A 51904-nucleotide genomic window follows, 5' to 3' on the forward strand; every position below is an offset into this window, starting at 1 on the left:
GGGGGAATGACGAAGTTGAGAAAGCGGGTCATGGCGTGCATGTCCATCAGAAGGGGCTGATCATGGTGAAGAAGCGCTGCAACCAGCCCTGACGGCTGGCGCGGGCGATCTCCCCCTTGCCGGTGTAGATGATCCTGGCATCGGCCACGCGGGTCGATGCGATGCGGTTGTCCGGGCCGATATCGGCCTGACGGACGAGTCCGCTGATCTGGATATACTCGTCGCCGCGGTTGAGCGTCAGCGCCTTTTCGCCCTTCACCAGCATTGTGCCGTTGGGATAGGTCGCCGCGATCGTCACGGTGATCTCGCCGTTCAGCGCGTTGGACTGGGTAGCGGCACCCTTGCCGGTGAAGGCGTTGGTGCCGCTCGACGTGATGTCGCTCGACTTGACGATCTTCGACAGGATGCCGGTGGCGGGCGGCGTCAGGCCGATATTGCCGTCGCGGCTGGTGTCGGCGCTGTTGCTTTTGGTCGCCTGCGTCTTTTCGACCAGAACGATGGTGATGATGTCGCCCACGCTGGTCGCCCGCGCGCCGCTGGTGAGCGGGGTATAGCCCATCGACGCCTGGAAGATCGAACCGTTGGCCACGGGGGCGGCAGAAGCGGCAACGACCGTGGGGGCATAAAATTGCCGCTCGGCATCGCGCTTCTTGCCGGCCATGGCCGGGGAGGCGGCAAAAGCCGCCAGCGACAGGATTATCAGGGAGGTGGAGGCGAGGCGCATCATCTTGGCTCAGAGCTGCTGGTTGACGTACTGGAGCATCTCGTCGGTCGCCTTGATCATCTTCGAATTGACCTCATAGGCGCGCTGGGTTTCGATCATGTCGACCAGTTCCTCGACGACATTGACGTTGGACGTTTCCAGATAGCCGGAGCGGATCACACCGCGCCCGTCCAGCCCGGCGACGCCGACTTGCGGCGTGCCGCTGGCGGCGCTTTCCTTCAGCAGATTGCCGCCGACCGCAGCCAGCCCGCCCGGATTCATGAAGCTTGCCAGCTCGATCTGGCCGAGCTGGGTCGGCTCGCTCTGTCCTTGCAGCGTGGCCGAGACGGTGCCGTCATTGCCGATGGTGACGCTGGTGGCGCCTTGCGGCACGGTGATCTGCGGGATCAGGGGGAGGCCGTCGCTGGTGACGATCGTGCCTTCCGCCGTGGTCGTGAAATTGCCCGCGCGGGTATAGGCGATGGAGCCGTCCGGCTGCTGCACCTGGAAATAGCCCGAACCCTCGATCGCCATGTCGAGAACATTCTCTGTCTGGTTGAGCGTGCCCTGCGTGTTGATCTTGGCCGTGCCCTGCATCGCGACGCCCGAGCCTAGATTGAGGCCGGTGGCGAACTTGTTCTGGCTGTCGCTGTTCGCGCCCGCCGCCACGATCTGTTGATAGGCCAGCGTCTCGAAATCGGCGCGGTCGCGCTTGAAGCCGGTGGTGTTGACGTTCGCCAGGTTGTTGGCGATCACGCGCATCTTCGTGTTCTGCGCGTCAAGGCCGGTGCGGGCGACATGAAGGGCTGCGTTGGTCATGGCTCAAAATCTCCGTAGGGCCGTCAGGCTTGCTTCGTGAAAAGCAAGAGCCGTGCCAGATTAACCATCAATCCAGGCGCATCAGCGATGCGCCGCCGTCATCCAGCTGCTTGGCGGTGTCGATCATCTTGACCTGGGTTTCCCAGGCGCGGCTGGCCTCGATCATCTGCACCAGCGCGGAGGTGGCGTTGACGTTCGATCCTTCCAGCGATCCGCCGGTGACGGTGGCAATCGGATCGTCGGGCAAAGCGCCGCCATTGACTTCGCGGAACAGGCCGTCCGTGCCCTTGGCGATGCTGGAGCCGACCGGGCTGACCAGCTTCAGCCTGTCGACCTGTTGCGGATTGGCGGGGTCGCCGCCCTGCGGCACGCCCCAGATGCTGCCGTCCTTGGCGATGGAAACGCTGTCCATCTGCGGCAGGGTGATGGGACCGCCCTGGCCCAGCACGGGGAGGCCGTCGCCGGTGGTGAGCAGTCCGCTGTCGCTGACTTTGAGATCACCCCTGCGGGTATAGGCTTCCTGGCCGTCAGACCCCTGAACGGCGAGCAGGGCGTCGCCATTCAGGGCCACGTCCAGCGGATTGCCGGTTTCGGTGACCGCGCCTTGCGCCATGTCGGCGGCGATCACCTGTTCGGATGCCTGCGCCCGCGTGTCGAAGGTGCTGCCCTTGATCCAGCGCGTCTCGGCATTGGCGATCTCGCTGCGAAAGCCGGTGGTGTTGACGTTCGCCAGATTGTTGGAGATTGCCGCCTGCCGCGCCATCGCGCCGCGCATCGCGGTGAGTGCCGTGTTGACGAGCCGGTCCATGGGTTTGTCCTGTTCTTGCGGGCTTTTTACAGTGTGCTCCTGCGCAGGCAGGATGCCAGTTCAGGCGTTGGGACTGGGTTCCTGCCTTCGCAGGAACACGCAGCCCTTCAAGCGCCGTCAGCTATTAAGTCCGCATGTTGACGATGGTGGTCGACAGCGTGTTGGCCGCTTCGATCGCCTTCGAGTTCGCCTGGAAATTACGCTGGGCGGAGATCAGGTTCACCAGTTCTTCGGTGATGTCGACGTTGGAGCGTTCCAGCGCGCCCGAGCGGACCGAGCCGAACAGGCCGCTATTACCGGTGCCGAGCATCGGCGTGCCGCTGGCGTTGGTGGCGGTCCAGTGGGCGTCGCCCTGCTGACGCAGGCCTTCCTGGCTGTTGAAGGCGGCGACGGCGGTCGCGCCCAGATATTTGGTGGTGCCATCGGCGTAAACGCCGGTGATCTTGCCTTCTTCCGATACGCCAACGCTGGTCAGCTGGTTGCCGGTGCCGCCATCGGGCCAGTTGGTCGGAATCTTGAGGTCGGTGAGCGAGGTGGGGGTCACCGTGCCCGTCACCGTCGAGGCGCCGGTGTCGGGATCGAGCGGGATCACCTGAAGCCGGGCGCCGGTGGTGTCGACGACATAACGGTCCTCTTCGACCGAGAAGGCGCCGTTGCGGGTGTAGCTCACCTGATTGTCGGCGCTGCGCTTGACGGTGAAGAAGCCTTCGCCGGTGATGGCGAGGTCCAGCGTCTTGTCGGTCGTTTCAATCGTCCCCTGCGTGAACTGCTGGTTGATGCCCTGGGCGCGGACGCCCTGACCCGCGACCTGCGTGGTGGTCTGCATCGGCGCGGCGGCGAAGATGTCGCCGAACACGGCCTTGCTCTTCTTGAACGCGGTCGAATTGACGTTGGCGACATTGTTCGCCGTGGTCGACAGGTCAGTCTGCGCGGCCTTCAGGCCGGAAAGCGAGATGTAGAAGGACATGGCGTTGCTCCCTGGGTGAAAGGATTTGGGGGTGAAAGGATTTTGGAGTGGTTAGGCGAGGGAAATGGCGTCGGACGGGCTATAGGTGCCGAGCGCGGTGATGAGCTTGGATGAGCTGCCGTCAGCGGGTGACTGGACGGCGGCGATGGTGGCCCAGCTCGCGACGCGGCTGGGGCTGGCGCCGTTGACCTTGATCTTCAGCGCGTCGGTGGCGACGGTGTTGCCGGCATCGTCCTTGCCGTCCCAGAAGAAATTGACGTCGCCCGCCGCCTGGTCGCCCAGCTCGATCGTCTTGACGACAGTGCCGTTGCCGTCGACCAGATCGACCGAAGCGCCGCTGGTGGCGTCGGTAAAGCTGACCTGGCCCATATACTGGCCGGCCGCATCGGGCGCGGCGATGTTGCTCTGGACCAGCATCGACTTGCCGATCCAGCTCGCCGCATCGCCCAGGCGCGATCCGCTCATTTCAGAAGCCAGATTCTTCAGCGTCTGGTTCATTTCGGCGATGCCGGTGCTATTGGTGATGGTCGCCATCTGCGACACCATCTGGGTGCTGTCCATCGGCGCCATGGGGTCCTGCGCCTGCATCTGCGCGGTCAGCAGGCGCAGGAAATCCGCCTGGCCCATCTCCGACTTGCCGGTGCCGACATTGGCATAGGGGTTATAGACCGAAAGCCCCGCGCTATCGGTGGCGGTCGTGGTCGTCATTTGCCGATCCTTATGGTTTCGAGCATCAGGGATTTGGCGGTGTTGAGCACCTGCACATTGTTCTGGTACATGCGGGCCGTCTCGATCATGTCGACCAGCTCCGCGCTGCTATCCACGGCCGCTTCCCACACATCGCCATTCTTGTCGGCCAGCGGATGGTTGGGGTCGTGGCGCTTGGTGGGCTGCGCGCTGGTGGTGACGACATTCTGGACCTTGACGGTCGAGACGCCGGGGCTGTCGGTAACCGACTGGAACACCGGCTTGATCGCGCGATAGGCCTCCGCCGCGCTGCCGGTGACATTGCCGGCATTGGCCATGTTGGAGGCGGTGGCGTTCAGGCGCACCAGCTGCGCGCTCATGGCGCGGCCGGCGATGTCGAAGATGTTCATGGGACCCGAAGAGCCGGAACCGCTCATGCTCATTCTCCCTTCAGCGCGCGAGTGATGGTATTGATGCGGCCCTCCAGGAAGGAGAGGGTCGTGCGATATTTGACGGCATTTTCCGCGAACAAAGTCTGTTCGGTGCTGAGTTCGACGGTGTTGCCGTCGAGGCTCGGCTGGAGCGGCACGCGATAGCCCATCGAGTCATCGACGGCCTGGGACACGTCGGCAGCGGATTTGCTCTGCTGGGTCGTCGCTTCCTTGAGCGCGGATTCGAAATCGATGTCGCGCGCCTTGTATCCGGGCGTGGAGGCGTTCGCGATATTGGACGCGAGCAGGGACAGACGCTGCGAGCGAAGCGCCAGCGCCTTTCCATGTATCCCGAACAATCCGTCTTCCAGCGACATTGTGGTCTTTCCGCTTTTTTGCCCCTGAGGGCCTAAAACTTCCGATCGCTCCGTCGTTCTGAGGCCTGATGGCGTGAACTGTGGGTGATCCAGCCCGATATTCGCAAGAGCCGTGCCAATTTGCGTGGGTGACGCATCGGCAGGGCCGGAAATGGCGGAAATCAGCGGGATCGCAGGAGCATGGCGGCAAGGGCGGCAGAAATTTGCCGGTCGGTGGCAGGGCTTTGCCGCCAGTCGGCCGGGCATGATCGGGGGCTTGGTGACGATGGGAAGTGTTGCGCAGTTGTTCGATCCCCTGACCCTGCTGGCCATGGTCGCGGGCGTCGGGCTGGTGGCGCTGTTCCAGAATGGCGCGCGCGCGTTGGGGCGGGCCTTTGTGGCCTTGCGACCCTTGCTGGCTGCCGATCCGACAAAGGATCGCGATGCCGCGCGGGCGGCGCTGCTCAAGATCGATCAGGTCGCCCAGTTGCGCGGCCTTGCCTGCACCGACCGGGTGAAGACCGCCAACCCCTATCTGACCGAAGCCGCGCGCAAGCTCGCCAATAGCGAGAAGACCGAGCAGTTCGAACTGTGGGCGGCGCAGTCGCTGGCCGACCGCGCGCAGCGGCATGGCGCCGCATGCAAGGTCTGGCTGTCGATCGCCGACGCAGCGCCCGCGCTGGGCATGGCGGGCACCATCATCGGGCTGGTCGGCATGTTCGCCGCGATGGACGATCCGGCGGCACTGGGTCCGTCCATGGCGTTGGCGCTTCTCACCACCTTCTACGGCGTGGTCATCGCCAATGTCGTCGCCGCGCCGATCGCCACGCGCCTCGCTGATCTGTCGGAACGGGAATTGACCTGGCAGAAGGAAGTCGCGGATCGCATGGCGGCCATTGCCCGGCGGGAAAATGTGCCGCTGCGTCGCGCCTCGATCCGCGAGGTTGCATGAGCATTCCCACCCTCTCCCCCACTCTCTCCAGCGCCCGGCGCAGCCGCTGGGCGCTCAGCTTTGCCGATCTGCTGCTGCTGCTGCTCGGCTTTTTCGTGATGTTGCAGGCGAGCGGCCAGCGGCGCGATGCGATGCTGGCGCAGGTTCGTCAGCAATTTGGCGGGCGCGCCATCAGTCGGCCCATGGAAATCCGCGCCGCAGATCTGTTCCAGCCGGGCGAGGCGTTGCTGACCCCGGCGGGCCAAAGGCGGCTAAAGGCAGTGGCGGGTCGCTTTGCCGCGGGACGCTCTGGGCTGGAGGTCAGCAGCCGCGGCACGGATGGTGCCCGCCAGCGCTTCGATGGATGGGACCTGTCGGCGGCGCGATTGGGGGCCGTCGCGCGGGCGTTGAAGGCGGGCGGCATTGGCGATGACCGGCTGGTCCTGCGCGGGCTGGACCAGTTGGATGGCGAAAGCGGCAGGGGGCAGTCGATCCTGATCTCGGCAGCCCGTTAACCATTTTTTGGCATCAATATTGCTAATCTCATGGTTGATCCTGTCCGCTCATCGGAGAGTTGCCGTGAACATCATGCCCAAGATCCTCCTCCTGACGCTGTCGGTGCTGGCCTCGCAGCCCGCGCAGGCGCAGCAGAAGTTCGAGAATCTGGACCGCATCGACAGTCTGGTCGCGATGACCGTCGGCGCCAATATAGGCGATCCGGGCGGGCCGATGGCGCCGGTTGACCGCCGTTTGCGGCTGGCGGCCTGCCCGACGACGCCCAGCGTCGATGGCCCCGTCTTCGGCGCGGCGATCGTCAAATGCGATGCGCTGGGCTGGCGGATTCGCGTGCCTTTGGTGGCGGGGGGCGCGGCGGCGGCTTCGGGGCCGGTGGCGCGCTATGCGCCTGCGGCCCGCGCGGTGCCGAAGGAAGCTGTCGTGAAGAAGGGCGACCCGGTCCAGTTGATGGCCGGGAACGCCAGTTTCAGCGTCTCGCGCATGATGGTCGCGGATGAGGACGGCGCCGTGGGTCAGACGATCCGCGTGCGCGAGGACAGGAAAGCCGCGCCGGTTCTGGCGCAGGTCGTGGAAATGGGAATTGTTCGTATTCCGGGATTTAATAATTTCTGAACCCGGCCGTATATAGGCTGTGCGGGACGAATGAAGGATTGAAGCAATGATCAAGTCTGTCGGCCAGAATATCAGCGCCGCCGTTGAGGCGACCCGCCTGAAGGAAGGCGGCAAGACCACGCGCGCTTCGTCGGTCGGTTCGACTGCCAGCGCGTCTGCCTCGGCCAGTTCGGCCAGCCCCGCCGCCCGCATGGCGGCGGAAGGCGCTCCGGTCGACATGGACCGCGTGGCCGCGATCAAGGCTGCGATCGCTTCGGGCAATTATCCGGTCGATCCGGCGGCGATCGCCGATCGCATGCTTGCGCTCGACCTGCCGGCGGCTGGCTGAACCCCATGCCGCTCGGTCTTGCAGCGCTGGATGAACTGAACGCGGCTTTTGATGAGCTGCGCGTGGCGCTCGACGGGGTGGACCCGGCGGTGATCGAATCTGCGACCCGCCGAATCGCCACGGCGGCCTCCGCAGTCCGCGCGATTGGCGTCTGGCGGTCCGATGACGCGGTGAAGGATCGGTTGAAAGCATTGCGGCCGCTGATGGAGTCGGCGCGGATTCGCACCAACCTGTTGGCGGATCATGCGAATCAGCGGATGGCCATTCTCGCGACGCAAGGCGCGGAAATCGCGCCGCTGACCTACGGCCGCTAAAAAATCCCATTTTTCCGTAGCTTAAAAGGGCGCCTGCGGGCGCCCTTTTGCGTTGCACCGATGTGGAAAAGCAAATCATGAGCGCGCGTTAACCAAATCTTGGCACAAGCCTTGCTCTAAGGACCTCCGGTACCAACGGGGATGCGAGCAATCAGTGTCGGCTTTCGCAGACATATCAGCAACGGGCGCTTCGGCGGGCAATCGCGTGACCAACGCGATCGCCATGGCCAGCCGCCGGACGGGCGTGGACTTCGCCTATCTGCTCGGTCAGGCCAAGATCGAGAGCAGCCTGAATCCCGCCGCCCGCGCGACGACATCCTCCGCGACCGGACTGTACCAGTTCGTCGATCAGAGCTGGCTGGCCGTCATCGACCAGCATGGCAGCGAATATGGCCTGGGCTGGGCCGCCGATGCGATCAGCCGGGGCAGCAACGGCCGCTATTATGTGGCCGATCCTGACCTGCGCCAGCAGATACTCGACCTGCGCAAGCATCCCGAAACCGCTTCCGTCATGGCTGCCGAGCATGCCGCCGACAACAAGGCCTATCTGGAACAGCGCCTGGGCCGCGAGGCTGAGCCCGTCGACCTTTACATGGCCCATTTCCTCGGCGTAGGCGGCGCGGCCAAATTCCTGTCGATGGAAGATCAGGCGCCCGATGCCACCGCCGCCTCTATGTTTCCGGCGGCGGCGCGCGCCAACCGTTCGATCTTCTACGACAAACAGGGCAATGCCCGCAGCTTTGCCGACATTCGCGACCGTTTCGCCGCGAAGCTCCAGAAGGGCTTCGATTCGGTCGGAACCGGCGACATCCAATATGCCGACAGTTCGTCGGATGCCGGGCTGCCTTCGGGCGCGAAGACCGTGCAGCCCGCCGATTATGTGCGGATCGAAACCCAGCGCCTTGCGAGCGCGGCCGACGTTGCCGTCCGGCCGGACCCGCAGACAGCGCGCCTCGCCTATCTCATGCTTGCCACCCTCGGAAGGTAACGGCCCATCATGACTCCTGCCCAAGTCAAAGCGAAGATCTGGATGAGCGCCGCCAAGGGGGCGGTGTTGCCGTTCGCGACGCTGATGGTCGTGCTGTTCATGATGGTGCCGGTGCCGGCGGTCATGCTGGACATCGGCTTCATCACCAACATCATGATTTCGCTGGCCGTGCTGATGGTGGCGCTGAATGCGGCGAAACCGCTCGATTTCTCCAGCTTCCCCACGGTGCTGCTGTTCGCGACCCTGCTGCGGCTGGCGCTGAACGTGGCGTCGACCCGCGTGGTGCTGGTGAACGGGCATGAAGGCACCGATTCGGCAGGCCATGTCATCGAGGCTTTCGGTCATTTCCTGATCGGCGGCGACTATGTCGTCGGCATCTTCGTCTTCGCGATCCTGATGATCATCAATCTGGTCGTCATCACCAAGGGTGCGGGCCGCGTGTCGGAAGTGTCGGCGCGTTTCACCCTGGACGCCTTGCCCGGCAAGCAGATGGCGATCGACGCCGATCTGAACGCGGGCCTGCTGACCCCGGAAGAAGCCAAGGTCCGCCGCCGCGAAGTCTCGACCGAAGCGGATTTCTACGGTTCGATGGACGGTGCGTCCAAATTCGTGAAGGGCGACGCGGTCGCGGGCATCCTGATCCTCGCCATCAACATCGTCGGCGGCATCATATTGGGCGTGGTCAGCCACAAGCTGTCCATCGGGGAAGCCGCGCAGACCTATATCATCCTTGCCATCGGCGATGCGCTGGTGGCGCAGATTCCGGCGCTGCTGCTCTCCATCGCGGCGGCGGCAATCGTCACCCGCGTCGGCAGCGAGGACGATCTGTCGAACCAGATCACCAGCCAGTTCGGTTCGGGCAAGGCGTGGATGCCGGTCGCGGCGATCCTGACCTTCCTTGGCGTCCTGCCGGGCATGCCCCACATGATCATCCTGCCCGCCGCGGCTTTGGCCGGCACGATCGCATGGCAGCTCCGCAAATCGGGCCAGCGCAAGGCCGCGGAGCCTGAACCCGCCGCCCCGCCGCCCAATCCGGCGCTGATCGAATGGAATGACGTGTCGGACGGCGCGGTGCTGGGGCTGGAGATCGGCTATGGCCTGATCGGCCTGGTGGACGAACGCAAGGGCGCGCCGCTGATGGCCCGCATCACCGGCATCCGTCGCCAGCTGTCGAAGGAACTGGGCTTCGTCGTGCCGATGGTCCGGGTGAAGGACAATCTGGCGCTGGAGCCGAACCAGTATCGCATCACCATCGCCGGCGTTGTCGTTGGCGAGGACGAGATATTCCCCGCCGACCTGCTGGCGCTGGACAGCGGCGCGCTGGAGGGCACGGTGTCCGGCCGCGAGGCGAAGGACCCGACCTTCGGCCTCGACGCCGTGTGGATTTCGCCCGCCAAGCGCAGTGAGGCCGTGGTCGCGGGCTATACCGTGGTCGATCCGCCGACGGTCGTGGCGACCCATCTCAACCAGCTGATCGCGATGAACGCCAGCGAGATGTTCGGCCTGGACGAAGCGCGCAAGCTGCTCGACAACCTCAAGGATGCCGCGCCGCAGCTGGTGGACGGGCTGACGCCGGGTCTGCTCAATCTGACGCAGATTTCAGCGCTCTGCCGCGCCCTGCTCGCCGAAGGCATTGCGCTCAAGGATTTCCGCCGCATTTGCGAGGCGATGGTCGATGCCGCACGGCCCGACATGAACCTCGATCAACTCGTCGAAGCGGTGCGCCAGCGCATCGGCTCGCTCATCATCCAGGGCCTCGTTCCGGTGAAGATGCCTTTGCCGGTGATCACGCTCGACGGCGACCTGGAGGCGTTGCTGGCGCAGGCGATGCGCATGGCGGGCGATGCCCGTCACCCGATCGAGCCCGCGCTCGCCAACCGCATCATCGAGGCGGTGGTGCAGGCTGCTCGCCCGTTGCTGGGGCAGGCGCGCAACTTCGCCATCGTCACCTCGCCGGTCGCGCGCCGCGCGCTGGCTCGCCTGTTCAAGCCGCATCTGCCGGAGACGCCCGTGCTCTCTTTCCTCGAAATTCCCGACGGCAAGGGCGTGGAAGTCGTCGCCGTGGTCGGTGGCGAGCAACGCCCCGCGCCGCGTCACGATCCCCTGCCGCAATCTTCCCACTCTGGCCGCGAACGCGTCGCTTAAGGAGCCGTCTCATGTTCATGAACAGGGTCGTCGCCGGTTCCGATACCCACATCTATAATCGTCCCGGCAATGCCGTCTCGCCCGAGCGGCTGGCGCGGCAATATATGCCGCTGGTGCGCAAGATCGCATGGCACGTCCATGGCCGTGTCTCCAGCGCGATCGAGATCGAGGACCTGCTCCAGATCGGCATGGTCGCGCTGGTGGAGGCTGCCAATGGCTTCGAGGACAGGGGCCTGGGCTTTGCCTCCTATGCGCAGATGCGCGTGCGCGGGGCGATGATCGACCATCTGCGCCGCAGCGCGACCATGACGCGGTCGGCCATGGCCCAGCGCAAGACGATGGCGGGCATCCGCAACCGGCTGGAGCAGAAGCTCGGCCGCGCGCCGCTGGAGGCGGAAATGTCCGCCGAAATGGGTCTGGATGCCGCCGCCTATCGCGAAGTGGCCGACAGTTGCGAGATGGTGCAGCACAGCAGCATGGACGAGGTCTATTCCGACCAGTCCATGTGGTTCGCCGATGTCGAGGACCGCGCCGACGACGTGATGGAGCGGGAGTCGCTTAAAGGCGCGCTGGCGAAATGCATCGGGGAACTGCCGCAGCGCGAGGCGCTGGTGCTTCAGCTTTATTTCGTCGAGGAACTGAATCTGGAGGAAATCGGCGCGACGCTGGATATCGGCGCGGCGCGGGTGTGCCAGATCAAGAAGGCGGCGCTCGACAGGCTGCGCGAGAAATTGCGCGATTGGGATTGAGTAACTGGCCGGGCCGCTGCGTGTGACGTGTTCCTGCGCAGGCAGGAACCCAGTTCGGCCGCCAGTCCATTTGTGCAAGCGTTTGGACTGGGCTCCTGCCTGCGCAGGAGCACGTTCATCTCATGATCAGCTATCGTTCGCCGCATTGGACAGCCCGTCGAACGGCGGCTTCGCATTGTCCAACTGCAACTGGCGATAGCGCGTCTTCTGGTAGTTCTGCGTCCGCCACCATGGTTCCGCCACCTGGAACAGCCCGCTATGCGCGGCCTTCGTCCCCAGGTCCTTGCGCGCGGTGAACGCCGCGAGGAGGGGCGCCAGCACCAGTCCCGCCACCACCGGCATGATCCAGCCGAGCGAGGTATGGGACTTCACCGCCAGCAGCGTCAGCCCCGCGCCCAGCAATATATGCCATTTGAACAGCCAGATGGCGGGCAGCATCGCCATGCCGTCGCGGTCGCGGGTCTGCCCGTTCCAACTGCTCTTGCGGCCCATCAATATGCCGAACAGGTTGATCGTCTGGGTCAGCATGCTGACCGGCGCCATCAGGATCGATAGCGCGATGTCCGCGATCACGCCGCGCATCATCCGCACGCCGCCACCGAAGCCGATGCGCCGCGCCGGATCGGCCAGCGCCCAGAGCAGCGCCAACAGCTTCGGCCCGAACAGCAGCACGGCGGTCAGCGCCAGCAACCCGCCGGAGGGCAGGATCGCGCTTGGCGGCCACACGCCCGCCACCGCGCCGCCCAGCACCACCAGCATCAGCGCCAGCCACAGCGGCGAGGTGCAATAGGCCGAAGCGCCGACGAACAGCTGGAAGCGGCTGACCGGATGCATGCCCCTGATCTTCGTGAGCAGCGGCACATGCTGGATATTGCCCTGGCACCAGCGGCGGTCGCGCGTGGCGAGATCGGGCAGGGAGGGCGGAAATTCCTCGAAACTGTCGTCGGCCATGACGATATGCACGTCCCAGCCCCTGCGCCGCAGCAGCGCGGCCTCGACCATGTCATGGCTCATGATATGGCCGCCAAAGGGCGCGCGCCCCGGCAATTCGGGCAAGCCGCAGCTCTGCGCGAACGCCTTGGTCCGCAATATGGCGTTGTGGCCCCAGAACATGCCTTCCGATCCCGCCCACCAGATCATGCCGGCGGCGGAAATCGGCCCGAAGAGGCGGCTGGCGAATTGCTGCCAGCGGGCGAAGAAGGTGGAGGCGCCGACGATTGACGGCACGGTCTGGATCAACCCGACATGCGGATGCCGCTCCATGTCGGAGGCGAGGCGGGCCATGGTCTGGCCGCTCATCACGCTGTCGGCGTCGAGAACGATCATATAGTCGTAGGCGCCGCCGAAACGTTCCACCCATTCGGCGATATTGCCGGGCTTGCGGCCGATGTTGAGCGCGCGCCGGCGGTAATGGACCGGGCGGGAGAATCCCTTGCGCATCTTCACATAGGCGGCGCGCTCGATTTCCCCATTCCCGGCATTGGAATCGCTCAGGATGAAAAATTCGAACCGCTCGCCGCCCATGACCTGCGCCAGCGACCGCTCCATGATCGACAGCCGGCCGAGCACGCCCTGGAAATCTTCATTGCATACCGGCAGCAGCACGGCGGTGCGGCCGCGCAAGGGCGTGGCGGACCGCGCGCGATAAGGCCGTGCGCCCTGTCCCTTGCCCATGGTCAGCAGCAAAAAGCCGATCAGGCTGGTCGCGAAGCCGAAGGCGATCCAGGCGAAGAGCGGAATGAACAGGGCAAGATAAACACCCTCCCATGCCGAAATGCCGTCCAGCCCGATCGAGCGCCGCATTTCATGGGCCGCCATCGACGCGGGCAGCAGCGCCAGCAGGACGACCAGTATCCGTCTTGCCCAAAGATCGACGTTGAATGGACGATGGGGCAGGTCGCGCGGTTTTGCGGAAAAATCCTGCGCGGGCATGGCCAATGGCCTTTCCACGGGAAGATGCTCGAACGCCCTCATGGGCGTCGATCCCATCCCCTTGTCCGTGTGCATGCCACCAGTTGCCGTCATTCCAGACCCATTTTCCGCTTCATCCGCCCGCGAAGGCCCGGCTCAAGCTCGCCGGATTTTTGTTCCAGCCGTCATGCGCCCAGGGGGTAATGCACATATTCGCTGAACGGACGATTGCCAGCGCGAAGTTGGGCGCGAATATCGGTCGGCTTGCCCCGGTCCCGACGGATATCCAGGACCATTCGGAACATGTCCTTCTGGTGCAGCACGGGATAGCCCGCTTTTTTGACCAGCGTTCCGCCGGCAAGATCCACCCAGATATCGGGCCGAGCCTGCGCTGGAACCCCGGCAAAGTCCACCAGGAACCGCTCAACCCCCGCTTCGCCAGACTGCCCGGTCCAGATATTCTCGACCGTGGCAAGGTCGGTCGAAGCGGGCGTGCGCGCCGTGGACCAGTCAAGCCGGTAACTCGCCTCGATCCGGCTGCCCGCGCGCGTCGGCGCGGCGGGCGTCCAATAGGCCGCGACATTGTCGGTATACTCGCTGTCGGTCGGAAAGGCGTAGAGCCTGACCTGTCCCGCGCCCAGCGGCTTGCGCGGGGTCGCCCAGAGCGACGGGCGGCGTTCGTAGAAGACGCCGTCATCCTGATAATGGTCGAAATTCCGGTCGCGCTGGAGCAGGCCGAAGCCCTTCGGGTTCCGCTCGGCAAAGACATCGACACGCGGCGCGGAGGGGTTCGCCAGCGGACGGCAATGGGCGGTGCCATCTGCGCTGGCGATGGAGAGCATGTCGCTGTCATGGATTTCCGGACGCCAGTCGGTGCGCTTCGCCCGGTCGGCCTGATCGTACCAGAACATGCTGGTCATCGGCATCAGCCCCAGTTCGGTGATCGCCTTGCGCGCGAACAGCACCGCATCGACATCCTGCCGCACCCCTTGCGGGCCAAGGCTGCTGGCGAAGCGGAAGGCGCCGGTCAGCGAGGCGCTGTCCATCAGTGCATGGATGGTGACGCTGCTGCGCCCGGTCCGCTCCAGCCAGAAATGGGTGAAGCGGGGAAATTCCTCCTTGCCCGCGATGCTGGTGTTGATCGCGACGGCGCGGGCCGACAGGCCGAACTGCCTGTCGGCGGGCGCCCGGAAATAGGTGGCGCCCAGAAAGGACAGCCAGTCGCCGTCCCGCGCCGCGTTCATGATGCGGAAGCCGGAAAAGCCCGCATCAGGCCCCAGATTGCGCACCGCATTGCCGGCCGGGGCGTCGAACATGCCGGGGTCGTAGCGCAGCGGCGTCGCGCGGCCCTTTTCCACCAGCGCGATCTCGACCGGCTGCTGCACCGTACTGCTCAAGGGGAACAGGCGGATGCCGGTGTCGCCGCCAAGGTCGTTCCAGATCGTCCGCTCGTCGCGGAAACGGGCCTGGTTGAAGGCGTCATAACCCACCTTGTCCGCGCCGGGGAAAAAGGGCGTCACCTTGAAAGCGCCACGGGCAAGCCGCTGCGCGCGGGCGATCACCATGTCCCAGGAGAAGGCGTCGCCGCGCGGTTGAGCGAGAAGGGGGCGGGGCAGCAGCAGCGCCGCGCCGGAGGCAGCGATCATCGCGCGGCGATCAATCTTGGTCATGGTCGTCATCATGGGGGCGACAACCGCCAATGCAAGTGTTTCGATCCCGATCCGATCGACAAATGCGATGAAGCCTCCGCCCGGGGGGACGGAGGCTTCTTTAGGCTGGCCGTTTCATCGAAGTTTCTACCCCCGGCACGGGTGGGGACCGTTGATGTGCCGGGAGTGGCATGACCGGCTGCCAGGTGACCAAAACCCCAGCCGGTCAATCTCTTTCAGGCTTAGCTGATCAGCTTCAGGACGTTCTGCTGGCTCTGATTGGCCTGGGCCAGCATCGCGGTCGAAGCCTGGCTCAGGATCTGGGCCTTGGCGAGAGCGGTCGTCTCGGTCGAGAAGTCCGCGTCCTCGATGCGGCTGCGGGCGTCGGTCAGGTTGGTGACGTTGGCCGTCAGCGTGTTGACGGTCGATTCCAGGCGGTTCTGGGCGGCACCCAGACCAGCGCGGGCCGTGTCGATCGCCTTCAGCGCGTTGTCATAGTTGGTGAGCGCGGTCGCCGAGGAGAAGCCCGCGGCGGTCACGTCCATGGCGGCGGTCGCGACACCGGTGCCCGGCGTCAGCACGGCGGTCACATTGGCGTTGGTGTTCAGGTTGCCGAGGTCGATGACCACCGAGTCGGTCGAGTTCGCACCGGCCTGGATGTTGATCTTGCCGTCGGCAGCCGCGCCGCCCGAACCGTCGAACAGCTTGATGCCGTTGAAGCTGGAGTTGGTGAGAACCTTGCCGATCTGGGTGGAGAGCGCGTCGATTTCCGACTTGATGTTCGACTTCGAGTCGGCGCCGTTGGTGTCGTTCGACGCCTGGACGGTCAGTTCACGCATGCGCTGCAGCATGTTGCTGACTTCGCCCAGCGAACCTTCCGCCGTCTGGGCGAGCGAGATGCCGTCATTGGCGTTGCGGACGCCCTGGGTCATGCCCTTGATCTGCGCGGTCATGGTCGAGGCGATCGCCATGCCGGCGGCATCGTCCTTGGCCGAGTTGATGCGCTTGCCGGTCGACAGGCGTTCCATCGCGGTGCTGAGCGCCTTGCTGGAAGCGGCCGAAGCATTGGTGGCACGCAGCGCCGAAGAGTTGGTTCCGATAACAGACATTTGATTACCCTTTCCGTTCGTTCAGGTCGCTGCCATCAGGCTGCTTGCGGCCTCGAAAGGGGATAACGGCAGGGGCGAAAAAGCTTTTAGGGGTGGCGCGTTTTTTTCCGGAAAAACTTCCAAAGGCGCGGAAAACCGACCTCCAGAACGGGTGCCCTATGCAGAAGTGGGCAAGAAGTTCCCGGCAAGCGGAAAAAAAATGCCGTTATGCGGCAAGAACTTTGCCGCATTAACCATATGATAACCATGGCCGGGCAGTTTGAACCCATCGAAGGGGGTTGGGGCGTGCGGGGGCACAATCCGGCCAAAATCATGGGGACAAGTTCATGTCATCGCTGGACGTGAGCCGAGGAGTCTGCGCGCTCGTTGCGGGCCTGCAGCACTGGCTGGAAAATGCGTTCTTCACCGTACGCATCGTGGACGCGCAGAGCCCGCGGGAGCGGGACGGGATTGAACGGGGCAATCGGCGCGTGCTGCTGGCGACCGAGATCGGTCATGCGACCCATCGCGACATATTGATCAACCTGGTGGACGGCGCGCCGTCGCTGGTGCCTGCCGCCAACGGCCTGCCCGCCCGCGTGGCCTTTGGCCTGGAGGATATGGGCTTCGCTTTCGCGCTGATCGCGGAGCTGGCCCGTCCGGCCGCGGTCCCGGCAGTGGGCGACAATGCCAGCACCCGGCTGATGACACTGGCCGGTCGCGTGGCGCGCAGCGACGCCACCGTGCTGATCCAGGGCGACACTGGCACCGGCAAGGAAGGCATGGCGCGCTTCCTTCATGCGCAGTCGGGCCGCACTGCCCATGACTTCATCGCCGTCAACTGCGCGGCGCTGCCCGAAACCATGATGGAAGCGATGCTGTTCGGTCACAGGAAGGGTAGCTTCACCGGCGCGGCCAACGCGTCGGAAGGCCTGTTCCTCGCCGCTGACGGCGGCACGCTGTTCCTCGACGAAATCGCAGAACTGCCGCTGAGCCTTCAGGCAAAGCTGCTGCGCGCCCTTCAGGAAGGCGAAGTGCTGCCCGTGGGCGCGACCCATCCGGTTCCGGTCAATGTCCGCATCATCGCAGCCTGCAACCGCAACCTCGCCGCCGAAGTCGCCGCCGGGCGTTTCCGCGAGGATCTCTACTGGCGCCTCAACGTCATGCCGCTGGAGCTGCGCCCGCTGGCCGAGCGTGCGGGCGACGTGACCGCGATCGCCGCTGCCATGCTGCTGCGGCATCAGGATATGGCGAAGGACGCCTTCGTGTGGCCGACCGTCGCGGCGCTGGAAAAGCTGACCGCCCATGTCTGGCCGGGTAATGCCCGCGAACTGGGCAATGTCCTCCAGCGCGCGCTCGTGCTGCGCGACGGCGACCGGATCGAGCCTGCTGATCTGCACATCACCGGCGCGCCGCAGCTTCGCGTGGTGCAACGCCAGGTCCTGGAAACCGCCGAGCCGATCCGTCTGCGCGACGTTGCGCACAACTCCAAGCTGGAGGCTGTCCGCGCCGCGCTGCGCGAGACGGACGGCCACCGCGCCGCCGCCGCCCGCAAGCTGGGCATTTCCGAACGCACGCTGCGCTACCGGCTCGCCGAGATGCGCGAGCTGGCCGCGGCTTGAGGGGAGAATAGGATATGTCCGGCATCTCTCCCACTGATAGCGTGATGGCGATCCGCAACGCCATCCTCCAGAAGAACGCCGCGCTGCGCGACGTCGCCCAGACCGGCAATGTCGGCGCGGGTTCGGCGGTCGGCACCAACGGCGCCACCGCGCCGGGCGGTTTCACCGACGCGCTGAAATCGGCGCTAAGCCAAGTCAACGGCCTGCAAAATCAGGCGGGTGAAGCAGCCGCCTCGTTCGAACGGGGGGAAACCACCGATATTGCCGGGGTCATGCTCGCCAAGCAGCAGGCGTCGGTCAGTTTCGAAGCCACCCTTCAGGTCCGCAACAAATTGCTGTCCGCTTACAAGGACATCATGAGCATGCCGGTGTAATATGAGCGAGAACGCACTCACCCCCTCCGTCGGCGGCGCTGCCGCTCTCCCGGCCACCAGCCCCGCCAGCTTTGGCGGCGCGAAGGGCGTTGACGCGATGAAGGCGCGCTTCACCGGCTTCATCAGGCAGCCGGCGGTGGCGAAGAGCCTGCCGCTGTTGGGCTTGCTGGGCGTCGTCGCCATCGCGGGGGCCGCCTGGCTGGCGCTCCGCGAACCGCCGCAGCGCGACCTGTTCCGCGCCCTGCCCGATGCCGACAAGTCGGCGGTCGCGCAGGTGCTGGACCAGAACGGCATCCGCTACGACTTCGACAATTCGGGCGGCATGACCGTTGGCGAGGACGAATATTTCAAGGCGAAGATGATGCTCGCCGCTCAAGGCCTGCCCAAGAGCGCGCCCGACGGCAACAGCATGATCGACAGCCTGCCCATGGGGGCGTCGCGCGCCGTCGAAGGCGAAAAGCTGCGGTCGGCCCGCGAAATGGACCTCGCCCGCACCATCGAAGCAATCGACAGCGTGGAGAGCGCCAAGGTCCACCTCGCGGTCGAGCCGCCCAGCGTCTTCCTGCGCGAACGGTCCAAACCCTCTGCCTCGGTGATGCTGCGTCTGGCCTCGGGCCGTCAGCTGACCGACGCGCAGGTCAGCGCCATCGTGCATCTGGTCGCTTCGTCCATCCCGGAACTGAATCCGGAGGATATTTCGGTCGTCGACCAGAATGGCCGCCTGCTGAGCGATAATGACAGCAACGCCGCCGATGATCGCCAGCTGGCGATCCAGACCCGGATGGAGGACCGCTATCGCCAGTCGGTGATCGCGCTGCTGACGCCGATTTTGGGCGCGGGCAAATTTTCGACCGAGGTTCACACCGAACTGAACTTCGCCGAGCGGCAGGCGACCCGCGAAACCTATCCGCAGGACGAAGCGCGCCTGCGCACCGAAACCGGCAGCTGGCAGTCCGACCCGCGTGGCCAGGGCAATGGAACTGGCGGGGCTGCCGGCGAGGCGAGCGGCATCCCCGGCGCGCTCAGCAATCAGGCGCCGGTCAACCCGACGGTCAGCCAGACCAATCCCAATGGTCAGGCCGTGGCCCAAGGCGCCACCAGCGCGCAGACCGCTGCCCAGCCCGGCGCCCCGCCCAATCCGCTGATGAAGACGGAGGAAAGCTTCAACCGCAGCTTCGAGCTGGGCCGCGAAGTCTCCGTCACCAAGGACGCTATCGGCACGGTGAAGCGCCTGTCCGTCGCCGTCGCGCTCGACAACGGTCCGGACGGCAAGCCGCGCACCCCGCAGGAGATCGCAACCCTCGAAGCGCTGGTGAAGGGCGCGGTCGGTTTCGATCAGGCGCGTGGCGACGTGGTCGCCCTGTCCTCCCGCAGCTTCGCCAGGGCCGAGGAAGTCGTAACCCCCTGGTATGAGGCCGAATGGGTGTCGCCGCTGGTGCGCAATGTCTCGGCCCTGCTGGTCGCGCTGCTGGTGATCTTCGGCATCGGCCGCCCGCTCTTGAAGCGCCGCGCCGCCGCCCAGACCGCCGCCGCCGAGCAGGCGGTGGCCGAGGGCCAGAAGATCGGCCGCGAAATCTCGACCGAGATCACCCGTCAGGCGACGGTGAACCCCGACGGTTCGACGCCCGTGACGCTCGACATGATCTCCTCCACTTACGACTATGCCCAGCGCGCCGACCTCATCCGCAACTTCGTGAAGCAGGACCCGGATCGCGCCGCCCTGGTCGTCCGCGACCTTCTGAAGGAAGGGAAGAAGGAAAATGCCTGACGTTGCCGCCAATCCGGCGCTCAAGGGCAGCGCCGCCGCCGCCGTCCTGCTGATGCTGTTCGATGAGGATGAGGCCGCGCAGATCCTCTCCCGCCTGGAACCCGACGAAGTCCGCCAGCTCGGCTATGCGATGTATGATGTCGCTGACGTGCAGGTCGAGGAGGTCAATGAAGCGCTCGACCATTTCGTCACCAAGGCGAAGAAGCGCACCACCATCGGTTATGGCGCCACCCGCCATATCCGCGGCGCGATGACCAAGGCGCTGGGCGAGGAACGGGCCGAGAATATGCTCGCCCGCATCACCCCGCCGACCCGTTCGACCCAGCTGGAAATGCTGAAATGGATGGATGCCAAGGAAATCGCCACGCTGATCGAGGCGGAGCATCCGCAGATCATGGCGATCGTGCTCGCTCATCTGGAGGCGCCGATCGCCGCCGATGTGCTGCAATTGCTGCCGGTCGAATATCAGGAAGAGATCGTCTACCGCATCGCGACGCTCGGTCCCGTGTCGAACGAGGCGCTGGACGATCTGGAACAGCTCCTCCTGCGCGGCAACATGGCCAAGAAGCAGGGCGGCGCCTCGCAGCGCGGCGGCACGGTCGAGGCGGCGGCGATCATGAACAATGTCCGCAAGGACAATGAGCAGCGCATCATCAAGGCGCTGGCCAAGCGGGACAAGATGGTCGCCCAGACCATCGAGGAGGAGATGTTCGTCTTCGACAACCTCATCGACATGGACGACAAGAACCTCGGCACGCTGATGCGCACCGTCGACAGCGCCGTGCTGGTCGTGGCGCTGAAGGGCGCGAACGACATGCTGAAGGCCAAGATATTCGGGTCGATGTCGGCCCGCGCTGCTCAGGCCATATCCGACGAGATCGAGGAACGCGGGCCGATCCGCCTCGCCGAAGTGATCGACGCGCAGAAGCTGATCATCGGGACCGCGCGCCGCATGGCCGATGCGGGCACCATCATGCTGGGCGGCAAGGGGAACGACTTTGTCTAAGCTTTGGACCAATGCAGAGGTTGCCAGCATTCCGCTGGGCGGCATGGGTCAGGTGACGAGCGGCGGCTTCCGCAGCCTGTTCACGCCCGCGCATGCGCCCGGCCAGCCGGTGCACGACAGCGTTCCGGAAAGCGAAGAAGATGTGCTGGAACAGGCGCGGATCGAGGCCTTCGCCATGGGTTTCGACGAAGGCAGCCGCGTCACCGCGGAAGCCAATGCGGCCGATGTGCAAGCGCGCCAGCGGCTTGCCGAAGCGCTGGAACTGCTGGCGCCCGCGCCCAGCGGCATGCTGTCCACCATGCTTTCCGCCACGGTGGTCCGGTTGGTCGAGCAGATCGTGGGCGAGGTCGAGATCGACATCGCACGGCTGCTCCAGCGTTGCGACAGCGTCGCCGCCTTCATCGAAGCGAATGACGAGAAGGGCGCGCTGCACTTGCATCCGGAGGATATCGAACTGCTGGAAGGCGAGGAGATCGGCGTGAAGCTGGTCGCGGACCAGGGCATGCAGCGCGGCTGCGTCCGCCTCGAAACCGCTGACGGCTGGGTCGAGGATGGCCCGGATGTGCGTCTCTCCCGCCTGCGCGCCTTGCTGGACGATATGGAAGGAAAGGCATGATCCGCGCCGCGCTCGCCCAGGCGGAGACGCTGTTCGACCATATGCAGGTCCAGAACCGTGCACCCCGCCATGTCGGGCGGCTGGTCAGCCATGATGCGGGGATGCTGGAAGTCACTGGCTTCCGCCGTCCCATCGGCGCGGGCGCCCGGCTGATCGCATCGGACGGGACGATCTGCCGCGCCGAAGTCGTGGGCTTTCGCGGCGACAGGACCCTGCTGGTGCCGCTCGATGCCGACGCGCCGCTGGAAAATGGCGCGCGGGTCGAGCCGGATAGCCAGGCGACCATGGTGCAGGTCGGCGAAGGCCTCATCGGCCGCGTCATCGACGCCATGGGCCAGCCGCTGGACCGCAAGGGGCCGATCATCGCGGGCGGTTCGTGGCCGCTCAACGGCGTGAAGGGCAATGTGCTCGACCGGGGTCGCGTGACCGAGCCGTTCGATCTGGGCGTGCGCGCGGTCAACGCGCTGCTGACCGCCGGACGCGGCCAGCGCATTGCGATCATCGCCGGTTCTGGCGTCGGCAAGTCGGTACTGATGGGCCAGATGATCCAGGGCGCCGAAGCCGATATCGTCGTCGCGGGCCTGATCGGAGAGCGCGGCCGCGAGGTCAGTGACTTCCTGGAAACCAAGCTCAAGGGCGCGATGCACAAGAGCATCGTCGTCGCCGTTCCCGCCGATCATCCGCCGGTTCTGCGCCTGCGCGCCGCTGCCCGCGCCACCGCCATCGCCGAATATTTCCGGGCGCGCGGCAAGAAGGTGCTGCTGCTGATCGACAGCCTGACCCGCTGCGCCCATGCCCAGCGGGAGATTGGGCTGGCGTTGGGCGAGCCGCCCGCGATGAAGGGCTATCCGCCGTCCGCGCTGGCGCTGATCCCGCGTCTGGTGGAGCGGGCGGGCGTCGACAGCCGTAGCGGCGGCTCGATCACCGCGCTGTATACCGTGCTGGCCGATGGCGACGACACCGACGATCCGATCGTCGATGCCGCCCGCGCCATTGTCGACGGCCATTTCGTGCTGTCGCGCCATCTCTCCGAACAGGCGATCTTCCCGGCTATCGACATCGGCAAGTCGCTCTCCCGCGTCATGGCGGATGTCGTGCCGGACGAGCACCGGTTCGCCGCCTCCTCCTATCGCCGTCTCTGGGCCGCCTATGAGGAAAATCGCGACCTTATCCTGATGGGCGCCTATCGTCCCGGCAATGATCCGGTGATCGACGAAGCGGTGCAGCGGCGGCAGGAAATCCTCGACTTCATCCGGCAGGATCAGAAGAGCTTCATCGACCTGCCCACCAGCGCCAACGCCCTCATAGCCGAGTTCGGCGCGTGAAGGGAGAGGTCGCCCGCCGCCAGCGCGTGCTGCGCGTCCGCCATGTGCAGCATGCCATGGCCATGGCCGAAACGGCCCGTGCCCGCGACGAGGCGGAGGGCATTGCCCGCAATGCCGAACGGCTGCGCAATGTGCGCGACGATCTTTTTACGACGCAGGGCACGGCAAATGGCGCGACTTTTGCTTCCATGCAGGAACTGGCGGGCCGTCTGGAACAGGCGGGGCGTCAGCTGGATGGCGCGCTCTACGATGCGCGCCGCAAGGTGGAGGTCAAGGAAGGCCTCAGCCTCGCGGCCAATCGGGATCGCGAAATCGCCGTGAAACTCAAGGATCGCGCCCGCGCGGACCTGGAGGAATGGCGGGAAAACAAGCTCGCGGCCCTGCCGCGTTATCGCCGGATGCAGCGGACGGGAGATGTCTGACGTGAATATGCTGACCAGCCTCAAGGCTCTGCTCTTCTCCTCGGCGGCCCCGGCTGTGCCCACGGAAGGCGCTGGCGTGGCCGCGCCGGTGGAGGGCGCCGTCGATTTCGCCAGCTTGCTCAGTGGCAGGATGGATGCCTCCGCCGCGGCGGATATCTCCGGACTGCCGCAAGCTGTGGAACCGACCGAAGAAACCCATGGGGAAACCGCGCCGGACACCATCGCGATCGCGTTGCCGCCGGGCCTTGCGACCGCCCTTCACGCGGCACAGGGGCATCGCAAGGCCTCCCTGCCGCTTTCGTCGGGGCTCGTCCAGCGAAGCGACAGTCCAGCGCCTGCTGTCTCTGCCGATGCCGATCAGAAGCCTGAAACAGAGGAGGAAACCGCCGCGTCGGCGAACGGACAACCGGCCCGGCCGGAGGGAGGCATGGCCACCATGCCGATCCCGGCGCTTCCGGACCAACTGGCCATCTCGGTCGGGGAGCGGCCCCAGGCGATCCGCATCGCGGCAAAGCCGGTGCTGCATGAAACACAGCCTCTGTTTGCCGCGCCGATCACCGGACAACCGGACGAAGAGGCCGCGATCGGGCAGAGCGATGACCATCCTGCCGAGGATCGGTCGGAGGAGCAGCTGTCCTCGCCCATCGCGCCGACCCCGGTTCCCAATGGCGCGCCGCCAATGGCCTCCGCACAACCCGGTGTGGTCCCGCTCCCATCCCAGCCTGTCGCAACCGCGACTCCGCAGTCGACGGCGGCCGTGAAGCCAGCGCTGGAAAGCACTTCCCCGACGCCACCTGCCCCGCAATCAGCCACGCCCGATCAGTCCGGTCAGCCTGCTGCCCCGCCCGCCGACCCAACTGCTGCTTCCAGGGTTGCAGGCCGTTCCCCGGACAGCATCATTCCCGCCCCGGACGATGGCGCATTGGCGGCCGATGCCCCCATTTCAACGCTTTCCGTGACGCCGGACCAGCCGGTGAAATCCGAAGCGCTTGCCCTGCTTCAGATGGTGCGCGATCAACTCGCTGTCCGTCATTCGGGCACCCCTGCGCGCCCGGACGAGCAGGTCCCGGGCCTCGCCCGGAGCAAGGCGGAACGCGCGGCGCCCTCCATCGAAGCCGCACCGCCCGGTCAGGTCCAACCCTTGCCCGCCGACGCAGCGGTCCAGCCGCTGCCACCGCAGCCCGCATCCGGTGCCGTACAGCCCGCCGCTGCCACCGCCCCAGTCGTCGATCTGTCGGCCAGCCTTGGCGCGCAGGTGGTGGATATGGGCGTTTCCGGCCAGTGGATCGATGGCCTGGCCCGCGACATTGCCGGTCTGTCCGCCCATGGCGCGCAGGGCCGGTTTCAGATCAATGCGGATCAGCTCGGCCCGGTTCAGGTCGACATCCGGCAGGGCGCGGATGGCGCGGCCGTCAGCCTGACCGTCGCCAGCGAGGCCGCGGAAATGGCGTTGCGCCAGGACAGCGACCGGCTGCGCCTGGACGCGGGCCTTTCGGCCGTTCGCATAACCGACGTGAAGATCGAACGCGCGCCGCATGTCGCGGAATCGGCGCGGGCCGACAGCGCGGGCCAGCAATCCCCGCAACAGCAGCCATCCTCGCAACAGCCGGGGCAGGGCGCCTGGGCCAATGGCCAGAATATGGGCCAGTCGCAAGGCCAGGGCCGTTGGCAATCACGCGAAAATAGCGGCTTTGTCCCTAAAAATACCGCTGATCCTGCCGTTCTTGACCATGACGATACGCGCCGGGCGGGCCATGAGGCCCTACGCGCGCGCTATGCCTGAAATGCGGGATGACGGGGGATTTTCCGATGAGTGACGACGCCAAGCCGAAGAAAAAGAAGGGCGGTGGCATGAAGATGATCCTGCTGATCGTCATTGCCATGGTCGTGGGCGGTGCGGGGGCTGCCGGCGGCCTCTATGCCGCCGGCTTCTTCAATCCCAAGGCCGACGGACCCAAGGAGGAGCCGAACAAGCCCGTCCTCGTCCTGGCCGGCGAAAGCGCGGAGGACGTGGCCAAGGCCCATGGCGGCGGCGGCGGTGAAGGGGGCGAGGGCGGCCATGGCGGCGGCGCCCATGCCCCGTCGGGCGTGCACGTGCCCGCCAAGGGCATCGACCTGCCGACGCCGTCCAACCCGGCGGCCTATCAGGCGACCTATTTCCAGCTTCAGACGCCGTTCACGTCCAACATGTCGGATACCGACGCCTTCGCCCAGATTTCGCTCGCCATCTCGACCTATTATGACATGCGCGTGATCGAAGCGATCAAGACCCATGAGATGGCGATTCGCAGCCAGGTCCTGATGATGCTGGCCGAACAGCCGGTGGAGGCGCTTTCCACGCCGCAGGGGAAACGCGCGCTTCAGGGCAGGATCAAGGTCATAATTAACGACATTCTGAAGCAGAAGACGGGCTATGGTGGCGTCGATAACGTTTATTTTACAAATTTTGTTATCCAATAGCCTGAAAATACTAGGTTTTCTGCGACTTTTGCCGTCGCGTCATGCGACAAAACGTCGCATGAGAAAATTAACAGACGGAGTTTCCCTGCAGGTGCCTGCCCTCGATCATTCTTAAGATGGGTGGCAGGCAAGAAATGCCGGGCGGGGAGGTGAAATGGAGACGAGTGAGCCGCTCTAAGTCCCGGCGTCTCATATGTGATTGACTCTCGCCTCTCGTTTCGCCAGCGTTCCCAATATTCGAAGGGGGCGTTGATGGAGCAGAAGTTTCGGCATTCGATCAAATACACGAATGAGCAGCAGTTTACGCTCGCCGAGATCGCGGATAGCCTGCTGGCCCAAGATAAGTTGGTCCGCTATCTGCCGAAGATAATATCGGATGCTATACCGGGCCTCACGGTTGACGGTGTAAAAATCAGCCTCATCGATGCGGAAACTGGTAGCCTCAAAGAGGAGTTCCTCGTATCACTGTTCCTTGCATTTCAAGATGATTTGCAGTCTGAGGTTACAGATTTGGTCGAAGGTCTTACTGGGATGGCCATTCCAGAAAAATACGACACGATAGTAACCCTGCTCGTTATTCTCGTTGTTTTGTATGGGGCTAAGTTCGTTTATTCGAAGTTTAGAGGTGATCGTGAGAATCCGGCTTCGATCAACGGTGACTACAACAACGTTCTGAATATAACCGCAGACACTTTAAATATATCCTCTGACGCTCTGGACAGCGCGGTTCGCGGTGCGGTGCATCAGCAGCCTCAGCGCGACATAATAGACGCCGCGACCCGGTTCTTCAGGCCTGCCAAAAAGGGTGGCGGCGCTCCTGTGATCGCGGGAGGGCAAGAGATATCGCTGGGCGCGGTTAAGGAATTTCCTTCTGAGGCTTCCATGGCCGTCGATAGCGACACTCCGATAGAGCCCTATCCTGATGTTAGGATACAAATTTTAGCGCTCGACCGCCAAAAGCGCAGAGTAGGTTGGGCCGGTCGCTTCGTTGACAAGGAAATCCTTTCCGAGCGCCTTAGAATGGATCTGTATCCCACGGTCGATCTCGCGCCACTGAGCAAGGCTGAAGTCATCCGAGCCGATGTGATGGTCGAGTTTAAAGAGGACAAGGACGGAAACTTGATTCCGTCTCGCATCCATGTCGTGAAGGTCCATTCCGTAGAAATATAATCGGCAATCATGAGCCTCCCAGAAGGCGGAAGCCTGCTTGGTTTCATGCGATAAAACAATGCTTTAAGGTCAATGTCGCATGATCTTTGAGGCTTAAGTTGTTGTTTCTAAAGGATACAGGTTTAACGTTTATTTTACCAATTTCGTTATTCAATAGGGCTGCCTGAACGCGCGGGAAGTCCCTCGCCTGTGACGGCCGGGGACTGAAATGACCGACATTCAAGCCTACGCCTTCGGGCGGGGGGAAACACAGGCGCCGCTGATGCTGTCAGGGCTGGACCGGCTGGGCGAAAAGCTCGGCCGGCGGCTTCGTGCCCTGATCGAGCCGATTGCCGGGGTCCGTCCGCATGTCGTCGCGCAGGACGCGCGAGGGCTGGAATTCGCCGCCTGGGGCGCCGAGGTGCCCGCTTCCGCCAGCATCAGCGCCTATCGGCTTGCTCCGCTGAAGGGGCAGATATTGCTGCGCATGGACGCGGTGATGATCTCGACCCTGGTGGATTGCTTCTATGGCGGCATCGGCAATCGCGCACTGCCGCCGCGTGGCGAGTTCACCCCGACCGAAGACCGGCTGATCGCCCGCATCGCCGATGCCTTCATCGCCCGGCTGGTGGAATGCTGGGGCGACATGATCGGGCTGGACGCGGGCCTTGTCGTGCGCGAAACCGGCATCGGCTTCGCGTCGGCTGCGCAGCCGGGCGAGCAGATGGTGTTGCAACGCTTCCTCATCAGCATCACCCGCGATCAGGAATGGCCGATCGACCTGCTCTTCCCGCTGGCTTCGCTGCGCGCCGTCGAGCCGCTGATCGGGTCCCGCGTGCCGCTCGATGCGGAACATGCCGATCCGGTGTGGCAGACCCGCATCGCTGCGCGCATGCGCGATATCCGCCTGCCCGCGCGTACCGTGCTGGCGCGCCCCAATCTCTCGCTGGCGGAGCTGATGCAGCTCAAGGCCGGCGACATCATTCCCGTCACCATCAACCGCAGCCTGCCACTGATCGTGGGCGACCGCGTCGTCGCCCATGGCTCGATCGGGGAACAGGACGGCCGCGCTGCATTCCAGATTGAAAAGCTTGCACAGGAACCCGGACAATGAGCGATATGAGTGAAGCCCCGCGCCTCGACGGCATGGGCGAAGACGGCATCAGCCGGATGGTGAACAACCGGCAATTCCGCCTGCTGGCGGACATTCCCGTCCGCATGTCGGTGGAGGTCGGATCGACTTCCCTGCGTCTGGCGGAGGTCATGGACCTGGCCGAAGGCAGCGTGGTGGAACTGGACCGTCAGGCCGACGATCTGCTGGACATCATGGTCAACGGAGCGCTGATCGCCAAGGGCGAGGTGGTGACGGTGAACGGCCGCTACGGTATCCGCATCGTGGAGATCGCCGCGACCGAAACCCGTCTGGCGGGCGTCGAACGGCGGGGTTGAGGCCAGGCGGTTGATATTATTGCTTGCCTTGCGCGCCAATCTCTCGGAACGGATGACGAATTAACCATAGTCGCGGAACAGCCCAATGATCTGGTATTTCGTCAAGCTGCTGATTTTACTGCCCCTGGTTGGCGGCATGGCCTTTGGCGCGCTGTGGCTGTGGCGCAAATATCAGCCCGGCATGATGGTCGGGCAGAATGATCGCTCGTTGAAAGTGCTGGAAGCACTGCCCATGGGCACCTTCGGCAAGCTTGCCGTGGTGGAGTTCGAGGGGAAGAAGATCCTGCTCTCCGTAACGCGGGGCCGGATCGAGAAGATCGCGGAAGGCGATAGCTATCGTGCGGGGCGCTGAATTGCCCATTACCGTCAGACCCGCCTGCGCGGGAATGACCAAATTTGCGATGGTTGCGCTGCTGCTGGCGGCGCTCTTCTTTACCGTCCCCGCCTTCGCCCAGGCTGCGCCGGCCGCTGTCGACAATGGCGGCGCGCTGACCCGCGCCATGGGCCAGATTTCCGGCGACGGCCGTTCGCTGTCGCTCAGCCTGCAAATCCTGATCCTCATGAGCCTGCTGACGGTGTTGCCGTCGCTGATACTCATGATGACCAGCTTCACCCGCATCATCATCGTCCTGTCGCTGCTGCGGCAGGCGCTGGGCCTGCAACAGACCCCGCCCAATCAGGTGCTGGTGGGCCTGACCCTGTTCCTGTCGCTGTTCGTGATGCGGCCCTATGTCGACCAGATCAACGCCCAGGCGTTCGATCCCTATGGCAAGGGGCAGATTCCGATCGAGGAAGCCGTGGGCCGTTCGGGCAAGATATTGCACGGCTTCATGGCCAAGCAGACGCGCGAAACCGACCTGAAGCTGTTCGCCAATCTCGCCGAAGCGCCCGCCTTCCGCTCACCCGCCGACATCCCCTTTTCGATCCTGCTGCCCGCCTTCGTGACGTCGGAACTGAAGACCGCGTTCCAGATCGGCTTCATGATCTTCCTGCCTTTCCTCATCATCGACCTTGTCGTCGCCTCCACGCTGATGGCGCTGGGCATGATGATGCTCTCCCCCACGATCATCTCCATGCCGTTCAAGCTGCTGCTGTTCGTGCTGGTCGATGGCTGGGCGCTGACCATGGGGTCGCTTGCCGGCTCCTTCGCGACTTGAGGGCAGGGCGATGGAAAATGCCGATTTCTTCATGGGACTGGCGCAGCAGGCGCTGTGGATCACGGCGCTGGCGGCGGCGCCGATCCTGATTCCGGCGCTGATCGCGGGCGTCGTCATCGGCATGGTGCAGGCGGCGACGTCCATTAACGAACAGACGCTGGCCTTCATCCCCAAGATCATCGTCGTCGGCGCCATGCTGGTGCTGTTCGGCGGCTCCATCATGGTGCTGATCGCCGACTTCACCCGCGAGATTTTCGAGCGCATCCCGGACCTGCTCCAATGATTGCGCCGGGCTTCGCCAATGTGGAAGTCCAACTTTGGATATGGCTGATCGCCATGATCCGTCCCGGCGCCGCGTTCATCGCCGCGCCGGTCTTCGGCGCGCCCGCCGTGCCGCTGCAACTGCGCCTGATCCTGTCGCTGGCGCTCGGCATGGCGGCGCTCAACAGCGTGCATATCGTGCTGCCCGCCGATGGCGTGGCCAGCTTCCAGGGCGTGATGCTGGTCGCGGGCGAAGTGCTGGCCGGACTCGCCATCGGCTTTGCGGTGCAGATCGGCTATGCCGCCGCGCTGGTCGCGGGGGAGGCGATCGGCAACACCATGGGCCTCAATTTCGCGGCGATGGTCGATCCCTCCTCGGGGCAGGCGACGCAGGCGGTGGGCCAGTTCCTCTCGATCCTCTCGACCTTCCTGCTGCTGGCCATGGATGGCCATCTGATGCTGGTGAGCTTCGTGGTGCAAAGCTATCAGGCGCTGCCGCCGGGTGGCGCGATGCTCAGCAACGATGCGATCTGGCACCTGATCGAATTCGGCGGCGCCCTGCTGGGCGCGGGGGTGACGATCGCGCTGCCGGTCGGCTTCGCGCTGGTGCTGGTGCAGATCGTCATGGGCATGCTGGCCCGTACCGCGCCCGCGCTCAACCTGTTCGCCGTCGGCATGCCGGTGGCGCTGATGGCGGGCCTCATCCTGCTCGCCGTCACCGCGCCGATCATGGGCGAGGGGATCACCGCCGCGCTCAAGGCCGGGCTGGACCAGGCCCAGACCATAGCGGAGGGGCACTGACCATGGCGGAGAGCAATGGCGGCGGCGAAAAGACTGAAAAGCCGACAGCCAAGAAACTGAAGGACGCTGCAAAAAACGGCGACATCCTCCAGTCCCGCGATCTCGCGACGGCGCTGGTCGTCATGGCGGGAATCGGCTGGATCGCCGTCACCGGCCCGTCGATGATCGAATCCCTGTCCGATATGCTGGTCGAGGCGCTGCGCTTCCGGCGCGAGGATATCGTGAATTTCGCGCCGGCCGACCGGGGCTTTGCGCTGCTGTCCGGCATCGCCCTGCCGGTCGGGGGCATTTTGCTGGCGACCCTGCTCGCGGCGATCGCGGGTCCCGCGCTGTTGGGATCGCTCGGCTTCCGGCCGGGCGCCTTCGCGCCCAAGGCCTCGAAACTCAATCCCGCCGCTGGCCTGAAACGGATGTTCGGGCTTCAGGGCCTGATCGAACTCATAAAGTCGGTCGCCAAGGTGTCGCTGCTCGGCGCGATCGGCGTCTGGATGATCTGGGATCGCCTGACGCAGATTGTCGGGCTGGGCAAGGCGGGGCTCGCGCCCGCCATGTCCGACCTTGGCAACATGTTCATCATGACCTGCCTGGTAATGGCGGGCGGCCTGTTCCTGATCGCGGGCATCGACGTGCCTGCCCAGCTCATCCAGCGCTCCAGGCGGCTGTCGATGACCAAGCAGGAGATCAAGGACGAGCATAAGGAAAGCGAAGGCTCGCCCGAACTCAAGGGCCATATCCGCCGCAAGCAATATGAGGTGCTGAGCGGCTCCACGCGCAAGGCGGTGGCCGAGGCCAGCGTGATCATCACCAACCCGACCCATTTCGCGGTCGCGCTGCGCTACAAGCCGGGGCAGGACGGCGCGCCCATGGTGGTCGCGCGCGGCTGCGATGCGATCGCCGCCGCCATTCGCGAGCTGGCCGACCAGAATGGCGTGACCGTGCTGCAATATCCCGACCTTGCCCGCGCCATCTACTTCACCTCGCGGGCGGGCCAGATCGTCAATGAAGGGCTTTACATGGCCGTCGCCACGGTCCTCGCCTTCGTCTTCCGCGTCGAAAACCGCATGGCGGGCGAGATGGACCGGCCTTTCATCACCGTGCCGGATGATCTGCGCTTCGATGCCGAAGGCAGGAAGATCGTGGATGCTTAACTGAGGTTTAGGGGTTCCTGTCCGTATATTGTTCATGGGGACGCATTAGGATGATGCGTCATGAACGACTATTTTTCGCGGAACGGGATTTCGCCGGTTGAAAAGCGCGCCACGCGCGCGCCTTCCGCCGTGTCCGCCGTTCAACCGGTTTCCTCATCGGCAACGGTTCACCGGGACGGCGGGTCGACGGCGCAGGCCGCCATGGACGATCAGGCCACGCCGGAGGAGCGCATCGCCAGCAACGCCGAATATGCCAGGGTGCATGCGCGCATCGCTGACATTCTGGCCGAATTGCGCGCGGACGATAGTACGGTCACGGTCGACGGCGCGGCGGAGGAAATCCGGTCGATGCTGCCTGCCCCGCAAGTGCTGGTGCCCTTGCCGCCGGCTTCGAAGGAGGCCGTGGAAAGCGCCATCCGCATCGCCAGGCGAATCGCGGAGCAGGCCTCCCATGCCCGCGCCGCCCAGGCCAATATCCGGCAGGGCGCCGTCGACCAGATCGTGGCATTGGCTATTTGAATCCCCGCTTCCCGTTTTCGGGGAGCCTGTGAAAATCATTCCTAAAGGTCTTGGGCCTAGGGCCGTTCTCTCTTCTGAAAGGACGGCCCATGACTTCGGTGAGCAGCAGCATCTTGACGGCGCTTGGCGCGGGATCGGGCATCGACACCTCGTCGCTCGTCTCCAGCCTGGTCAGCGCGGCCAAGGAGCCCAAGCAGACGGCGATCACCAGCCGGCAGACGCTGAACAGCGCGCGCATCTCTGCTCTGGCCTCCGCTTCCAGCTCGCTCGACAGCTTTGCCGATGCGCTCAACAGCCTGTTGGCGGGCACCGGCTATTCGGGCACGCCTGCCTCCAACGATGCCAGCATCGCTTCCGTCAGCGCGCTGCCGGGCGGCACGCCCTCGGGCCTGCCGGCGCAGATCGTGGTCAATCAGCTCGCCTCGGCGCGGACCTTGGCCTCGACGCCGGTTGCGGGCGCCACGTCCGGCACCGCCGTGGGCGAGGGGCAGCTGACCTTGACGGTCGGCAGCCAGAGCGCCACCATCACGATCGATTCGACCAACAACAGCTATGCCGGCCTTGCCGCGGCGATCAACAATGCCGGGCTGGGCGTCTCCGCATCGGTCATCACCGACACGCAGGGCACGCGGCTGGTGATGAAGGGCGCGACCGGCGCGGCCAATGATTTTTCGCTGGCCAGCGTATCGGGCACCGATCTCGCCAAATTCGCATGGGCGGGCACGGACAGCGCCACCATGGCCTCTGCCGGAGAGCCGAGGGACGCCATCATCCTGCTCGACGGGGTCGAGCAGCATTATGCCGGCAACACGATCGATAGCGCGATCCCCTATCTGCGCATCGATCTGAACAAGGCGTCGCCCGGCACCAGCGTCACGCTTGCCACGACCGAGCCGACGACGTCGATGCGCGACCTGATGGTCGAATTCGTCGATGCCTATAACACGCTGATGAAGGCGCTGAACACGGCGACGTCCACCGGCACGGACTCCTCGACCGCCGGGGTGCTGAACGGTGAATCGTCCATCCGCGACATGAAGCGGCAATTGTCGCAGATGGTGTCGACCCAGCTGACCTCGACCGGCACCTACAAGACGCTGAACGATCTGGGCGTCAGCACCAATCGCGACGGCACGCTGACGCTGGACACCAAGCTGCTGGACAAGGCGATCGCCGCCGATCCGACGGCGATCACGCAGATGCTGAACCCGTCGGTCAAGACGGCCACCAATATCGGCCTGGCCGGCCTGATGGACAGCGTGCGCGACAATATCCAGAAGGATGGCGGTCCGCTCGCCACCTCGCAGGATAAATACAAGGCGCTGGCGGACGATCTGACCGAACAGCTCGACAAGCTCGACACGCAGATGACGGATTATCAGGCGCAGCTGACCAAGGTCTATTCGGCCATGGAAACCCGGCTGTCCGCCCTCAAGGCTACGCAGAGCTACCTGGAGCAGCAGGTGGCGCTGTGGTCCAAAAGCGACAATTGATGCAAAAGGGTCAGGAAGATCATGTTCTATAATCAGGGTGGCTTCGGGGGTACGGCAGCGGCGCGGCGTTATGCGGCGGTCCATTCGGGCAGCCGGATCGAGGGCGCGACGCCCCATGCACTGGTGAAGGTGCTGTTCGACGAACTGCTGCTGGCGCTGGATGCCACGGCGCTGGCCGAACGCAATGGCGACCGGATCAAGGTGTCGGACAAGCAGGCCCGCGCCATGTCGATCCTGTTCGCGCTCGAATCGAGCCTGGACTTCGACAAGGGCGGCGACATCGCCATGGGCCTGGCGCAGATCTATCGCGAAGCCCGCCGCCTGCTGCTGGCCGGGGCCAAGGAGCGCGATGCCGGGCCCGTGGATCAGGCCCGCGTCATGGTCGGCGAGATTGCCGAAGCATGGAACCAGATTGCGTAAAGGCTGGGGTTGCGCCCTTCGGGGCGCCCTTGTATAGGCAGCGCTCGCAAAGGGCGGCCCGGCGGGGGCCGCCTTTTTGCGTTTCGGAACCTGTATACATCAGCCCAGAAAGGGAAGGCCCATGTCGATTACGCCGCTCATGCCCGTTTACCCCCGGTGCGATGTACGCCCGGTCCGAGGCGAGGGCTGCTACCTGATCGGGGAGCGCGGCGAGCGCTATCTGGATTTCGCCAGCGGCATCGCGGTCAACCTGCTGGGCCATGGCCATCCGAAACTGGTCAAGGCAATCGCCGATCAGGCCGCGACGCTGATGCACACCTCGAACCTTTACGGCATGCCGCTGGGCGAGAAGTTGGCGCAGCGTCTGGTCGACACGACCTTTGCCGATACGGTGTTCTTCACCAATTCGGGCGCCGAGGCGGTGGAGTGCGCGATCAAGACGGCGCGCCGTTATCACTACGCCAATGGCGAGGCGCACCGGCACAAGATCATCAGCTTCGACAATGCCTTCCATGGGCGGACGCTGGGGACGATCTCTGCCACCAGCCAGCCCAAGATGCGCGACGGCTTCGAACCGCTGTTGCCCGGCTTCACCGTGGTGCCGTTCAACGATCTGGCGGCCGCGACGGCCGCCGTCGATGACGACACCGCCGGTTTCCTGGTGGAAACGGTTCAGGGCGAAGGCGGCGTGACCCCGGCGACCCAGGAATTCCTCGCCGGGCTTCGCAAGCTGTGCGACGATCAGGGGCTGCTGCTGATCCTGGACGAAGTGCAGTGCGGCTATGCCCGCACCGGCACCTTCTTCGCCCATGAGCAATATGGCCTGACGCCCGACATCATGGCGGTGGCCAAGGGCATCGGCGCGGGCTTCCCGCTGGGCGCCTGCCTCGCGACGGAGGAAGCGGCCAAGGGCATGGTGTTCGGCACCCATGGGTCGACCTATGGCGGCAATCCGCTGGCCATGGCCGTCGGGCTGACCGTGCTGGAGGAAGTGCTGGGCGATGGCTTTCTCGACCATGTGAAGGCCATGGGCAACCGCCTGCGCGCGGCGCTGGAACAACTCATCCCCAATCATGACGGCATGTTCGTGGATGTGCGCGGCATGGGCCTGATGCTGGGCGTGAAGATGCACGATGATTATGATGCCCGCAATTTCGTGGCGCATCTGCGCGACCATCACGGTCTGCTGGCCGTGTCGGCGGGACAGAATGTCGTGCGCATCCTGCCGCCGCTCGTGATCGAGGAAAGCCACATTGCCGAGTGCATCGAGAAGCTTTCGGCCGGCGCGCGGAGCTTCGGGGAGGCCTCCGCGGCCTGAACTAACCTCCGTTCGCCCCGTCTGGATGAGGCGCATGCCTTGTCCAGATGGAGGAGGGCCGAACGGACTGAGGGGATATTCCTCATGACCAGACATTTCCTGAATCTGAGTGACGCGGGCGGCGATGCGATCGCCGCGATGATAGCCGACGCCATCGACCGGAAGGCCGCGCGCCTGGGGCAGCCCAGGGGCAAGGCCGACGCGGACGCGCCGCTGGCCGGCCACACGCTGGCGATGATCTTCGAGAAGAATTCGACCCGGACCCGCGTCAGCTTCGACATGGCTATCCGCCAGCTTGGCGGCACCTCCCTGATCCTGGACGGCGCGACCAGCCAGCTTGGCCGGGGCGAGACGGTGGCCGACACGGCACGCGTGCTGAGCCGCATGTGCGACGCCATCATGATCCGCACCGACGATCATGCGAAGATCGAGGAGATGGCGCATCATGCCAGCGTGCCCGTCATCAACGGCCTCACCGACCTGTCGCATCCCTGTCAGATCGTCGCGGACCTGCTGACCGTGGTGGAGCATGGCGTGGCGCTGCCCGGCAGCCAGTGGGCCTGGCTGGGCGACGGCAACAACGTCCTCCATTCGATCGTGGAAGCGGCGGGCCTGATGAAGTTCGACGTCCGCATCGCCGTGCCCGAAGGCTATGATCCCGATCCGTCCTTCGAAGATGAAGCCCGCGCGCTCGGCGCGGCCATCACCCGCACCCGCGATCCGCAGCTGGCGGTCAGCGGCGCCGATATCGTCGTCACCGACACCTGGATATCCATGGGCCAGGCCCATGCCGAAGAAAAGCTGGCGGCGATGATGCCCTATCAGGTGACGCCCGCATTGATGGCGCTGGCCAGGCCGACCGCGAAGTTCCTCCATTGCCTGCCCGCCCATCGCGGCGAGGAAGTGGTGGAAGCGGTGATCGACGGGCCGCAATCGGTGATCTGGGACGAAGCGGAAAACCGCATCCATGCCCAGAAGTCGGTGCTGCTCTGGGCGCTCGGGCGGCTTGGGTGAGTTTGGGAGAGGGCAAGTCGCAGGCAGTGTCCGGTTTTGGGCAGAAGAAGATATTCCCCTCCCGCAGGCGGGAGGGGTTAGGGGTGGGCGCGAGCGAAGCGAGCTTCCGGACTAACCGTTGCAAATCGCCGCCGATGTCGCGCCAGCCCACCCCCTAGCCCCCTCCCGCTTGCGGGAGGGGGAATGGCCGCAATCCACAATCCCCCCTCTCCGCCCGATCCGCGCCGGGTTTGCAAGCGGGCTCATCGCCCCTATCTAAGCGCCTTTGCATGACTGGCCCGCCGCGCGGGCCGCACGGAGCCTGATTTGACCACGACCGCTTCCATCGACCAGGCCCTTGGCTTCACTATCCCCTCGCGCCATGCGCGCGGGCGGATCGTGCGGTTGGGGCCGGTCCTTGACGATGTCCTCGCCGCCCATGCCTATCCGCCGCAGATCGAGCGACTGCTTGCCTCCGCGCTGGTGCTGGCGGCGTTGCTCGGTACCACGCTCAAGGATGCCGGCGGTCAGCTCACCTTGCAGGCGCAGACCGAAAACGGCGTCGTCAGTCTGCTCGTCGCTGATTACAAGGGCGGCGAAGTGCGCGGCTATGCCAAGTTCGATGCCGACCGGCTGGCCGAACTCGGCCCCGATCCGACGCTGTTCGGCCTGTTCGGCAAGGGCTATCTCGCCATCACCTTCGACCAGGCGGTGAGCGGCGAGCGCTATCAGGGCATCGTGCCGCTCGACGGCGAATCGCTGGCGGACGCGGCCGAGCATTATTTCTTCCAGTCCGAACAGATTCCCAGCATCATCCAGATCGCGACCCGTCACGATGCGGGTGAGGGCTGTCTGGCCGCCGGCCTGCTGCTCCAGCATCTGCCCGAGGGGGAAGTCGGTCGCGAGCGTCTGCACGTCCGCCATGACCATCCTGAATGGGAGCATGTCCAGGCGCTGACCCATACGCTCAGGGACGCCGAACTGACCGACGGCGATCTGCCGTTGACCGACATCGTCTGGCGGCTGTTCCATGAAGAGGATGAGGTGCGCGTCACCGACCCGACGACGCTGACCAAGGGGTGCCGTTGCGATGTTGACCATATCCGCAGCGTCATCGGCCGTTTTCCGGCGTCCGAGCGGGTGGAGATGGCCGATGATCAGGGGGTGATCGGCGTTGATTGCGCCTTCTGCTCGCGCCTGTTCCCGATCCCGCTTGCCAGCTTCGCGGAAGGCTGAGCGCGCGGGTTGCGCCAATTTCCGCTATCAAATTGCCGCAATTGGCGCGCAAGGCTGATCCAGTGATCGACGTAGGATCGACAGGGGGATCGACAGGGGGATCGGAATGACGGCAGGCCTGCGCGCCCTTGCGGCGGCGGTAGCGATGATGATGGCGGGTTCTGCCGTTCATGCGGCGGCCCCGCTGCCACGCCTGCTCAAGGGGCTGGAAGCGGGCGAATGGGAATTGCGGGAGCGCGGGGCCGACGGCGCGATCCGCAGGCTCTGCGTTTCCAACCTCAGCCAGTTGCTGCAAAGCGGGCATTCGGGCAGCAGTTGCAAGAGCTTCACCGTCAGCGACACGGCCCGGCGGCTGATCGTCACCTATGAATGTGGCGCGGCGGGAAGTGGCCGGACCGACCTTCGCATCGAAACCGCGCGGCTGGTGCAGATTCAGTCGCAGGGCATTGCCGATGGCGCGCCCTTTGCCTTTGCATCGGAAGGGCGATGGCTGGGGGCTTGCCGCCAGTGACCCTCGCCTGCCCGGCAGAGTGACGCGCTCTCAGATTCGGCTAACCTGCGTTCGGTTCAGTGCAACCCGCTCCAAACCCATGGGGCCGGGTGGCTTGCGCTGATGCGTCGGGAAGGGTAGCGCGATGCCCATGGTTGCCGATAAGGGAAAATGTGCCGTCGTCCTGCTGTCCGGCGGGCTCGACTCCATGGTTGCGGGCGGGCTGGCGCGCGAGGCCGGTTATCGCGTGCTCGCGCTGTCGATCGACTATAATCAGCGGCATCGCCGGGAATTGCAGGCGGCGGGGCGCATCGCTTCGGCGCTGGATGCCCAGTCGCATATCGTGCTGCCGCTTGACCTCACCGCTTTTGGCGGGTCCGCGCTGACCGCCGATATCGCCGTGCCCAAGGATGGGGTCGGTCCGGGCATCCCCGTGACCTATGTGCCCGCGCGCAACACCATCTTCCTGTCGCTGACCCTGGGTCTGGCCGAGGTGTCGGGGGCGAGCGACGTGTTCATCGGCGTCAATGCGCTCGATTATTCGGGCTATCCCGATTGCCGGCCGGAATTCATCGATGCCTTCCAGAAGATGGCCTCGCTCGCCACCAGGGCGGGGGTCGAGGGGCATCCCATCCACATCAATGCGCCGCTCCAGCATATGAGCAAGGCCGATATCGTGCGGGAGGCGCATCGGCTGGGGCTGGATGCGGGACTGAGCTGGTCCTGCTACGACCCGACGCCGGATGGCAGGCATTGCGGCCTGTGCGACAGTTGCCGTCTGCGGGCCAAGGGGTTCGAGGAGGCGGGCCTGCCCGATCCGACGGTTTATGCGGTAAGGCCGCCGCAGCCATGAGCTATGCCGTCAAGGAAATGTTCCTCACCCTTCAGGGGGAGGGCGTCCATGCCGGGCGCCGGGCCGTGTTCCTGCGTTTTGCCGGCTGCAATCTCTGGACGGGACGGGAACAGGACCGGGCCGGCGCGATCTGCCAGTTCTGCGACACGGATTTCGTCGGGACGGACGGGGACGGCGGGGGCAAATTCGCCGATGCCGACAGCCTGGCCGATGCCGCGCTCGGCTTTTGGGGCGATGGGCGGGAGGGGCGCTATATCGTCCTCACCGGCGGGGAGCCGATGCTTCAGATCGATGACGGGCTGGTCGATGCGCTCCATGCGCGCGGCTTCGCCATTGCGATCGAAAGCAACGGCACCTTGCCCGCGCATCCGGGGCTGGACTGGGTCTGCATCAGCCCCAAGGCGGGGAGCGAGGTGGTCCAGCGCAGCGGCAATGAACTGAAGCTGGTCTGGCCGCAGCCGGGGCTGGGGCACAGCCTTGCCGATGTGGGGGAGATGGAGGGCTGGGCCTTCGACCACCTGCTGATTCAGCCGCTGGATGATCCCAATGCGGCCAGCAATGCGCAGGCGGCGGTGGATCTGGTGATGGACCGGCCCCGCTGGCGGCTCAGCCTCCAGTCGCATAAATATCTGGGATTGCGGTAAGTTCAGGCTGAGCCGAAGGGTTGCTCAGGGGTGGAGAGTGGACGGTCGGCTTAGCTGAGCATTCCTTGATATGCGCCGTGTTCCTGCGAAGGCATTCGAACGAGACGAGTGGCTCGTGAGAACCCAGTTCTGCCCTCACCTTATCATCGCAACCTTTGAACTGGGCTCCTGCGTTGGCTTACGCCGCCCTTCGGGTCGCAGGAGCACGTTACGCTTAGTGACCAATCCCGGCCATCAAAGCTCTCAAGGCTGAACCCCGATCTTCTGATTCCACGCAATCTGGCAGGCGGGCAGCATCTTGCCCTTCTTCCAGCATTTGGGATCGAACGAAGGCAATGCCAGCGAGTAGCTCCGCCCCGGATCGCCATAAAATTGCTCGCCGGCAAGGATCAGCGACTTCTTGATCGACCCCAGGCCATTGCGCGCCACTTCATTCAGCATGCCGCGCTGCGCAAAGATGGCCTGCCGCCCGACCAGCGCTGCCGTCTGGCAGAAGCCGCGCTGCGCCTGCACGGTTGAATAGCCTGAATAGATGCGGGTCCCATATTGGTCGGACGCCATCTGGCCCGGCTTGCCCTTGCCCACGGTACGCTGGAAATAGCCGAGCAAGGTGGCCTGCGCCGCGTCGAGTTCCGCGTCATGATGGGCGATCATGGCGTTATAATTGCTGATCGAGAGCAGCGTCGGTTCGAACTGGCATTGCAGGGCCGCGACATTCAAGGCCGCGCGCAGGTTCCACACCAGCCCGGCCTTGATCTCCGCCGGCGTCGCGCTGGGCAGGCCAAGCGCGGTGGCCGCTTCGGCATCGGTCAGGGGCGGGGCGGAAAAATCAGGCGGGGACCAGAAGAACTGCGCCGCGGCGGGCTGAACCAGGAGCGGCGCCGCCAGAACGGCCAGGCCCAGAGCGGCCCGGCGCGCGGTGGAACGGAATGTCATCGAGATCCCTCTTTGGACGGAGTGCTGCGAACTATGCCAGGCCAGTCTGTATCATGGCTGAACACGGATGCCAGCCTATTGATCCGACAGCACTTCCGTATCCGCGGCGGGTTTTTCCTCGCCCTCATTCCCGGGCGCTGCGGCAGGCGCGGCGGCATTGTCGCTGCGGTTCGCGGGCAGCGCCAGCGCGGTGCCCTCGCTCTGCACCCCGTCCAGATCGGTCATGGCGTCGGTGGCGGTGCCATCGACGACTTCCAGATTGTTCATGGGAACGGCGGTGCCGCTTTCCTTCTTGCTGCCGCATCCGGCCAGCACGATGCAGCCCGTCAGAATAAGCGTCTTCACCACCGTCTTCGCGTCGGGACGCATCCGGTTCTCCTCAAGCGTTCAGCATGCCCGGCAGCCCCCCACCTGGCGAAAGACGCGACCCTAGCGGCCTGTCTCGCATTGCTCAACCCCCGCTCCATCGGGCGCGGGGCAGCGGCGCAGGCGGCCGATAAAGGCGGGGAAATGACGGGCGAGCGCCGCGTCCAGTTCCGTCATCGACGCTTTTATGCCCAATGCGGCGATGCTCGTCACCGGATATTCGGCCAGGCCACACGGCACGATGCCCCCGAAATGCGACAGGTCGGGATCGACATTGATCGAAAAGCCGTGAAGCGTGACCCAGCGCCGCACCCGGATGCCAAGCGCCCCGATCTTCGCCTCCCGCCCCTGCGGATCGTCGGTCCAGATGCCGATCCGCCCCTCCGCGCGCCGGGCTGCAATGCCGAACTCGCCCAGCGCGTCGATCATCCAGCCTTCCAGATGATGGACGAAATTGCGCACGTCCTTGCCTCGTTTGCCAAGGTCGATGTTGAGATAGCCGATGCGCTGACCCGGCCCATGATAGGTATAGCGTCCGCCGCGCCCCGCATCATGCACGGGAAAGCGCGGGTCGAGCAGCTCGGCCGGATTGGCGCTCGTCCCGGCCGTATAGAGCGGCGGATGTTCCAGCAGCCAGACCCGCTCGGCCGCCCGGCCTTCGAAGATCGCCGCCGCCCGCGCTTCCATATCGGCCAGCGCCGCGGGATAATCGACCGGCGCGCTTTCGATGCGCCATTCCACGGCTTCTATGGCAGAGGGCGGGGACGGGGGCTGGAACGACATGACGCTTCCTTGACTTGGCGGGAGCGAGCGATCAAGTCTCCTCCGCGTTTTTCCAGACCATCATAGGGCGTAGAGATATGGCGACAATGTCCATCGGCAAGGCTTGGGAGGAAACGGTCGCCTTCGTCTCGCGCGAAAGCGCCCTGCTGTTCCCCGTCGCCCTGCTGTTCATTGCCTTGCCCAGCGTCATATTGGGCGAAATGACGCCGCCTGAACTGACGGCCTGGGCGGCATCGCAGCCGCGCGGCGCGCTGCCGCCGGTCCCCGCCAGCTATGTGCTGGCGGTGCTGCTGACGGCGCTGATGATCTGGTTCGGGTCGCTGGCCCTGTTCGCGCTTGCGCTGCGTCCGGGGATCAGCGTGGGAGAGGCGCTGCGGCTCAGTCTGGCGCGCTTGCCGGTGCTGATCGGGACCAGCTTCGTCGCCGGGGGCGCGATTGCCTTTGCCCTGATGGTGCTGGCCCTGGTCGGGATGGTGGTTGCTTCGGTGTCTCCGTCCCTGCTGGCGCCGGTCCTGGGGGTGGCGATGGTGGCGATGCTGGCCTTTGTCGGTGTCCGGCTCGTGCTGCTCAACCCGGTGGTGATCGACGGGCATGAGGGCGTGGTCGCATCGCTGAAACGAAGCTGGCAGCTGACCAGGGGCCATTTCTGGCACCTGCTTGGCCTGATCGCGGTCCTCTCGCTGCTGTCGCTGATCGCCAGTTCCGCCGCGCAGGCGGTGTTCGGCATATTGGGGCGCCTGGTTGCGGGCGCCGATGGCACGCGATTAATAGGCGGCGCGGCGGCCGCTGCCGTCTCGACCGTGGTGCAGGTCTATATGCTGGTGATGCTCTCCCGCCTCTATCGCCAGGCCGAGGCGGGCTGATTCCCCGTTTATCGCTATTTCTCGCCCGGCAATCGCTTCAGCATCGGCGCGTGCGGCGCGGCGTCGGGCGACAATAAACCGGCGAGTCTGGGATCGGCGAAAATCTCGACCTCGCGCTTATAGGGCACGAAGCCCGCTTTCCGGTAGAAAGCCAGCGCGGACGGACTGTCCAGCGTGCAGCTATGCACCCAGAAGCGCGTGACCTCCCTGCGCCAGGCCAGCGCCTTTGCCTGCGCCATCAGCCATTGGCCCAACCCCTTGCCGGTGAGGTCTGGGATCAGCCCGAAAAAGGCCAGTTCGCAATCGGGCAGCGACCGGAAATCCAGCTCCAGCAACCCGACCTCCACGCCGCGCAGGTCGATGACGGCATAGATCTCGACAGCGGGATCGTGGATGATGGCGCCCAGTTCTCCGTCGCTCATCGCCAGCCGGGAAAACCAGAGCCAGGGTTCGCCCACCCGGCGAAACAGCGTGCGATAGGCCGCTGGCGCCGGCATCTTCCACGGCGCCAGCCGCAACGGAGCGAGCGGGGTGGGCGCGGGCTTCGGCCGCTCCCGCATCTCCATATAGGTGACGACCGTGGCGATCTGACCGTCGGGAACGGGCGTCAGGCTCATGGGCGTGGTCAGCTCCAGCTTGCCATCGGCGGCAGGCTCATCAGGATGGCGTCGACATTGCCGCCGGTCTTGAGCCCGAACAGCGTGCCGCGATCATGCACCAGATTGAATTCGGCATAGCGGCCGCGCCATTGCAGCATCTGGGCGTACTCCTCCTCCGACCAGCTTTCGTTCATCCGCCGCCGCACGATCGGCGGAAAGGCCTTGAGGAAAGCCTCGCCCACATCCCGGGTGAAGGCGAAACCGGCGTCGAAATCGCCCTCCAGATGATCGTAGAAAATGCCGCCCACGCCGCGATGCACGCCACGATGGGGGATGAAGAAATACTCGTCCGCCCATGCCTTGAAGCGCGGATAATAGGCCGCGTCATGGGCGTCGCAGGCGGCCTTCAGCACCTCATGGAAATGGGCCGTGTCCTCTTCGCGCGGTAGGGGCGGGTTGAGGTCCGCGCCGCCGCCGAACCAGCTTTTCGATGTCACCAGATAGCGCGTGTTCATGTGGACGGCGGGCACATGGGGATTGGCCATGTGCGCGACCAGGCTGATGCCGGTGGCGAAGAAGCTGGGGTCCTCGCTCGCGCCATGGATGGTCTGGGCGAATTCCGGCGAAAACGCGCCGCCCACGGTCGAGACATTGACGCCGACCTTTTCGAAGACCTTGCCCTTCATGACGCCGCGCACGCCGCCGCCGCCTTCTCCCGGCGCCAGGCCCGGCGCCTCGCGATCCCAGGCGACATAGTTGAACCGGGCGTCCGATCCGGCTTCGCGTTCGATCGCCTCGAACTCGGCGCAGATGCGGTCGCGAAGTGATTCGAACCATTTGCGGGCGGCTTGCCGTTGCGGGTCGAGCGTCAATGGCTTCTTCAGGGACTCTGTCATTGCGGAAAACTTCCAGTCTGGCGAAGGGCTTCGGCAACCGCGATGCCCGTGGAAACGGCGATGTTCAAGGATCGAAAGCCCGGCGCCATCGGTATGCGCACCCGCACATCCGCCAGATCGCGGACGGTATCGGGCACGCCGGCGCTTTCCGATCCCATCAGCAATATATCGTCCTTGCGGAATTCGACATCGGGCAAACGCTGCGAGGCGTGGCTGCTCATCAGCATCAGCCGCCGTCCCTGCGCCCTGCGGATGGTGTCGAACGCATCGAAATTGGCGTGTCTGGTGATGTCGGCCGACGCGCCATAATCCATCGCCGCCCGCTTCAGCTTCGCGTCGGAAAAGGCGAATCCCATCGGCATGATGATGTCTACGGGCACGGCAAAGCAGGCGGCAAGGCGCAGAATCGCGCCGACATTGCCGGCAATTTCGGGTTGATAAAGGGCGATACGCATGTCCCGCGCCATAGAGCAGCCCGGTTAATTGTCATAGCCTGTCTAAATTGCTTGGCAAATCGCACATCCTACGGTTATCAGGCCTGCAAACCGCGCCAGGGGGAAAGGCGCGTCCATCTGCATGGGCGCCGATCCTCCGATAATCATAGCCACAAGGGGGCAATGCGGCGGGGTCGGAGACGTTCTTGCAAGGGTTGAGGTGCATGGCGATCGTTGAACATATGGAGAGTGAGGGGGCAGCCGTCTCCAGTGGGGGCGGCAGCGACGGTGTTCGCCGCCGTGATTTCATCAACATCGCCGCGGTGAGCTTCGCCGGCGTCGGTGCGGTGGCGGTGGTGGTGCCGCTGGTCGATCAGATGAACCCCAGTGCCGACGTGCTGGCGCTCGCGTCGGCCGAAGTAGATATCTCGTCGATCCAGCCGGGTCAGGCGATCAAGACCACTTTCCGGTCGCAGCCCCTGTTCGTCAGGCATCTGACCGACAAGGAAATCGCCGAGGCCGACAAGGTCGATCCGTCCACGCTGCGCGATCCGCAGACGCTGGAGGAACGCACCGTCGACGGCAAGAAGCAGTGGCTGATCACCATGGGCGTCTGCACCCATCTCGGCTGCGTGCCGCTGGGCGCGGGCGAGGGTGAGAATCGCGGCGAATTCGGCGGTTATTTCTGCCCCTGCCACGGTTCGTCCTACGACACCGCGGCCCGCATCCGCAAAGGCCCCGCGCCTAAGAACCTGGAAGTGCCGAAGTACAGCTTCACTTCCGACACCGCCATTCTTGTGGGTTGAGGGGGACTGTCATGAGCTTTCCATGGGCTGAACATTATACTCCCAGGCATCCCGCGATGCAGTGGATCGACGAGAAGCTGCCGCTGCCGCGTCTCGTCTACAACGCCGTGGGCGCTGGTTATCCGGTGCCTCGCAACCTCAATTATTTCTGGAACTTCGGTGTTCTCGCCGGCCTTGCGCTGGTGATCCAGATCGTCACCGGCATCATCATGGCGATGCATTATGGCGCCAATGCCGCCGTCGCCTTCGGCACCGTCGAACACACGATGCGCGACGTGAATGCGGGCTGGCTGATGCGCTACGCGCACGCCAATGGCGCCAGCTTCTTCTTCATCGTCGTCTATCTGCACATCTTCCGCGGCCTGTTCTTCGGCTCCTACAAGGCGCCCCGCGAAATGGTGTGGCTGCTCGGCCTCGTCATCTTCCTGCTGATGATGGCGACCGCCTTCATGGGCTATGTGCTGCCCTGGGGCCAGATGTCCTATTGGGGCGCGAAGGTGATCACCGGCCTGTTCGGCGCGATCCCGGTCGTGGGCGAACCGATCCAGACCTGGCTGCTGGGCGGTTTCGCCCCCGGCAATGCCTCGCTCAACCGCTTCTTCTCGCTGCACTTCCTGCTGCCCTTCGTGATCGCGGCGGTGGTGATCCTGCACATCTGGGCGCTGCACATTCCGGGCTCGTCCAACCCGACCGGCGTGGAAGTGAAGGGGCCGCAGGACACTGTGCCCTTCCACCCTTATTACACCGCGAAGGACGGCTTCGGGGCAGGCGTGTTCCTGATCCTTTTCGCGATCATGCTGTTCTATGCGCCGAACATGCTCGGCCACCCGGATAATTATATCGAGGCGAACCCGCTCTCGACGCCTGCGCACATCGTGCCGGAATGGTATTTCTGGCCCTTCTACGCAATCCTGCGCGCCTTCACCGTGGACTTCTTCTTCGTCCCCGCGAAGCTGCTGGGCGTGCTGGCGATGTTCGCATCGATCCTGCTGCTCTTCTTCCTGCCGTGGCTCGACACCTCGCCCGTCCGTTCGGGCAATTATCGGCCGACCTTCAGGAAGTTCTTCTGGATTCTCATCCTCGACGTGGTGATCCTGGGCTATTGCGGCGGCGCGCCCGCGGCTGAGCCCTATGTGATGATCTCGCAGGTGGCGGCAGCTTATTATTTCGCCCACTTCCTGATCATTCTGCCGCTGATCTCGCGCTTCGAAAAGCCGTTGCCGCTGCCGAACTCGATCACCGAAGCGGTGCTCGGTCGCGATGCCATCGCAGGGGAGCGGGAAGCGCTTCCGGGCATGGGCAGCGATCCGCAGCCGTCGCACGCCGGTTAAAGGGGGATAAGACTAATGGTTCGCATCGGCGCATTTCTCGTCGGCCTCTTTTTCGCAGGCTGGCTGTTGGTTTCCTTCCTGGTGGGCGCGGTGGCCTATGTCACCGAGCCGCCAGCGGTCACGGTGGAACATGAACTCCACCGCGATCCCAAGCATGTCGCCTTCTCGTTCGACAGCCCCTTCGGCAAGTTCGATCAGGCGCAATTGCAGCGCGGGTTCCAGGTCTTCAAGGAAGTCTGCTCGGCCTGCCACAGCCTGAAGTTCGTCGCCTTCCGCGACCTCAAGGGCATTGGCTATAACGAAGCGGAGATCAAGGCGATCGCCAAGCAGTGGGCGATCAAGACCCCTGACGTCGATCCCAAGACGGGCGAGATGTCGACCCGCGATCCGATCCCGGCGGATTATTTCCCGAAGCCCTTCGCGAACAATGTCGCGGCGGCGGCGGCGAACAACAATGCGATCCCGCCGGATCTCTCGCTGATGACCAAGGCCCGCCATCATGGCAGCGCCTATGTCTATTCGCTGCTGACGGGCTTCCAGAGCCAGCCGGCTGAACTGCTGAAGGAATTCCCCGACGCCAAGACGCCGGAGGGGCTGCACTACAACCCCTATTTCGCCAACCTGAACCTCGCCATGGCGCCGCCGCTGACGGCCGATGGTCAGGTGACCTATGGCGACGGCACAAAGGCGACCGTCGATCAGATGGCGCAGGACGTCGCGGCCTTCCTCACCTGGACGGCCGAACCCAAGCTGGAAAACCGCCGCCGCGCGGGACTGGCTACGATCTTCTTCCTGCTGATCGCGACGGGCCTGGCTTATATGGCCTATCAGAACATCTGGTCGGACAAGAAAAAGGCCGCCTGACCGACCTGAAACAAGACCATGGGAGGGGGCACGGTTTCTCTTGGGGGACCGGGCCCCTTTTTCTTATGAGGGCAAAGATGAGCGCTGACAGTCTGGCGGCCTTGGTCCGCACCATCCCCGACTTTCCCAAGCCCGGCATCCAGTTTCGGGACATCACGACACTGCTCGCGGACAGCGCGGGCCTGACCGAACTGGTCGAGCGCATGGCGGCGGTTGCGCGCCCGCTCGATCCGCAATTCATCGCCGGCATCGAGGCGCGGGGCTTCATCCTGGGCGCGGCGCTGGCCCATGCGCTGGGGGTGGGCTTCGTGCCCGTGCGCAAGAAGGGCAAGCTGCCCGGCAGGACGGTGGGCATCGATTATGTGCTGGAATATGGCACCGACCGGCTGGAACTGCATGAAGGGCAGATACCGGACGGCGCACGCGTGGTGCTGGTCGATGACCTCATCGCGACCGGCGGAACTGCCCTTGCGGCGGCTCAACTCATCCGCGAGCAGGGCGCGACCGTGCTGATGGCGCTCTTCGCCATCGACTTGCCCGATCTGGGCGGCATGGCGGCGCTGGAAAGGGATGGGGTGGCGTCGGCGGCGATCATCGTTTTTGACGGGCACTGATCCGGCCCGTTCTTTCCGCTGTCCTACAGCCCCCGATCCCGGTTACACCGGCCGCGGCTCTTTGACAGGCAAATGCAAAATAGGAAATTCGCGGGAAACGCCGCTCTCCCGTACCTCCATCGTGTCACCTGTGTCACCCGGAGTCATTCTTTGCGTCCGTGATTTACAACCGGGCCTCTGCCAGCATATCCACCGCCTGCGCCAGCCGCTCGTCCAGCAGCGCCAGCAACTGCGTCCACCCCAGCATGTCGGCCAGCTCGCCGGGGCCGTCGGAAATGCCGCGCAAGCCCATCACCGGCACGCCGAAGCGCTGGCAGGCGCGGACCACGGCGAAAGTCTCCATGTCGACCATATCGGCATCGATCGCGGCATAATCCTCCCCGCCCACGATATTCGCCCCCGTGGAGAGCCGCGCGGCGCGCAGTTCCAGGGGCGCATGCAGGGGTATTTCGACAGGATGGTCGGCAAAAGGCGTGACGCCCTTGGGAAAGCCCAGGCGGGAGGCGTCCATGTCACGCCAGGATACGCTGGCGACCTGATACACCTCTCCCAAGGTGCAAATGCGCGACCCTGCCGATCCCAGCGACACGACGAGATCGGGCAAGGCCCCGTCCTGTTGCAGCTGCTGGAGGGCAAGACCGGTGTTGAGCGCCGCATCCACCGGCCCGACTCCGATCATCAGCGGATCGACGCGGGCTTTCAGATGGGGACCATATTCGTCCTCGACTGCCATCACGAACAACAGCCGCTTGTTCGCGATCATTTCTCCCCGTGGCATGACCATCCCTTATTCTCCGTTTTCAGGGCAGGCGCGCGAGCAGGGCGCTCATATGGGCTTGGGCGGTGATGGCAGCGCCCTCTTCGATCAGCCAGCATTCGCCCTGCTGCCAGGGCGTGCCGTCGATCGTGCCCGAACCGGCCAGCGGAACGAACCACAGCATCTCGCCCTTTGCCTCCAGCCCGGTCCCGGGGGCGGCCTGCACCATGTCCAGAACGAAGGGCGTACCGGGACCCGTGACCAGCCCTTCCTCCGCAGTGATCGGGACGACGCGATCGGGCATCGTATAGGGGGCGGCGACGCTGACGGCCATCGCCTCTTCCAGATGCAGTTCGCGCGGCCGGCCATAATCATAGAGGCGATAGGTCACGTCGTTATTCTGCTGCACTTCCACCAGCGTCACGCCGCCGCCGATCGCATGCACCGTGCCGGCGGGAATATAATAGAAGCTGCCGGCGGTCACCGGCTTCCAGTCCATCAGCCCTTCGATGCTGCCGTCCAGCGCGGCGGCCCGCAGCGCCTCCGGCGTCAGGTCGCGCATCAGGCCGATCCCCAGCCGCGCGTCAGGCTCCGCATCCAATATGTACCAGCATTCGGATTTGCCGCCTGCCAGCCCCTGTCGCCGCGCCTGCGCGTCGTTGGGATGGACCTGCACCGACAGCTTCTCGCTGGTGAAGATATATTTGACCAGCAAGGGCGGCGACTGTTCCGCGCCGGTGCCTTTCGGGGGCGAGAACCACACTTCGCCGATGCGCCCGCCGTCAGCCGGAGCGATATGGGAAGGGATGTCGGTACGGCCCCAGGGTTTTTCGACCGTGTGGGCGAGGAGGCGGGTCGTGGTCATGCGGTTCCTTATGAGCGGTTGCTCCCCTCAGGCAAGCCGCCATGTCGGGAAAGCGGCGGAATGCGGCGCCCGGATGGCATCCGGGGCTTGGCAATGGTAGCGCTCTACAATAGCGTGGCAAAGGCTGCCATAGCCCCCTGTTCCGGCATGGCCTTCCATCGATGGGATTTGAGTTTTTCATGCGTCGCATCCTGCTGGAAATCTGTGTCGAAACCATATCCGATCTGGACGTGGCCCTTCAGGGCGGCGCCGATCGGATCGAATTGTGCGGAGCGCTGGCCCTCGGGGGTCTTACGCCTTCGGCCGGACTGGCGCGGCTGGCGGTGGAAAGGGCGCATGCGGACGGCAAAGCCATTCGGGCGATGGTGCGTCCGCGCGACGGGGATTTCGCTTATGACGCGTCTGCTCTGGCGACGGCTGTGGCGGAAGGGTTGGCGCTGATTGATCTAGGGGTGGACGGCCTGGTCTTCGGCGCTGTGCGGAACGGGCGGTTGGATCTGGCAATCCTCCGGAGTTGGACGCAGGCGATGCGGGACAGGCGCGCCGACATCGGACTGACGCTGCACCGGGCGATCGACCTGACCGATGACCCGGTGGCGGCGGTTGACCAGGCGGTGGAATTGGGATTCGACCGGATTCTGACCTCCGGTGGCGCGGTGAAAGCGGCCGAAGCGCTTCCGGTCCTCGCTGCGATGCGGGATCGGGCGGCGGGACGGATCGTCATCATGCCGGGATCGGGCATTCGCGCCGAAAATGCGCGGCAGACGTTCGAAGCGACCGGCGCCACGGAGGTGCATGCCTCCGCCAGCGAGGAGGGCGATATGTCTGAAGCGCGCGCGCTGGCCATGGGCTTTGCGCTGGGAAGGGCGCGGCGGACCTCGCTTGCGCAGGTTCGTGCCCTGCGCGAGGCGCTGGACGCATGAGCGGCTTCAGCAGGCGGGAAGCGCTGGTTCTTGCGGCGGCGGCAGGGCTGGTGCCGGAAGCCGCCGCCAACCCGGCGCTCGGCCGTCGTTATCTGGAATTCTTCATGTCCAAGGAGGGCCAGACGATCATGGCCCGGCAATTGCAGATCCCCGCCGTCAGCCCCGAAGTGGCGGGCGAAAACACCGCCAACACCATGCAGGCCATCCACGGCGCGCAACTGCGCCCCGTGCCCGTCAGCCCCGGCCTGATGGTCTATCTGGATCAGGTGAAACGCAGCCGCCTTATCGAGCGCTGGAACGAGGCGTTGCGCTCACAGTAGGTTCCCCACCCCTCCCTCATTCCTGTGCTCGTCACAGGAATGAAGGTGAAGTGAACATCGACGGCGCAAAACAAAGTCGTCCCACACGCCACAGTAGACGTCCGATACAAATTAATAGAGAGTAAATGCGCAAGGACTTGCCTAGCGTCAGTTAGATGACAGCTTTTTGTGATGCTCTGCAATCCTTCTTCATTCCGTGGAGGCGGAAGAAGATGCGGGAGGAAATCTGAACGATCGCCAAGGCCCTGCGCTTGAGTTTTCAGCGCTGGACAGATGCGCTCTGAAGCCCCCCGCATAAAACGAAAAACGACGCCCAAAAGGGCATCCTGAGGAGGGTTTTCTACGTGAAACATTTTCTTATCGGCACATTTCTGGCGGGCGTGATCGCTCTTCCGGCGGTTGCAGCGGATTACACCATCATCGCCCCGGCCAACCCCGGCGGCGGCTGGGACCAGACCGCGCGTTCCCTGCAGACCGTGCTGCAGGAAGAAGGCATTTCCAAGAGCGTTCAGGTGCAGAACGTACCGGGCGCCGGCGGCACCATCGGTCTTGCGCAGTTCGCCAGCCAGCAGAAGGGCAACCCGAACGCCCTCATCGTCGGCGGTTACGTGATGGTCGGCGCGATCCTTACCAACAAGGCGCCCGTCACCCTCAAGGAAGTGACGCCAATCGCCCGCCTGACCGGCGAATATGAAGCCATCGTCGTTCCGGCATCCTCGCCGCTGAAGACCATCGGCGACCTCGTCGACCAGCTCAAGAAGGACCCGGGCAGCGTTTCCTGGGGCGGCGGCTCTGCTGGCGGCACCGACCATATCGCCGTTGGCCTGATCGCCAAGGCTGCGGGCGTCGATCCGACCAAGATCAACTACATCGCCTATTCCGGCGGCGGCGAGGCGCTGGCCGCGATCCTCGGCTCGCAGGTAACCGCCGGTATTTCGAGCTACGGCGAATTCGAAAGCCAGGTAAAGGCCGGCACGCTGCGCCTGCTCGCGGTTTCCAGTGAAGAGAAGCTGGAAGGCGT

Annotated in this window: 60 protein-coding genes; 42 read left to right on the forward strand and 18 right to left on the reverse strand. The window is 64.7% G+C overall.

What is annotated here, in order from left to right; translation table 11 throughout:
- Positions 1-46: 46 nt before the first annotated feature.
- The 7 genes from RUH75_RS11685 to flgB form a co-directional block, all read right to left on the reverse strand.
- Positions 47-724: a flagellar basal body L-ring protein FlgH gene (locus RUH75_RS11685; protein ID WP_313806144.1), complete on the reverse strand. Its 678-nt coding sequence runs from the start codon at positions 722-724 to the stop codon at positions 47-49.
- 9 nt (positions 725-733) lie between these two features.
- Positions 734-1522, reverse strand: coding sequence for a flagellar basal-body rod protein FlgG (gene flgG / locus RUH75_RS11690; protein WP_313806027.1), 789 nt, complete (start codon positions 1520-1522; stop codon positions 734-736).
- A 67-nt stretch (positions 1523-1589) separates the two neighbouring features.
- Positions 1590-2330 (reverse strand): flagellar basal body rod protein FlgF, encoded by a 741-nt coding sequence (locus RUH75_RS11695; RefSeq protein ID WP_313806029.1) that lies wholly within the window; start codon positions 2328-2330, stop codon positions 1590-1592.
- Between the two features lie 124 nt (positions 2331-2454).
- Positions 2455-3297 (reverse strand): flagellar hook-basal body complex protein, encoded by an 843-nt coding sequence (locus RUH75_RS11700; protein ID WP_313806031.1) that lies wholly within the window; start codon positions 3295-3297, stop codon positions 2455-2457.
- Positions 3298-3348: 51 nt separating this feature from the next.
- Positions 3349-4005, reverse strand: coding sequence for a flagellar hook assembly protein FlgD (locus RUH75_RS11705; protein ID WP_313806033.1), 657 nt, complete (start codon positions 4003-4005; stop codon positions 3349-3351).
- A complete protein-coding gene (flgC, locus tag RUH75_RS11710; RefSeq protein WP_409592349.1) occupies positions 4002-4394 on the reverse strand; it encodes a flagellar basal body rod protein FlgC in 393 nt (130 codons plus the stop codon). Before flgC ends, RUH75_RS11705 begins: the two co-directional genes overlap by 4 nt.
- 29 nt (positions 4395-4423) lie before the next feature.
- Positions 4424-4792, reverse strand: a complete 369-nt coding sequence (flgB, locus tag RUH75_RS11715) for a flagellar basal body rod protein FlgB (protein ID WP_313806037.1) — start codon at positions 4790-4792, stop codon at positions 4424-4426.
- A gap of 265 nt (positions 4793-5057) precedes the next feature.
- Between flgB and RUH75_RS11720 the strand changes: the two genes are divergently transcribed.
- The 8 genes from RUH75_RS11720 (at position 5058) to RUH75_RS11755 (ending at position 11354) form a co-directional block, all read left to right on the forward strand.
- Positions 5058-5723 carry a MotA/TolQ/ExbB proton channel family protein gene (locus RUH75_RS11720; protein WP_313806146.1) on the forward strand — a complete coding sequence of 222 codons (666 nt, stop codon included), beginning with the start codon at positions 5058-5060 and terminating at the stop codon, positions 5721-5723.
- Entirely contained in the window at positions 5720-6217 is a 498-nt protein-coding gene (locus RUH75_RS11725) for a flagellar motor protein MotB (protein WP_313806039.1), read from the forward strand. The genes RUH75_RS11720 and RUH75_RS11725 overlap by 4 nt, the downstream gene beginning before the upstream one ends.
- Before the next feature lie 73 nt (positions 6218-6290).
- The gene (locus RUH75_RS11730; RefSeq protein ID WP_313806041.1) at positions 6291-6830 is read left to right on the forward strand and encodes a flagella basal body P-ring formation protein FlgA; all 540 of its coding nucleotides are present in this window, start codon (positions 6291-6293) and stop codon (positions 6828-6830) included.
- Between the two features lie 46 nt (positions 6831-6876).
- Complete coding sequence (gene flgM / locus RUH75_RS11735; RefSeq protein ID WP_313806043.1) at positions 6877-7158, forward strand: flagellar biosynthesis anti-sigma factor FlgM; 282 nt, start codon at positions 6877-6879, stop codon at positions 7156-7158.
- Between the two features lie 5 nt (positions 7159-7163).
- Positions 7164-7472: a hypothetical protein gene (locus RUH75_RS11740; RefSeq protein WP_313806045.1), complete on the forward strand. Its 309-nt coding sequence runs from the start codon at positions 7164-7166 to the stop codon at positions 7470-7472.
- Positions 7473-7626: 154 nt separating this feature from the next.
- Positions 7627-8460: a lytic transglycosylase domain-containing protein gene (locus RUH75_RS11745; protein WP_313806047.1), complete on the forward strand. Its 834-nt coding sequence runs from the start codon at positions 7627-7629 to the stop codon at positions 8458-8460.
- 9 nt (positions 8461-8469) lie between these two features.
- The gene (flhA, locus tag RUH75_RS11750; protein WP_313806049.1) at positions 8470-10605 is read left to right on the forward strand and encodes a flagellar biosynthesis protein FlhA; all 2136 of its coding nucleotides are present in this window, start codon (positions 8470-8472) and stop codon (positions 10603-10605) included.
- An 11-nt stretch (positions 10606-10616) separates the two neighbouring features.
- The gene (locus RUH75_RS11755; RefSeq protein WP_313806051.1) at positions 10617-11354 is read left to right on the forward strand and encodes a FliA/WhiG family RNA polymerase sigma factor; all 738 of its coding nucleotides are present in this window, start codon (positions 10617-10619) and stop codon (positions 11352-11354) included.
- A 126-nt stretch (positions 11355-11480) separates the two neighbouring features.
- Here RUH75_RS11755 and mdoH read toward each other — a convergent pair whose 3' ends face one another.
- The 3 genes from mdoH to RUH75_RS11770 form a co-directional block, all read right to left on the reverse strand.
- The gene (gene mdoH, locus RUH75_RS11760; RefSeq protein WP_313806053.1) at positions 11481-13379 is read right to left on the reverse strand and encodes a glucans biosynthesis glucosyltransferase MdoH; all 1899 of its coding nucleotides are present in this window, start codon (positions 13377-13379) and stop codon (positions 11481-11483) included.
- A 71-nt stretch (positions 13380-13450) separates the two neighbouring features.
- Positions 13451-14935: a glucan biosynthesis protein gene (locus RUH75_RS11765; RefSeq protein WP_313806055.1), complete on the reverse strand. Its 1485-nt coding sequence runs from the start codon at positions 14933-14935 to the stop codon at positions 13451-13453.
- A 221-nt stretch (positions 14936-15156) separates the two neighbouring features.
- Positions 15157-16023: a flagellin gene (locus tag RUH75_RS11770; protein ID WP_313806057.1), complete on the reverse strand. Its 867-nt coding sequence runs from the start codon at positions 16021-16023 to the stop codon at positions 15157-15159.
- Positions 16024-16349: 326 nt separating this feature from the next.
- Between RUH75_RS11770 and RUH75_RS11775 the strand changes: the two genes are divergently transcribed.
- From RUH75_RS11775 to queE, 26 genes are all read left to right on the forward strand, one after another.
- The gene (locus RUH75_RS11775) at positions 16350-17624 is read left to right on the forward strand and encodes a sigma-54 dependent transcriptional regulator (protein ID WP_313806059.1); all 1275 of its coding nucleotides are present in this window, start codon (positions 16350-16352) and stop codon (positions 17622-17624) included.
- Between the two features lie 14 nt (positions 17625-17638).
- A complete protein-coding gene (fliE, locus tag RUH75_RS11780; RefSeq protein WP_313806061.1) occupies positions 17639-17998 on the forward strand; it encodes a flagellar hook-basal body complex protein FliE in 360 nt (119 codons plus the stop codon).
- 1 nt (position 17999) lies between these two features.
- On the forward strand, positions 18000-19766 hold the full coding sequence (gene fliF, locus RUH75_RS11785; RefSeq protein WP_313806063.1) for a flagellar basal-body MS-ring/collar protein FliF: 1767 nt from the start codon (positions 18000-18002) through the stop codon (positions 19764-19766).
- The gene (gene fliG, locus RUH75_RS11790) at positions 19759-20772 is read left to right on the forward strand and encodes a flagellar motor switch protein FliG (RefSeq protein ID WP_313806065.1); all 1014 of its coding nucleotides are present in this window, start codon (positions 19759-19761) and stop codon (positions 20770-20772) included. The genes fliF and fliG overlap by 8 nt, the downstream gene beginning before the upstream one ends.
- Positions 20765-21388 carry a FliH/SctL family protein gene (locus tag RUH75_RS11795; RefSeq protein WP_313806067.1) on the forward strand — a complete coding sequence of 208 codons (624 nt, stop codon included), beginning with the start codon at positions 20765-20767 and terminating at the stop codon, positions 21386-21388. The genes fliG and RUH75_RS11795 overlap by 8 nt, the downstream gene beginning before the upstream one ends.
- Positions 21385-22713: a FliI/YscN family ATPase gene (locus RUH75_RS11800; RefSeq protein WP_313806069.1), complete on the forward strand. Its 1329-nt coding sequence runs from the start codon at positions 21385-21387 to the stop codon at positions 22711-22713. Before RUH75_RS11795 ends, RUH75_RS11800 begins: the two co-directional genes overlap by 4 nt.
- Positions 22710-23135: a hypothetical protein gene (locus tag RUH75_RS11805; protein WP_313806071.1), complete on the forward strand. Its 426-nt coding sequence runs from the start codon at positions 22710-22712 to the stop codon at positions 23133-23135. The genes RUH75_RS11800 and RUH75_RS11805 overlap by 4 nt, the downstream gene beginning before the upstream one ends.
- Positions 23128-24918: a flagellar hook-length control protein FliK gene (locus RUH75_RS11810; protein ID WP_313806073.1), complete on the forward strand. Its 1791-nt coding sequence runs from the start codon at positions 23128-23130 to the stop codon at positions 24916-24918. Before RUH75_RS11805 ends, RUH75_RS11810 begins: the two co-directional genes overlap by 8 nt.
- A 26-nt stretch (positions 24919-24944) precedes the next feature.
- On the forward strand, positions 24945-25595 hold the full coding sequence (gene fliL, locus RUH75_RS11815; protein WP_313806075.1) for a flagellar basal body-associated FliL family protein: 651 nt from the start codon (positions 24945-24947) through the stop codon (positions 25593-25595).
- 252 nt (positions 25596-25847) lie between these two features.
- Entirely contained in the window at positions 25848-26765 is a 918-nt protein-coding gene (locus RUH75_RS11820) for a hypothetical protein (protein ID WP_313806077.1), read from the forward strand.
- 208 nt (positions 26766-26973) lie between these two features.
- Positions 26974-27858 (forward strand): flagellar motor switch protein FliM, encoded by an 885-nt coding sequence (locus tag RUH75_RS11825; RefSeq protein WP_313806079.1) that lies wholly within the window; start codon positions 26974-26976, stop codon positions 27856-27858.
- Positions 27855-28193, forward strand: coding sequence for a flagellar motor switch protein FliN (fliN, locus tag RUH75_RS11830; RefSeq protein ID WP_313806081.1), 339 nt, complete (start codon positions 27855-27857; stop codon positions 28191-28193). Before RUH75_RS11825 ends, fliN begins: the two co-directional genes overlap by 4 nt.
- Before the next feature lie 85 nt (positions 28194-28278).
- Entirely contained in the window at positions 28279-28545 is a 267-nt protein-coding gene (locus RUH75_RS11835) for a FliO/MopB family protein (protein WP_176591926.1), read from the forward strand.
- Between the two features lie 34 nt (positions 28546-28579).
- Entirely contained in the window at positions 28580-29350 is a 771-nt protein-coding gene (gene fliP, locus RUH75_RS11840; protein ID WP_313806084.1) for a flagellar type III secretion system pore protein FliP, read from the forward strand.
- 10 nt (positions 29351-29360) lie between these two features.
- Positions 29361-29633 carry a flagellar biosynthesis protein FliQ gene (gene fliQ, locus RUH75_RS11845; protein ID WP_025548552.1) on the forward strand — a complete coding sequence of 91 codons (273 nt, stop codon included), beginning with the start codon at positions 29361-29363 and terminating at the stop codon, positions 29631-29633.
- Positions 29630-30412 (forward strand): flagellar biosynthetic protein FliR, encoded by a 783-nt coding sequence (gene fliR / locus RUH75_RS11850; RefSeq protein ID WP_313806090.1) that lies wholly within the window; start codon positions 29630-29632, stop codon positions 30410-30412. The genes fliQ and fliR overlap by 4 nt, the downstream gene beginning before the upstream one ends.
- A 2-nt stretch (positions 30413-30414) precedes the next feature.
- A complete protein-coding gene (locus tag RUH75_RS11855; protein ID WP_313806092.1) occupies positions 30415-31560 on the forward strand; it encodes a flagellar type III secretion system protein FlhB in 1146 nt (381 codons plus the stop codon).
- A 60-nt stretch (positions 31561-31620) separates the two neighbouring features.
- Positions 31621-32079 carry a hypothetical protein gene (locus tag RUH75_RS11860; RefSeq protein WP_313806094.1) on the forward strand — a complete coding sequence of 153 codons (459 nt, stop codon included), beginning with the start codon at positions 31621-31623 and terminating at the stop codon, positions 32077-32079.
- Positions 32080-32168: 89 nt separating this feature from the next.
- Positions 32169-33572 carry a flagellar filament capping protein FliD gene (gene fliD / locus RUH75_RS11865; RefSeq protein ID WP_313806096.1) on the forward strand — a complete coding sequence of 468 codons (1404 nt, stop codon included), beginning with the start codon at positions 32169-32171 and terminating at the stop codon, positions 33570-33572.
- A 21-nt stretch (positions 33573-33593) separates the two neighbouring features.
- A complete protein-coding gene (gene fliS, locus RUH75_RS11870) occupies positions 33594-33992 on the forward strand; it encodes a flagellar protein FliS (protein WP_313806098.1) in 399 nt (132 codons plus the stop codon).
- Positions 33993-34113: 121 nt separating this feature from the next.
- The gene (locus RUH75_RS11875) at positions 34114-35310 is read left to right on the forward strand and encodes an aspartate aminotransferase family protein (RefSeq protein WP_313806100.1); all 1197 of its coding nucleotides are present in this window, start codon (positions 34114-34116) and stop codon (positions 35308-35310) included.
- Positions 35311-35394: 84 nt separating this feature from the next.
- Positions 35395-36324: an ornithine carbamoyltransferase gene (gene argF / locus RUH75_RS11880; RefSeq protein WP_313806102.1), complete on the forward strand. Its 930-nt coding sequence runs from the start codon at positions 35395-35397 to the stop codon at positions 36322-36324.
- 306 nt (positions 36325-36630) lie between these two features.
- Positions 36631-37539, forward strand: coding sequence for an Hsp33 family molecular chaperone HslO (locus RUH75_RS11885; RefSeq protein WP_313806104.1), 909 nt, complete (start codon positions 36631-36633; stop codon positions 37537-37539).
- A 106-nt stretch (positions 37540-37645) separates the two neighbouring features.
- Positions 37646-38050: a hypothetical protein gene (locus RUH75_RS11890; protein ID WP_313806106.1), complete on the forward strand. Its 405-nt coding sequence runs from the start codon at positions 37646-37648 to the stop codon at positions 38048-38050.
- Between the two features lie 130 nt (positions 38051-38180).
- The gene (queC, locus tag RUH75_RS11895; RefSeq protein ID WP_313806108.1) at positions 38181-38882 is read left to right on the forward strand and encodes a 7-cyano-7-deazaguanine synthase QueC; all 702 of its coding nucleotides are present in this window, start codon (positions 38181-38183) and stop codon (positions 38880-38882) included.
- Positions 38879-39526 carry a 7-carboxy-7-deazaguanine synthase gene (gene queE / locus RUH75_RS11900; RefSeq protein WP_313806110.1) on the forward strand — a complete coding sequence of 216 codons (648 nt, stop codon included), beginning with the start codon at positions 38879-38881 and terminating at the stop codon, positions 39524-39526. The genes queC and queE overlap by 4 nt, the downstream gene beginning before the upstream one ends.
- 243 nt (positions 39527-39769) lie before the next feature.
- Here the strand turns inward: queE and RUH75_RS11905 are convergent, their stop codons facing one another.
- The 3 genes from RUH75_RS11905 to lipB all read right to left on the reverse strand — a co-directional run bounded on the left by RUH75_RS11905 (position 39770) and on the right by lipB (position 41611).
- The gene (locus tag RUH75_RS11905) at positions 39770-40462 is read right to left on the reverse strand and encodes a hypothetical protein (protein ID WP_313806112.1); all 693 of its coding nucleotides are present in this window, start codon (positions 40460-40462) and stop codon (positions 39770-39772) included.
- Between the two features lie 75 nt (positions 40463-40537).
- A complete protein-coding gene (locus RUH75_RS11910; protein ID WP_313806114.1) occupies positions 40538-40831 on the reverse strand; it encodes a hypothetical protein in 294 nt (97 codons plus the stop codon).
- 60 nt (positions 40832-40891) lie between these two features.
- Positions 40892-41611, reverse strand: coding sequence for a lipoyl(octanoyl) transferase LipB (gene lipB, locus RUH75_RS11915; RefSeq protein WP_313806116.1), 720 nt, complete (start codon positions 41609-41611; stop codon positions 40892-40894).
- Positions 41612-41688: 77 nt separating this feature from the next.
- On the opposite strand from lipB, the gene RUH75_RS11920 reads away from it, so the two are divergent.
- Positions 41689-42474, forward strand: coding sequence for a glycerophosphoryl diester phosphodiesterase membrane domain-containing protein (locus RUH75_RS11920; RefSeq protein ID WP_313806118.1), 786 nt, complete (start codon positions 41689-41691; stop codon positions 42472-42474).
- A 14-nt stretch (positions 42475-42488) separates the two neighbouring features.
- On the opposite strand, the gene RUH75_RS11925 is transcribed toward RUH75_RS11920, so the two are convergent.
- Genes RUH75_RS11925 through RUH75_RS11935 form a run of 3 tightly spaced genes read right to left on the reverse strand, consistent with a single transcriptional unit; the run spans position 42489 to position 44436 of the window.
- On the reverse strand, positions 42489-43091 hold the full coding sequence (locus RUH75_RS11925; RefSeq protein WP_313806120.1) for a GNAT family N-acetyltransferase: 603 nt from the start codon (positions 43089-43091) through the stop codon (positions 42489-42491).
- A gap of 8 nt (positions 43092-43099) precedes the next feature.
- Complete coding sequence (hemF, locus tag RUH75_RS11930; RefSeq protein WP_313806122.1) at positions 43100-43969, reverse strand: oxygen-dependent coproporphyrinogen oxidase; 870 nt, start codon at positions 43967-43969, stop codon at positions 43100-43102.
- Positions 43966-44436: a tRNA (cytidine(34)-2'-O)-methyltransferase gene (locus RUH75_RS11935; protein WP_313806124.1), complete on the reverse strand. Its 471-nt coding sequence runs from the start codon at positions 44434-44436 to the stop codon at positions 43966-43968. Before RUH75_RS11935 ends, hemF begins: the two co-directional genes overlap by 4 nt.
- A gap of 191 nt (positions 44437-44627) precedes the next feature.
- Between RUH75_RS11935 and petA the strand changes: the two genes are divergently transcribed.
- The 4 genes from petA (at position 44628) to RUH75_RS11955 (ending at position 48018) form a co-directional block, all read left to right on the forward strand.
- Positions 44628-45209, forward strand: a complete 582-nt coding sequence (petA, locus tag RUH75_RS11940; RefSeq protein WP_313806126.1) for a ubiquinol-cytochrome c reductase iron-sulfur subunit — start codon at positions 44628-44630, stop codon at positions 45207-45209.
- Between the two features lie 11 nt (positions 45210-45220).
- Positions 45221-46540 (forward strand): cytochrome b/b6, encoded by a 1320-nt coding sequence (locus RUH75_RS11945; RefSeq protein WP_313806128.1) that lies wholly within the window; start codon positions 45221-45223, stop codon positions 46538-46540.
- Positions 46541-46555: 15 nt separating this feature from the next.
- Complete coding sequence (locus tag RUH75_RS11950) at positions 46556-47404, forward strand: cytochrome c1 (RefSeq protein WP_313806130.1); 849 nt, start codon at positions 46556-46558, stop codon at positions 47402-47404.
- A 77-nt stretch (positions 47405-47481) separates the two neighbouring features.
- Positions 47482-48018: an adenine phosphoribosyltransferase gene (locus RUH75_RS11955; RefSeq protein WP_313806132.1), complete on the forward strand. Its 537-nt coding sequence runs from the start codon at positions 47482-47484 to the stop codon at positions 48016-48018.
- A gap of 163 nt (positions 48019-48181) precedes the next feature.
- Here RUH75_RS11955 and RUH75_RS11960 read toward each other — a convergent pair whose 3' ends face one another.
- Both RUH75_RS11960 and RUH75_RS11965 read right to left on the reverse strand, forming a co-directional pair.
- The gene (locus RUH75_RS11960) at positions 48182-48781 is read right to left on the reverse strand and encodes a 5'-methylthioadenosine/S-adenosylhomocysteine nucleosidase (protein WP_313806134.1); all 600 of its coding nucleotides are present in this window, start codon (positions 48779-48781) and stop codon (positions 48182-48184) included.
- Between the two features lie 37 nt (positions 48782-48818).
- Positions 48819-49640, reverse strand: coding sequence for a class I mannose-6-phosphate isomerase (locus RUH75_RS11965; protein WP_313806136.1), 822 nt, complete (start codon positions 49638-49640; stop codon positions 48819-48821).
- A gap of 179 nt (positions 49641-49819) precedes the next feature.
- Here RUH75_RS11965 and RUH75_RS11970 point away from each other — a divergent pair, with 179 nt between their 5' ends.
- The 3 genes from RUH75_RS11970 to RUH75_RS11980 all read left to right on the forward strand — a co-directional run.
- Positions 49820-50563 (forward strand): copper homeostasis protein CutC, encoded by a 744-nt coding sequence (locus RUH75_RS11970; RefSeq protein WP_313806138.1) that lies wholly within the window; start codon positions 49820-49822, stop codon positions 50561-50563.
- Positions 50560-50883: a hypothetical protein gene (locus tag RUH75_RS11975; RefSeq protein ID WP_313806140.1), complete on the forward strand. Its 324-nt coding sequence runs from the start codon at positions 50560-50562 to the stop codon at positions 50881-50883. The genes RUH75_RS11970 and RUH75_RS11975 overlap by 4 nt, the downstream gene beginning before the upstream one ends.
- A gap of 344 nt (positions 50884-51227) precedes the next feature.
- On the forward strand, positions 51228-51904 hold a 677-nt coding region (locus RUH75_RS11980), incomplete at its 3' end, for a Bug family tripartite tricarboxylate transporter substrate binding protein (protein WP_313806142.1).

This window comes from Sphingobium sp., from assembly GCF_032153725.1.
GTDB lineage: Bacteria > Pseudomonadota > Alphaproteobacteria > Sphingomonadales > Sphingomonadaceae > Sphingobium.

What these genes read in the sequence shown, in the direction of transcription:
- RUH75_RS11685 (WP_313806144.1), bottom strand. Translation starts at nt 724, where the DNA reads ATGCGCCTCGCCTCCACCTCCCTGATAATCCTGTCGCTGGCGGCTTTT.
- flgG (WP_313806027.1), bottom strand. Translation starts at nt 1,522, where the DNA reads ATGACCAACGCAGCCCTTCATGTCGCCCGCACCGGCCTTGACGCGCAG.
- RUH75_RS11695 (WP_313806029.1), bottom strand. Translation starts at nt 2,330, where the DNA reads ATGGACCGGCTCGTCAACACGGCACTCACCGCGATGCGCGGCGCGATG.
- RUH75_RS11700 (WP_313806031.1), bottom strand. Translation starts at nt 3,297, where the DNA reads ATGTCCTTCTACATCTCGCTTTCCGGCCTGAAGGCCGCGCAGACTGAC.
- RUH75_RS11705 (WP_313806033.1), bottom strand. Translation starts at nt 4,005, where the DNA reads ATGACGACCACGACCGCCACCGATAGCGCGGGGCTTTCGGTCTATAAC.
- flgC (WP_409592349.1), bottom strand. Translation starts at nt 4,394, where the DNA reads ATGAACATCTTCGACATCGCCGGCCGCGCCATGAGCGCGCAGCTGGTG.
- flgB (WP_313806037.1), bottom strand. Translation starts at nt 4,792, where the DNA reads ATGTCGCTGGAAGACGGATTGTTCGGGATACATGGAAAGGCGCTGGCG.
- RUH75_RS11720 (WP_313806146.1), top strand. Translation starts at nt 5,058, where the DNA reads ATGGGAAGTGTTGCGCAGTTGTTCGATCCCCTGACCCTGCTGGCCATG.
- RUH75_RS11725 (WP_313806039.1), top strand. Translation starts at nt 5,720, where the DNA reads ATGAGCATTCCCACCCTCTCCCCCACTCTCTCCAGCGCCCGGCGCAGC.
- RUH75_RS11730 (WP_313806041.1), top strand. Translation starts at nt 6,291, where the DNA reads ATGCCCAAGATCCTCCTCCTGACGCTGTCGGTGCTGGCCTCGCAGCCC.
- flgM (WP_313806043.1), top strand. Translation starts at nt 6,877, where the DNA reads ATGATCAAGTCTGTCGGCCAGAATATCAGCGCCGCCGTTGAGGCGACC.
- RUH75_RS11740 (WP_313806045.1), top strand. Translation starts at nt 7,164, where the DNA reads ATGCCGCTCGGTCTTGCAGCGCTGGATGAACTGAACGCGGCTTTTGAT.
- flhA (WP_313806049.1), top strand. Translation starts at nt 8,470, where the DNA reads ATGACTCCTGCCCAAGTCAAAGCGAAGATCTGGATGAGCGCCGCCAAG.
- RUH75_RS11755 (WP_313806051.1), top strand. Translation starts at nt 10,617, where the DNA reads ATGTTCATGAACAGGGTCGTCGCCGGTTCCGATACCCACATCTATAAT.
- mdoH (WP_313806053.1), bottom strand. Translation starts at nt 13,379, where the DNA reads ATGACGGCAACTGGTGGCATGCACACGGACAAGGGGATGGGATCGACG.
- RUH75_RS11765 (WP_313806055.1), bottom strand. Translation starts at nt 14,935, where the DNA reads ATGACCAAGATTGATCGCCGCGCGATGATCGCTGCCTCCGGCGCGGCG.
- RUH75_RS11770 (WP_313806057.1), bottom strand. Translation starts at nt 16,023, where the DNA reads ATGTCTGTTATCGGAACCAACTCTTCGGCGCTGCGTGCCACCAATGCT.
- RUH75_RS11775 (WP_313806059.1), top strand. Translation starts at nt 16,350, where the DNA reads ATGTCATCGCTGGACGTGAGCCGAGGAGTCTGCGCGCTCGTTGCGGGC.
- fliE (WP_313806061.1), top strand. Translation starts at nt 17,639, where the DNA reads ATGTCCGGCATCTCTCCCACTGATAGCGTGATGGCGATCCGCAACGCC.
- fliF (WP_313806063.1), top strand. Translation starts at nt 18,000, where the DNA reads ATGAGCGAGAACGCACTCACCCCCTCCGTCGGCGGCGCTGCCGCTCTC.
- fliG (WP_313806065.1), top strand. Translation starts at nt 19,759, where the DNA reads ATGCCTGACGTTGCCGCCAATCCGGCGCTCAAGGGCAGCGCCGCCGCC.
- RUH75_RS11800 (WP_313806069.1), top strand. Translation starts at nt 21,385, where the DNA reads ATGATCCGCGCCGCGCTCGCCCAGGCGGAGACGCTGTTCGACCATATG.
- RUH75_RS11810 (WP_313806073.1), top strand. Translation starts at nt 23,128, where the DNA reads ATGTCTGACGTGAATATGCTGACCAGCCTCAAGGCTCTGCTCTTCTCC.
- fliL (WP_313806075.1), top strand. Translation starts at nt 24,945, where the DNA reads ATGAGTGACGACGCCAAGCCGAAGAAAAAGAAGGGCGGTGGCATGAAG.
- RUH75_RS11820 (WP_313806077.1), top strand. Translation starts at nt 25,848, where the DNA reads ATGGAGCAGAAGTTTCGGCATTCGATCAAATACACGAATGAGCAGCAG.
- RUH75_RS11825 (WP_313806079.1), top strand. Translation starts at nt 26,974, where the DNA reads ATGACCGACATTCAAGCCTACGCCTTCGGGCGGGGGGAAACACAGGCG.
- fliN (WP_313806081.1), top strand. Translation starts at nt 27,855, where the DNA reads ATGAGCGATATGAGTGAAGCCCCGCGCCTCGACGGCATGGGCGAAGAC.
- RUH75_RS11835 (WP_176591926.1), top strand. Translation starts at nt 28,279, where the DNA reads ATGATCTGGTATTTCGTCAAGCTGCTGATTTTACTGCCCCTGGTTGGC.
- fliP (WP_313806084.1), top strand. Translation starts at nt 28,580, where the DNA reads ATGACCAAATTTGCGATGGTTGCGCTGCTGCTGGCGGCGCTCTTCTTT.
- fliQ (WP_025548552.1), top strand. Translation starts at nt 29,361, where the DNA reads ATGGAAAATGCCGATTTCTTCATGGGACTGGCGCAGCAGGCGCTGTGG.
- fliR (WP_313806090.1), top strand. Translation starts at nt 29,630, where the DNA reads ATGATTGCGCCGGGCTTCGCCAATGTGGAAGTCCAACTTTGGATATGG.
- RUH75_RS11855 (WP_313806092.1), top strand. Translation starts at nt 30,415, where the DNA reads ATGGCGGAGAGCAATGGCGGCGGCGAAAAGACTGAAAAGCCGACAGCC.
- RUH75_RS11860 (WP_313806094.1), top strand. Translation starts at nt 31,621, where the DNA reads ATGAACGACTATTTTTCGCGGAACGGGATTTCGCCGGTTGAAAAGCGC.
- fliD (WP_313806096.1), top strand. Translation starts at nt 32,169, where the DNA reads ATGACTTCGGTGAGCAGCAGCATCTTGACGGCGCTTGGCGCGGGATCG.
- fliS (WP_313806098.1), top strand. Translation starts at nt 33,594, where the DNA reads ATGTTCTATAATCAGGGTGGCTTCGGGGGTACGGCAGCGGCGCGGCGT.
- RUH75_RS11875 (WP_313806100.1), top strand. Translation starts at nt 34,114, where the DNA reads ATGTCGATTACGCCGCTCATGCCCGTTTACCCCCGGTGCGATGTACGC.
- argF (WP_313806102.1), top strand. Translation starts at nt 35,395, where the DNA reads ATGACCAGACATTTCCTGAATCTGAGTGACGCGGGCGGCGATGCGATC.
- RUH75_RS11890 (WP_313806106.1), top strand. Translation starts at nt 37,646, where the DNA reads ATGACGGCAGGCCTGCGCGCCCTTGCGGCGGCGGTAGCGATGATGATG.
- queC (WP_313806108.1), top strand. Translation starts at nt 38,181, where the DNA reads ATGGTTGCCGATAAGGGAAAATGTGCCGTCGTCCTGCTGTCCGGCGGG.
- queE (WP_313806110.1), top strand. Translation starts at nt 38,879, where the DNA reads ATGAGCTATGCCGTCAAGGAAATGTTCCTCACCCTTCAGGGGGAGGGC.
- RUH75_RS11905 (WP_313806112.1), bottom strand. Translation starts at nt 40,462, where the DNA reads ATGACATTCCGTTCCACCGCGCGCCGGGCCGCTCTGGGCCTGGCCGTT.
- RUH75_RS11910 (WP_313806114.1), bottom strand. Translation starts at nt 40,831, where the DNA reads ATGCGTCCCGACGCGAAGACGGTGGTGAAGACGCTTATTCTGACGGGC.
- lipB (WP_313806116.1), bottom strand. Translation starts at nt 41,611, where the DNA reads ATGTCGTTCCAGCCCCCGTCCCCGCCCTCTGCCATAGAAGCCGTGGAA.
- RUH75_RS11920 (WP_313806118.1), top strand. Translation starts at nt 41,689, where the DNA reads ATGGCGACAATGTCCATCGGCAAGGCTTGGGAGGAAACGGTCGCCTTC.
- RUH75_RS11925 (WP_313806120.1), bottom strand. Translation starts at nt 43,091, where the DNA reads ATGAGCCTGACGCCCGTTCCCGACGGTCAGATCGCCACGGTCGTCACC.
- hemF (WP_313806122.1), bottom strand. Translation starts at nt 43,969, where the DNA reads ATGACAGAGTCCCTGAAGAAGCCATTGACGCTCGACCCGCAACGGCAA.
- RUH75_RS11935 (WP_313806124.1), bottom strand. Translation starts at nt 44,436, where the DNA reads ATGGCGCGGGACATGCGTATCGCCCTTTATCAACCCGAAATTGCCGGC.
- petA (WP_313806126.1), top strand. Translation starts at nt 44,628, where the DNA reads ATGGCGATCGTTGAACATATGGAGAGTGAGGGGGCAGCCGTCTCCAGT.
- RUH75_RS11945 (WP_313806128.1), top strand. Translation starts at nt 45,221, where the DNA reads ATGAGCTTTCCATGGGCTGAACATTATACTCCCAGGCATCCCGCGATG.
- RUH75_RS11950 (WP_313806130.1), top strand. Translation starts at nt 46,556, where the DNA reads ATGGTTCGCATCGGCGCATTTCTCGTCGGCCTCTTTTTCGCAGGCTGG.
- RUH75_RS11955 (WP_313806132.1), top strand. Translation starts at nt 47,482, where the DNA reads ATGAGCGCTGACAGTCTGGCGGCCTTGGTCCGCACCATCCCCGACTTT.
- RUH75_RS11960 (WP_313806134.1), bottom strand. Translation starts at nt 48,781, where the DNA reads ATGATCGCGAACAAGCGGCTGTTGTTCGTGATGGCAGTCGAGGACGAA.
- RUH75_RS11965 (WP_313806136.1), bottom strand. Translation starts at nt 49,640, where the DNA reads ATGACCACGACCCGCCTCCTCGCCCACACGGTCGAAAAACCCTGGGGC.
- RUH75_RS11970 (WP_313806138.1), top strand. Translation starts at nt 49,820, where the DNA reads ATGCGTCGCATCCTGCTGGAAATCTGTGTCGAAACCATATCCGATCTG.
- RUH75_RS11975 (WP_313806140.1), top strand. Translation starts at nt 50,560, where the DNA reads ATGAGCGGCTTCAGCAGGCGGGAAGCGCTGGTTCTTGCGGCGGCGGCA.